Annotated in this window: 52 protein-coding genes (1 of these 52 running past the window's edge); 14 read left to right on the forward strand and 38 right to left on the reverse strand. The window is 63.1% G+C overall.

Features of this window, described 5'->3' with window-relative positions; genetic code table 11:
* Positions 1-297: 297 nt before the first annotated feature.
* Positions 298-1,119, reverse strand: coding sequence for a deoxyribodipyrimidine photo-lyase (locus EZI54_RS18000; RefSeq protein WP_131483275.1), 822 nt, complete (start codon positions 1,117-1,119; stop codon positions 298-300).
* Positions 1,116-1,274, reverse strand: a complete 159-nt coding sequence (locus EZI54_RS18005; protein WP_123635402.1) for a DUF2256 domain-containing protein — start codon at positions 1,272-1,274, stop codon at positions 1,116-1,118. Before EZI54_RS18005 ends, EZI54_RS18000 begins: the two co-directional genes overlap by 4 nt.
* 117 nt (positions 1,275-1,391) lie before the next feature.
* On the opposite strand from EZI54_RS18005, the gene EZI54_RS18010 reads away from it, so the two are divergent.
* Positions 1,392-1,958 (forward strand): DUF2845 domain-containing protein, encoded by a 567-nt coding sequence (locus EZI54_RS18010; RefSeq protein WP_123635403.1) that lies wholly within the window; start codon positions 1,392-1,394, stop codon positions 1,956-1,958.
* A gap of 65 nt (positions 1,959-2,023) precedes the next feature.
* The gene (locus tag EZI54_RS18015) at positions 2,024-3,703 is read left to right on the forward strand and encodes an HAD family hydrolase (protein WP_131483276.1); all 1,680 of its coding nucleotides are present in this window, start codon (positions 2,024-2,026) and stop codon (positions 3,701-3,703) included.
* A 9-nt stretch (positions 3,704-3,712) separates the two neighbouring features.
* Here the strand turns inward: EZI54_RS18015 and EZI54_RS18020 are convergent, their stop codons facing one another.
* Together EZI54_RS18020 and EZI54_RS18025 are read right to left on the reverse strand one after the other, a co-directional pair.
* Positions 3,713-4,948, reverse strand: coding sequence for a transporter substrate-binding domain-containing protein (locus EZI54_RS18020; protein WP_131483277.1), 1,236 nt, complete (start codon positions 4,946-4,948; stop codon positions 3,713-3,715).
* A gap of 102 nt (positions 4,949-5,050) precedes the next feature.
* Positions 5,051-6,583, reverse strand: a complete 1,533-nt coding sequence (locus EZI54_RS18025; RefSeq protein WP_131483278.1) for a cryptochrome/photolyase family protein — start codon at positions 6,581-6,583, stop codon at positions 5,051-5,053.
* A gap of 124 nt (positions 6,584-6,707) precedes the next feature.
* On the opposite strand from EZI54_RS18025, the gene hemN reads away from it, so the two are divergent.
* On the forward strand, positions 6,708-8,129 hold the full coding sequence (gene hemN / locus EZI54_RS18030) for an oxygen-independent coproporphyrinogen III oxidase (protein WP_131483279.1): 1,422 nt from the start codon (positions 6,708-6,710) through the stop codon (positions 8,127-8,129).
* A gap of 150 nt (positions 8,130-8,279) precedes the next feature.
* On the opposite strand, the gene EZI54_RS18035 is transcribed toward hemN, so the two are convergent.
* Both EZI54_RS18035 and EZI54_RS18040 read right to left on the reverse strand, forming a co-directional pair.
* Positions 8,280-9,362, reverse strand: a complete 1,083-nt coding sequence (locus tag EZI54_RS18035; protein WP_131483280.1) for a fatty acid desaturase family protein — start codon at positions 9,360-9,362, stop codon at positions 8,280-8,282.
* A gap of 66 nt (positions 9,363-9,428) precedes the next feature.
* The gene (locus tag EZI54_RS18040; protein ID WP_131483281.1) at positions 9,429-10,532 is read right to left on the reverse strand and encodes a ferredoxin reductase; all 1,104 of its coding nucleotides are present in this window, start codon (positions 10,530-10,532) and stop codon (positions 9,429-9,431) included.
* 307 nt (positions 10,533-10,839) lie between these two features.
* Between EZI54_RS18040 and EZI54_RS18045 the strand changes: the two genes are divergently transcribed.
* Together EZI54_RS18045 and EZI54_RS18050 are read left to right on the forward strand one after the other, a co-directional pair.
* Positions 10,840-11,481, forward strand: a complete 642-nt coding sequence (locus EZI54_RS18045) for a TetR family transcriptional regulator (protein WP_123635924.1) — start codon at positions 10,840-10,842, stop codon at positions 11,479-11,481.
* Entirely contained in the window at positions 11,478-11,945 is a 468-nt protein-coding gene (locus EZI54_RS18050) for a hypothetical protein (protein ID WP_131483282.1), read from the forward strand. Before EZI54_RS18045 ends, EZI54_RS18050 begins: the two co-directional genes overlap by 4 nt.
* On the opposite strand, the gene EZI54_RS18055 is transcribed toward EZI54_RS18050, so the two are convergent.
* The 3 genes from EZI54_RS18055 to EZI54_RS18065 form a co-directional block, all read right to left on the reverse strand.
* On the reverse strand, positions 11,928-13,397 hold the full coding sequence (locus EZI54_RS18055; RefSeq protein WP_123635922.1) for a WS/DGAT/MGAT family O-acyltransferase: 1,470 nt from the start codon (positions 13,395-13,397) through the stop codon (positions 11,928-11,930). The genes EZI54_RS18050 and EZI54_RS18055 overlap by 18 nt on opposite strands.
* 442 nt (positions 13,398-13,839) lie before the next feature.
* Positions 13,840-14,430 carry an HD domain-containing protein gene (locus EZI54_RS18060; protein WP_131483283.1) on the reverse strand — a complete coding sequence of 197 codons (591 nt, stop codon included), beginning with the start codon at positions 14,428-14,430 and terminating at the stop codon, positions 13,840-13,842.
* A 14-nt stretch (positions 14,431-14,444) separates the two neighbouring features.
* On the reverse strand, positions 14,445-15,215 hold the full coding sequence (locus tag EZI54_RS18065; protein WP_131483284.1) for a class II aldolase/adducin family protein: 771 nt from the start codon (positions 15,213-15,215) through the stop codon (positions 14,445-14,447).
* A gap of 147 nt (positions 15,216-15,362) precedes the next feature.
* Between EZI54_RS18065 and EZI54_RS18070 the strand changes: the two genes are divergently transcribed.
* Together EZI54_RS18070 and EZI54_RS18075 are read left to right on the forward strand one after the other, a co-directional pair.
* The gene (locus EZI54_RS18070) at positions 15,363-16,055 is read left to right on the forward strand and encodes a Crp/Fnr family transcriptional regulator (protein WP_131483323.1); all 693 of its coding nucleotides are present in this window, start codon (positions 15,363-15,365) and stop codon (positions 16,053-16,055) included.
* 209 nt (positions 16,056-16,264) lie between these two features.
* On the forward strand, positions 16,265-17,065 hold the full coding sequence (locus EZI54_RS18075; protein ID WP_131483285.1) for a substrate-binding periplasmic protein: 801 nt from the start codon (positions 16,265-16,267) through the stop codon (positions 17,063-17,065).
* On the opposite strand, the gene EZI54_RS18080 is transcribed toward EZI54_RS18075, so the two are convergent.
* Positions 17,062-17,763 (reverse strand): SIMPL domain-containing protein, encoded by a 702-nt coding sequence (locus tag EZI54_RS18080; protein WP_423227010.1) that lies wholly within the window; start codon positions 17,761-17,763, stop codon positions 17,062-17,064. The genes EZI54_RS18075 and EZI54_RS18080 overlap by 4 nt on opposite strands.
* Before the next feature lie 365 nt (positions 17,764-18,128).
* Between EZI54_RS18080 and EZI54_RS18085 the strand changes: the two genes are divergently transcribed.
* Both EZI54_RS18085 and EZI54_RS18090 read left to right on the forward strand, forming a co-directional pair.
* A complete protein-coding gene (locus EZI54_RS18085) occupies positions 18,129-22,676 on the forward strand; it encodes a CHASE domain-containing protein (protein WP_131483287.1) in 4,548 nt (1,515 codons plus the stop codon).
* Between the two features lie 21 nt (positions 22,677-22,697).
* Entirely contained in the window at positions 22,698-23,393 is a 696-nt protein-coding gene (locus EZI54_RS18090) for an aspartate/glutamate racemase family protein (RefSeq protein WP_131483288.1), read from the forward strand.
* A gap of 3 nt (positions 23,394-23,396) precedes the next feature.
* On the opposite strand, the gene tal is transcribed toward EZI54_RS18090, so the two are convergent.
* From tal to EZI54_RS18170, 16 genes are all read right to left on the reverse strand, one after another.
* Positions 23,397-24,350, reverse strand: coding sequence for a transaldolase (gene tal, locus EZI54_RS18095; protein ID WP_131483289.1), 954 nt, complete (start codon positions 24,348-24,350; stop codon positions 23,397-23,399).
* Positions 24,347-25,891 carry a xylulokinase gene (gene xylB / locus EZI54_RS18100; protein WP_131483290.1) on the reverse strand — a complete coding sequence of 515 codons (1,545 nt, stop codon included), beginning with the start codon at positions 25,889-25,891 and terminating at the stop codon, positions 24,347-24,349. Before xylB ends, tal begins: the two co-directional genes overlap by 4 nt.
* 52 nt (positions 25,892-25,943) lie before the next feature.
* The gene (locus EZI54_RS18105; protein WP_131483291.1) at positions 25,944-27,425 is read right to left on the reverse strand and encodes a mannitol dehydrogenase family protein; all 1,482 of its coding nucleotides are present in this window, start codon (positions 27,423-27,425) and stop codon (positions 25,944-25,946) included.
* 34 nt (positions 27,426-27,459) lie between these two features.
* Positions 27,460-28,107, reverse strand: a complete 648-nt coding sequence (locus EZI54_RS18110) for a nucleoside triphosphate hydrolase (protein ID WP_131483292.1) — start codon at positions 28,105-28,107, stop codon at positions 27,460-27,462.
* Positions 28,108-28,167: 60 nt separating this feature from the next.
* Positions 28,168-28,956 carry an L-iditol 2-dehydrogenase gene (locus EZI54_RS18115; protein WP_131483293.1) on the reverse strand — a complete coding sequence of 263 codons (789 nt, stop codon included), beginning with the start codon at positions 28,954-28,956 and terminating at the stop codon, positions 28,168-28,170.
* A gap of 19 nt (positions 28,957-28,975) precedes the next feature.
* Positions 28,976-29,665, reverse strand: coding sequence for an HAD family hydrolase (locus EZI54_RS18120; protein WP_242674516.1), 690 nt, complete (start codon positions 29,663-29,665; stop codon positions 28,976-28,978).
* The gene (locus EZI54_RS18125) at positions 29,662-30,810 is read right to left on the reverse strand and encodes an ABC transporter ATP-binding protein (RefSeq protein WP_131483294.1); all 1,149 of its coding nucleotides are present in this window, start codon (positions 30,808-30,810) and stop codon (positions 29,662-29,664) included. Before EZI54_RS18125 ends, EZI54_RS18120 begins: the two co-directional genes overlap by 4 nt.
* A gap of 26 nt (positions 30,811-30,836) precedes the next feature.
* Positions 30,837-31,655 carry a carbohydrate ABC transporter permease gene (locus tag EZI54_RS18130; RefSeq protein ID WP_131483295.1) on the reverse strand — a complete coding sequence of 273 codons (819 nt, stop codon included), beginning with the start codon at positions 31,653-31,655 and terminating at the stop codon, positions 30,837-30,839.
* A 12-nt stretch (positions 31,656-31,667) separates the two neighbouring features.
* The gene (locus tag EZI54_RS18135; RefSeq protein ID WP_131483296.1) at positions 31,668-32,558 is read right to left on the reverse strand and encodes a carbohydrate ABC transporter permease; all 891 of its coding nucleotides are present in this window, start codon (positions 32,556-32,558) and stop codon (positions 31,668-31,670) included.
* 107 nt (positions 32,559-32,665) lie between these two features.
* Positions 32,666-33,976, reverse strand: a complete 1,311-nt coding sequence (locus tag EZI54_RS18140; RefSeq protein WP_131483297.1) for an ABC transporter substrate-binding protein — start codon at positions 33,974-33,976, stop codon at positions 32,666-32,668.
* Between the two features lie 137 nt (positions 33,977-34,113).
* Positions 34,114-35,073, reverse strand: a complete 960-nt coding sequence (locus EZI54_RS18145) for a sugar-binding transcriptional regulator (RefSeq protein WP_131483298.1) — start codon at positions 35,071-35,073, stop codon at positions 34,114-34,116.
* A 100-nt stretch (positions 35,074-35,173) separates the two neighbouring features.
* Positions 35,174-36,172, reverse strand: coding sequence for a gluconate operon transcriptional repressor GntR (gene gntR / locus EZI54_RS18150; protein ID WP_131483299.1), 999 nt, complete (start codon positions 36,170-36,172; stop codon positions 35,174-35,176).
* A 174-nt stretch (positions 36,173-36,346) separates the two neighbouring features.
* Positions 36,347-36,844 carry a gluconokinase gene (locus EZI54_RS18155; protein WP_131483300.1) on the reverse strand — a complete coding sequence of 166 codons (498 nt, stop codon included), beginning with the start codon at positions 36,842-36,844 and terminating at the stop codon, positions 36,347-36,349.
* Position 36,845: 1 nt separating this feature from the next.
* Positions 36,846-38,162, reverse strand: a complete 1,317-nt coding sequence (locus tag EZI54_RS18160) for a TRAP transporter large permease (RefSeq protein ID WP_131483301.1) — start codon at positions 38,160-38,162, stop codon at positions 36,846-36,848.
* Positions 38,162-38,740: a TRAP transporter small permease subunit gene (locus tag EZI54_RS18165; protein WP_131483302.1), complete on the reverse strand. Its 579-nt coding sequence runs from the start codon at positions 38,738-38,740 to the stop codon at positions 38,162-38,164. Before EZI54_RS18165 ends, EZI54_RS18160 begins: the two co-directional genes overlap by 1 nt.
* Positions 38,741-38,829: 89 nt before the next feature.
* Complete coding sequence (locus tag EZI54_RS18170; protein WP_131483303.1) at positions 38,830-39,840, reverse strand: TRAP transporter substrate-binding protein; 1,011 nt, start codon at positions 39,838-39,840, stop codon at positions 38,830-38,832.
* Between the two features lie 230 nt (positions 39,841-40,070).
* Between EZI54_RS18170 and EZI54_RS18175 the strand changes: the two genes are divergently transcribed.
* Positions 40,071-40,628, forward strand: a complete 558-nt coding sequence (locus tag EZI54_RS18175) for a hypothetical protein (RefSeq protein WP_131483304.1) — start codon at positions 40,071-40,073, stop codon at positions 40,626-40,628.
* A gap of 80 nt (positions 40,629-40,708) precedes the next feature.
* On the opposite strand, the gene EZI54_RS18180 is transcribed toward EZI54_RS18175, so the two are convergent.
* From EZI54_RS18180 to EZI54_RS18235, 12 genes are all read right to left on the reverse strand, one after another.
* Positions 40,709-42,082: a PepSY-associated TM helix domain-containing protein gene (locus EZI54_RS18180; protein ID WP_131483305.1), complete on the reverse strand. Its 1,374-nt coding sequence runs from the start codon at positions 42,080-42,082 to the stop codon at positions 40,709-40,711.
* A gap of 115 nt (positions 42,083-42,197) precedes the next feature.
* Positions 42,198-42,623, reverse strand: a complete 426-nt coding sequence (locus EZI54_RS18185) for a DUF2946 domain-containing protein (protein WP_131483306.1) — start codon at positions 42,621-42,623, stop codon at positions 42,198-42,200.
* A gap of 2 nt (positions 42,624-42,625) precedes the next feature.
* A complete protein-coding gene (locus tag EZI54_RS18190) occupies positions 42,626-43,564 on the reverse strand; it encodes a cation diffusion facilitator family transporter (protein ID WP_131483307.1) in 939 nt (312 codons plus the stop codon).
* Between the two features lie 56 nt (positions 43,565-43,620).
* On the reverse strand, positions 43,621-45,387 hold the full coding sequence (locus EZI54_RS18195) for an ABC transporter transmembrane domain-containing protein (protein ID WP_131483308.1): 1,767 nt from the start codon (positions 45,385-45,387) through the stop codon (positions 43,621-43,623).
* A gap of 83 nt (positions 45,388-45,470) precedes the next feature.
* On the reverse strand, positions 45,471-46,997 hold the full coding sequence (locus tag EZI54_RS18200; protein ID WP_131483309.1) for a DHA2 family efflux MFS transporter permease subunit: 1,527 nt from the start codon (positions 46,995-46,997) through the stop codon (positions 45,471-45,473).
* The gene (locus EZI54_RS18205; RefSeq protein WP_207389268.1) at positions 46,994-48,112 is read right to left on the reverse strand and encodes an HlyD family secretion protein; all 1,119 of its coding nucleotides are present in this window, start codon (positions 48,110-48,112) and stop codon (positions 46,994-46,996) included. Before EZI54_RS18205 ends, EZI54_RS18200 begins: the two co-directional genes overlap by 4 nt.
* A gap of 258 nt (positions 48,113-48,370) precedes the next feature.
* Positions 48,371-49,240, reverse strand: coding sequence for an NAD(P)-dependent oxidoreductase (locus EZI54_RS18210; protein WP_131483311.1), 870 nt, complete (start codon positions 49,238-49,240; stop codon positions 48,371-48,373).
* 126 nt (positions 49,241-49,366) lie between these two features.
* The gene (locus EZI54_RS18215; RefSeq protein ID WP_131483312.1) at positions 49,367-50,281 is read right to left on the reverse strand and encodes a branched-chain amino acid ABC transporter permease; all 915 of its coding nucleotides are present in this window, start codon (positions 50,279-50,281) and stop codon (positions 49,367-49,369) included.
* Positions 50,282-50,287: 6 nt separating this feature from the next.
* The gene (locus EZI54_RS18220) at positions 50,288-51,178 is read right to left on the reverse strand and encodes a branched-chain amino acid ABC transporter permease (protein WP_165495794.1); all 891 of its coding nucleotides are present in this window, start codon (positions 51,176-51,178) and stop codon (positions 50,288-50,290) included.
* 63 nt (positions 51,179-51,241) lie between these two features.
* A complete protein-coding gene (locus tag EZI54_RS18225; RefSeq protein ID WP_131483314.1) occupies positions 51,242-52,465 on the reverse strand; it encodes an ABC transporter substrate-binding protein in 1,224 nt (407 codons plus the stop codon).
* Between the two features lie 122 nt (positions 52,466-52,587).
* Positions 52,588-53,307 (reverse strand): ABC transporter ATP-binding protein, encoded by a 720-nt coding sequence (locus EZI54_RS18230; protein WP_131483315.1) that lies wholly within the window; start codon positions 53,305-53,307, stop codon positions 52,588-52,590.
* On the reverse strand, positions 53,297-54,070 hold the full coding sequence (locus EZI54_RS18235) for an ABC transporter ATP-binding protein (protein ID WP_131483316.1): 774 nt from the start codon (positions 54,068-54,070) through the stop codon (positions 53,297-53,299). The genes EZI54_RS18230 and EZI54_RS18235 overlap by 11 nt, the downstream gene beginning before the upstream one ends.
* A 308-nt stretch (positions 54,071-54,378) precedes the next feature.
* Here EZI54_RS18235 and EZI54_RS18240 point away from each other — a divergent pair, with 308 nt between their 5' ends.
* The 4 genes from EZI54_RS18240 to EZI54_RS18255 all read left to right on the forward strand — a co-directional run.
* Entirely contained in the window at positions 54,379-54,984 is a 606-nt protein-coding gene (locus EZI54_RS18240) for a DJ-1/PfpI family protein (protein ID WP_131483317.1), read from the forward strand.
* The gene (locus EZI54_RS18245) at positions 54,977-55,315 is read left to right on the forward strand and encodes an antibiotic biosynthesis monooxygenase family protein (RefSeq protein ID WP_131483318.1); all 339 of its coding nucleotides are present in this window, start codon (positions 54,977-54,979) and stop codon (positions 55,313-55,315) included. Before EZI54_RS18240 ends, EZI54_RS18245 begins: the two co-directional genes overlap by 8 nt.
* A 2-nt stretch (positions 55,316-55,317) precedes the next feature.
* Positions 55,318-55,782: an EVE domain-containing protein gene (locus tag EZI54_RS18250; protein ID WP_131483319.1), complete on the forward strand. Its 465-nt coding sequence runs from the start codon at positions 55,318-55,320 to the stop codon at positions 55,780-55,782.
* A 394-nt stretch (positions 55,783-56,176) separates the two neighbouring features.
* On the forward strand, positions 56,177-56,789 hold the 5' portion of the coding sequence (locus tag EZI54_RS18255; protein ID WP_165495792.1) for a TetR/AcrR family transcriptional regulator. 20 nt of this gene lie beyond the right edge of the window; the window shows 613 of its 633 coding nt (coding positions 1-613); the start codon lies at positions 56,177-56,179; its stop codon lies beyond the right edge, outside the window.

Raw genomic sequence — 56,789 nt, forward strand, 5'->3', positions numbered from 1 at the left:
CACCAGGCTGGCTGCTTCCTGCTTGAACTCAGGAGTAAAGGAACGTCGTTTTCTGGTCATCAGACACCTCGTTTATGGTGGCGATCTTACCACCTACGTTGGTGTCCGGAATCATTGGACCACTACATTGCACCGCCGATAAGAGTTTTGTAAAGAAAAAGAGAGGGCGTATCCTCTAGATACTGCCGTAACTTTACAGTTTTCTTTACATTTGTCCAGGAGTGCCAAAGGAGCCTTCTTGGGAGGGTCCGGTTCGGCGCTAGTTTAACCCACCCACCCACCTTTCAGTGAAATTGTTTAGGCATATAACCAGTGCAAGCGGGAGCGAAAGCTGCGCAGGCTGGTCTGTCGCCTCGGTAAGCTGGACGGATGATCGCCGTTGGCTTTGGTCTGCTGATAGATGGATCGCAGGCTGACTGTGCCGTAGGCGATGTGCGGGCTCAGCCGCGAGCACCCTTTGACCGCCGTGTTGGGGCTGGAAATGTTGTACTGGTAGCCAATGCAGCGCCGGGCCAGGAAGCTGTCCAGCAGCTTTTCGCCCGCGGACATGCCACCTTTCTGTCGGCCGGGGCAGGCGAGGGTATACGCCAGTGTCGGTGTCGTCAGGTCACAAGCGCCTGGAACACCGGGCGCCGCCGGAATTTGCGCCGGTGCTTCCAGCACGGGTTGTCGCATCAGCTGCTGCCAGGCATCGTCCCACAGGTCCCTGTCGGCCAGTCGGCGGACCACGCCGAACTGCCGCCACTCCTGAAACTGGACGCCGTTCCCGGTACACCATTCGATGACCGCCCGGTCCCGCTGGAAGGTCCAGTCGTTGCCGGTTTCCTCATGGGCGTGCAGGTGTGTGAAACCGGTGGCCTGTTTCAATAAGTGCAGAACGTCGACCACGGCTCCGGTTTGCACCCTCAGCCGGCTGCCCCGCTTGCGCAATGCCGTGTCCAGTTCAGACAGGCTGTCCGCGATAAACGCCCAGTGCCGCTCGCTGGTATCCGGACGTTGCCAGTATTCCGGCTCGACCACGTAGAGCGGGATAACCGGCTCGCCCCGTTCGACGGCCGCCAACAAAGGGGCGTGGTCCGCCACGCGCAGGTCGCGTTTGAACCAGACGACGGTGGTCATCGGGCGTTTGCCTCGCCGGCTTGATGCTTATGGCGTCGGCAACGCTCGCTGCAGTAACGCACCTGATCCCAGTCGCGGGCCCATTTGCGACGCCAGGCAAAGGGGCGGCCGCAGACGGCGCAGTGCTTTTCGGGGAGATGGTTTTTGCGGTGCATCGGGCGACGATCCTGTGCGTATTCTGTCAAAGCTACGTGGTGTTCCGGTCGACGGATGACCGGGCGGTCCGACCGTGCCACACTCCGAAAAGAGATGAGTATGTCCGGGGAGGCCTCATGCGACTGACGATAACCTTCACACTGGCTCTGCTGGCGATCTGGCCAGCGTTGTCCCAGGCGGCATTCCGCTGTGGCACCGGCCTCGTGGATGTGGGCGACTGGCCGGTGGAGGTCGAAGAACGTTGCGGCCAACCGGACTACGTGGCGGTGTATCCCGAGGCGTCGTTGCCCGGCATCGGCATCGTCCAGACGGTGGAGCACTGGTACTACAACCCCGGTCCCAGTGGGTTCGTCAGACGGCTGGTGTTCCGCAACGGCAAGCTCACCAAGGAAGAAAGCATGGGGTATGGGTTCCTGCCCGGTGCTGCCGGTGATTGCAAACCCAACGATCTGCGCGAGGGCATGAACGAATTCGAGATTGTGCGCCGTTGTGGCGATCCACTGTCCAAGCACGTGGAGTGGATCGTGCCCTACCAGGACAACCGGAACTACGGCGGGCTGACCGCCGCCTATCCGCAGGAAGAGTGGCTGTACGAATTCGGGCGCAACGAGTTTCGCCGGGTTGTGACTTTCCGTAATGGCCGGATTACCCGGGTGGAGAGCACCGGCAAACCGGCGCGATAGACACTATCTTTCCAGGAAACCCGGGTGACTTAGGTCCCGGGGATCATTCAAGAGGAGATGCGCCGTTGCGGACCCGTGATGACGGACTCGCCGTGCCCGACGCCCTGCTGTTCGACTGGCACGGCACCCTGGTGGACACCCACGACGCCATGTTCAGCGCGATGGAGGAAATGCTGCCCCAGCTTGAAGATCTCGGGCTGGTCGAGCATTTGCTGCCCGAAGACCAATGCAATACGCCGGAGGATGCCCGGCTGGTGCGCTACATCCGTATCTTCCGGCGTTTGCATCCGCGCATCCTGGCGGAGCGCCGGGTGTCGAGAACCGATATCTTCAACGCCATCTTTGGCGACGACCGCGAAGCCAAGGCCATTGCGCACGAGGCCTACAACGCCTGTTATCGCAAATACTTCGGTCAGGTGAAGCCCTTCCAGGAGGGCATCGTGGACTACCTTCTGGCCTGCCGCGAACTGGGCATCAAGCTCGTGGTGGCCACCAACCGCAACCGGGAATTCCTCGACACCGAGCTGAGCACCCTGGAAGACGGTCGCTGGCTTGAGTTGTTCGATGCCACCGTCTGCGCCGACGATGTGGTGCATTACAAGCCGGATCCGGAGATGATTCAGAGCGCGGCCGATAAGGTCGGCCTGCCGGTGGATGCGCATGTCTGGTACGTCGGCGACGGTTACACCGACATGGTTACGGCCAATAACGCCGGCATCACCGCGGTGTTCTATAACGGCTCGGGCTGGGACCCGCAGAAGATCGACAGCTGGTTCCGCAAACAGGATCGGCCGTCCCTGGTGCTCGAGAGTTTCGAAAGCCTGATGGACGAGCTGGCGGCTTTTCCTGGCGGTGCGTTCCGGCGGGCGGTTGCCGATGTGCGGCCAGCGGCCTATCCGCCGCCTGTGACGCCCCAGCCAAGGGTCGAGCCGGATTGGCATCCCGCGGTGGCGAAACTGGTCCGGCCGGAGGCCATTCTCTTCGACTGGCACGCCACATTGGTGGACACGCTGGATGCCATGTACCACGCCGTGGACGACATGCTGCCGGAGTTTCGTCAGTTGGGACTGATGGAGCGCCTGCTGGAACCGGAGGACAGCAAGACACCGGAGGACGCCCGCCTGGTCGCCTATGTACGCGAATACGCCCAACTGCATCCCAAGGTGCGGGCAGACCGCAAGATCTCACGCACGGACATTTTCGAGGTGCTGTTCGGCGACGATCAGGATGCCAAGGCCATCGCTCACACCGCATTCAACCGGCACTACCGCAATCACTACGGGACGGTCACGGCGTTCGAACCCAAGGTCAGCCAGATGCTGCGTGGCATCCGTAACCTGGGCATCCGGGTGGGCGTGATCACCAACCGGGACCGGGAGTTCTTCGAGCACGAACTGGCAGCGGTGGAGGGCACCGGTTGGCAGCATCTGTTCGATACCGAGGTGTGTGGCGACGACACCCCCCTGCGCAAACCGCATCCGGATCAGTTGATCCTGGCTGCGGAAAAACTGGATTATCCGGTGGGGCCCCGCGTCTGGTATGTCGGTGACAGCACCACCGACATCATTGCCGCCAAGCGTGCGGGCATGACGGGCGTCTTTTTCAACGGCGCCCTGTGGGATCTGCCGTGGCTGCACAATATTTTCCCGGGCACCCATCGTCACCCCCACAAGCCGGACGTGGTGGTTAATGATTTCTCGGAATTCTGGGCGCTGGTGCTGGCCTGCGAAGTGGGACCCCCCTGATCGGTACGATTAAGGCGACGTGACGTCTGCCAGGACCTGACCACTTAAGGCCTTCTCGATATCGATCCCGAGTGCCACGGCGCCGATCAGCTCGCCGCTGCGGGGATCGTGCAGGGCGCGGGAGGCGATCACCTGGAAGTGTTGCGCCGACGCATCGTATCGGACCGGGCCAATGTAGAAACCGTCGCCCGGATCGGCAGCGACCATGCGGAATTTGTCTTCATCCCCCTGCCAGTAATCGCTGGTCATCTGGCTGGAGGCCACCAGGGAGCCCTGGGCGTCCATCACCATGGTTTCCGTCACCCGGCCATGCTGCTGTTCCTGCCATTGGCGCAGTGCCTTGGACAGGGGGCGCTCCAGGATGTGCTGCGCCTCCTCACTGGGCGCGTCGGCCGTGGAGGCCTGCCAGAGTGCGTCGATCATCAGGATGTCGGCCAGGGTGCTGGGTGGGGGCGGGTTGCTCAGGGTGTCCTGGATCGCCAGTTCGCTGATCGCCTGGTCCAGCAGGGTAGTGGACTGCCGCTGGATGAGTTGGCGCTCGCTGTCCTCCAGTTGGAAACCCGAGCTGACGCAGTCGTCGAGGTTGTCGTTGAACCGCGCCAGGAAACGGGGGTGCGCCGCCAGGAAATTCTTCCCCACATACAGGCCCAATGGCGCAAACCGGATGAACTGGCGTTGCAGTTGAACGCGCGGTGCGGAACGGTTGTCGCGGGCGTCTTTCAGGTAACGCTCCATCACGCGCTGGTCGACGACCATGGCGTCAATTCGGTCACGCTCGATCAGGGCGACCAGTTGCCCCAGCGACGACACCTGCATGCGGGGTGTCAGTCCCTTCTTGTGGAGCCAGATCGACTCGTTGCTGCCGGCAATGGCGCCCAGGCGGGCCTTGCTCAGGCTGACGGGTTCCCGGGAGTACAGGTACCACTTCTCCAGAGCCAGCGGTGCGCTTAACGTCGCAAACTGGTCGATGTCGTCGGAGGGCGTAATGGCCATGTAGCCATCAATCACGCCGGTTCGCAGGGAATGGATGCCGCGCCGTTGCGGCACAATATGAACTTCGGGGCGCCAGCTGGTTTCATTCAGGGCGCAGCGCAGGGCTTCCACCGTGGTGCCGTGAACTTCGCCGGCCATTTCATATTGATAGGGGGCGGCTTCGGGGGCATAAATTTGCAACGGCTGTGTGGCCAGCGCGGATGTCGCCGCCAGACAGCCCAAGAGCAGAATGTAGGGAGCGCAGAACTTCATACCCGATCCGTGGAACGTATGCCGACGCCAATATACTTGTTCTTGCGGGAGAAAGTGTAGCAGTCGCAAGTGATTGGTGGCGGCGTAATCGCCTTCGGATGATTACAAAGTCTCCAGATTGTCGAGCAACCATTCCGCACGGGCCAGCAGGGCGTCCCGCCGCTCGGGTTTCTGCCGGTCCCAGTTGCGGTACATCATGCCCATGCGCGGATTGCCCTCGAAATCGCGCCGATGCCTGTGGATAAAGTGCCAGTACAGGGCGTTAAACGGGCAGGCGTCTTCGGTGGTTGCCTCGCTGACGTTGTAGCGGCAGTGACTGCAGTAGTCCGACATGCGCTGGATGTATTTGCCGCTGGCGGCGTAGGGTTTGGAACCCAGGTAGCCGCCATCGGCGTGCATCACCATGCCCAGGGTGTTGGGCAGTTCCACCCAGTCGTAGGCGTCGGCGTAGACCGCCAGGTACCAATCGCAGATCTCTTCCGGTTTGACGCCGGCCAGCAGGGCGAAGTTGCCGGTCACCATCAGACGTTGAATATGATGGGCGTAGCCGTTGCGACGGGTGGCGTCGATGGCTTTGTGCATACAGCGCATGCCGGTCTCGCCGGTCCAGTAGAACCAGGGCAGGTCGCGGTCATTGCCCAGACGGTTTTCCTTGGCGTATGCCGGCATCAACAGCCAATAGATGCCGCGCACGAATTCCCGCCAGCCAATAATCTGGCGGATAAAACCTTCCACCGCGTTCAGCGGTGCCTGGCCGCTGTAGTAATGCCGGGCGGCCGCCTCGCAAACGCCCAATGGGTCCAGCAGGCCGCAGTTGATGTAGGGCGACAGGATCGAGTGGAACAGCCAGTCCTCCTGGTCCGATATGGCATCCTGGTAGTCGCCGAAGCAGGGCAGGGCAAAGTCGAGGAAGTGGGCGAGGGCGGCTTCGGCATCCCCGGCCGTGACGGCGAAATGAAAGTCGTCGGTGGTGCCGAAATGATCGGAAAAGGTGTCGTCCACAAGCTCGATCACGTCGCGAGTGATGGCGTCCGGTTCCACCCGGAACGGGACCGGCGCCGGTGGTTTGCCCGTCCACTTCTTGCGGTTGTCCGCATCGTAATTCCATTCGCCGCCTTCGGGCTTGCCGTCGGGCGTCATCAGCAGGCCGGTCTTCTTGCGCATTTCCCGGTAGAAAAATTCCATGCGCAATTGCTTGCGGCCCTCGGCCCAGCGGGCAAACTCTCTCTTGGTTGCGATAAAACGGTCGTCGGGACGGATCTCGACCGGGACGTTCAGCGACTCGTGCCATTGGCGAATGGCGGCGTCCAGGCGGTACTCGCCGCATTCGGTGGTGATGACCTTCTCAGGTTGATCTTGCCCGACCCGTTCGCGGATCACATCCAGCAGACTGTGATGCGGGCTGTCGGGATCGTAGGCGTGGTAATGCACGGTCCAGCCGTTGTTTTCCAGTTCCCGGGCGAAATGCCGCATGGCGCTGAAAAGCAGGACGATCTTCTTTTTGTGGTGATTGGTGTAGCTCGCCTCGTCGCTGACTTCCGCCATCACGATGGCGTCCTGTTCGGGATCGGCCTCCCGCAGGGCGCTGATGTCCGGTGTCAGCTGGTCGCCGAGGATCAGGATCAGGTGGCGCATCGGAATCTCCTTTGGGACGAAGATACGCCGTCGGGCCTTTCCCGGTTCATGCTGATCCAGGTCAATGTGACATTCGTCCAGCGGCGTAGACTGCATCGTGCCAATCATTGATGTGGAATGAGCCATGCCCGTCCAGTCCGCCTTTTGCCAAGAATCCCCTGTGTCCCCGTCCACCGCTTTCTGGAACGAATCGCTGATCCGGCGCTATGACCTGAGCGGCCCGCGCTATACGTCCTATCCCACGGCTGTGGAGTTCACCGACCGGTTCACGGCCGCCGACATGGCCGAGTCAGCCCGGGCCAGCGCGGCAAGCGGACGGGACCTGTCCCTGTACACGCACGTGCCGTTCTGCGCCCGGCTTTGCTACTACTGCGCCTGCAACAAAGTGGTCACCCGCAAGCGCGATCTGGCGATGCCCTACGTCGAACGGCTACTGCGAGAGGCGCGGTTGCAGGCCGACCTGTTTGGTGCGAAACGAACCGTCAGTCAATTGCACTGGGGCGGAGGCACCCCGACCTTCCTGCCACGTCAGGCGATGCAGCACCTGATGGCGGGCTATCGTGAGATATTCAATCTGGAGACCGGTGAAATCCGGGATTTCAGTATCGAAATCGACCCTCGCGAGCTGGCTGAAGAGACGTTGGCCCAACTGGCCGAACTCGGTTTCAACCGCATCAGTCTGGGCGTGCAGGATTTCAATCCGCAGGTGCAAAAAGCGGTCAACCGACTGCAGCCCCAGCGTATGGTCGAGGATGTGATGGTTGAGGCCCGGAAGCGGGGATTCGGCTCCATCAACCTGGACCTGATCTACGGTTTGCCCTACCAGACGCCGGCATCGTTTGCCGAGACGGTGGATTCGGTGATCGAAATGCGCCCCGATCGCCTGTCGGTTTTCAGTTATGCCCATCTGCCGGAGCGGTTTTTTCCACAGACCCGTATCAAGGATGAGACGCTGCCGTCACCGGCCGACAAGCTGACGATCCTGCACCAGACCATCGACCGGCTGCTGGACGCCGGTTACCAGTACATCGGCATGGACCATTTTGCGCTGCCGGACGATTCCCTGGCGGTTGCCCAGCGGGAAGGACGCCTGCATCGTAATTTCCAGGGCTACACCACCCACGCCGACTGCGACCTGGTCGCACTGGGGGTATCCGCTATCGGTCAGACCGAGCACGCCTATTTCCAGAACGCTCACGACCTGAAGGCGTGGGAGGCCCGGATCGACGCGGGCGAGCTGGCGACCATTCGGGGCGTGGCGCTGACGGAAGACGACCGGATTCGCCGTTGGGTCATTGGTCAACTGATTTGCCAGTTCGAGTTGGAATACGCCCGGTTTGAATCCAACTGGCACCATTCGTTTGGCACCTATTTCGAAGAGGAATTGCAACGGCTTTGCGTGATGGAGCTGGATGGCTTGGTGAGCATTGGTGAGAGGAAGCTGGTGGTGCACGAGCCGGGACGGCTGCTGATCCGGGCCATTTGCCAGGTGTTCGACGCCTATCGGGCGAAAGGGACGGGGCAGCGGTTTTCGCGGATTATTTAGGTGGCCTGAAGCTCCAGCCCCTCTCCCCGACCCTCTCCCGCCAGGGGAGAGGGCGTTCTTACCCCGAGTTAGCGGCATGAGCTCCCCTCGCCCCTGGCGGGAGAAGGGCCGGGGGAGAGGGGGAGAAATGCCCCCGGGGATTCAGGCGAATTAAGCTGCCTGAGCCTCCAGCTTCATCCGCACCCGATCTGGCAGCGAGTAGTGCCCGATCCGCTTGAGCACGGTCCAGTACTGCTTGCCGAAGCTGCCCGTGTTGTACTTCAGCCCGTACTTGTGACAGATCGCTTCCACCCGCGGCGCGATCTCGCGATAGCGGTGGGCCGGGATGTCCGGGAACACGTGATGCTCGATCTGGTGGCTCAGGTGGCCACTCAGGATGTGCACCCACTTGCTGCCGGTGAAGTTACTGGAACCGGTCAACTGACGCAGGTACCAGTGGCCCCGGGATTCGCCTTCGATGGACGCCTCTGTGAACGTCTCCGCATCCTCGGTGAAATGACCGCAGAAGATCACGGTGGACGACCACAGGTTGCGGATCAGGTTCGCGCAGACGTTGCCGGCCAGCACGATGGGGAAGACCGGGAAGGTCAGCAGCGGGAAGAACACGTAATCCTTGAACGCCTGACGGCCGCCCTTGCGGAAGAAGTCTTTCAGGAAGCCCTTCTTGTCCGACAGCTTGATCTCGCGGCGGCGGATCCGCTCGCTTTCCAGTTCGTGCAGACCCACGCCCCACTGGAAAAACACTGTCAGCATGACGTAGTTGATGAACTGCAGCAGGTGCAGCGGGTGCCACTTCTCGTCGTCGCTCAGGCGCAGTACCGCGTAGCCGTAGTCCCGGTCCTTGCCGATGACGTTGGTGTAGGTGTGGTGCTCGTAGTTGTGGGTCTGGCGCCAGGAATCGCCGGTGCAGACCGTGTCCCACTCGTAGGTCTGCGAGTGCAGGGACGGGTCGTTCATCCAGTCGTACTGGCCGTGCATCACGTTGTGGCCGATTTCCATGTTCTCGATGATCTTGGCAAGGCCCAGCGAGGCCACCCCGGCGACGAACACCGGCGGGATGAAACCGAACGGCATCAGCACCCGGCCGCCGACTTCCAGCGTCCGGTGCAGGCGGATGATGCGACGGATATAGCGCGCATCGCGCTCGCCCAGGTCGGCCCGGACTTCATCGCGGATGGCGTCCAGGTCGTTTGCCAGTTCGTCCAACTGTTGTTGCGTCAGTTGCTGTGTCATGTCTCTCTCCTCAGGCCGGCGGTCTGCCGGCCATCTCATCTGTTCAGGGGGCTGTGCGGGTAATGATCAAAGGTCCACGGTGACCGGACCCTGGGGCACGGAGATGCACAGCTGTATGGTTTCCTCGCCGGGGCCGGAAGCCTTGCCGGTGAGGCGATTGACGACGGTGCCCTCCGTCTTGCGGCAGCTGCACTGATGGCAGATGCCCATGCGACAGCCGAAGGCCGGTTTCAGGTCGGCAGCCTCGGCGATCTCCAGCAGCGGCGCGTCGCCTTCGGCGTCGACGGTCTTGTCGCTGCGACCGAAGGTGACGGCGCCCCCCAGCGGGGTGTCCGCCGGGACGGCAGATGGCGCGCTGAAGAAGGTGGTCTGGATCTGGTTGTCCTTGATGCCGAATGAAAGCAGCAGGTCACCGGCCAGATCCATCAAGCCTTTCGGGCCGCACAGGTACACCTGGCGGGCACGCAGGCCCGGCACGGTGTCCAGGTGGCTTTCGTTCAGGAAGGCGGTTTTGCCTTCCTCTTCCGTGCGGTAGACGTGCAGGGTCAACGCCGGCCAGCGGGCCGCCAGGGCGTACAGGATCTCTGCGCCGATCACGTCCGCCTGGGTCCGCACGTAGTAGAGCAGGGTGACCGGTGCCCGGAAGTCCCGGTCGGCCAGGGTCATCAGGTGACTCAGCACCGGCGTAATGCCGCTGCCGCCGGCGATATAGAGCAGCGGGACGTCCGCTTCCGGCAGATCAAAGTCACCGAACGCCTGGCTGATGCCGACGATGGTGCCGGGCGTCAGGTGATCGTGCATCCAGTTGGTCATGCGGCCACCCGGGTGGCGTTTTACCGTCAGGGTGATCGTGCTGTCGGTGTCCCACTGGCGCGGCGCGCTGGCGACCGTGAAGGTCCGGTGGTGCCGGACGCCGTCTGCTTCCAGGATAATGTTGATGTGCTGGCCGGCCCGGAAGCCTTTCCAGCGGGGCGACGGCCGCAGACGAAAGCTGCGGGTGTCGGCCGTTTCGTCGGTCACTTCCAGCAGGCGGGCCGGCACGAAGCCGCGTACCCACATGGGATTCAGGACGGCCAGCAGCGGGTCGAAAAAGGCGCCGGGATCCTCACGGTTAAACAGTTGCTTGCCGAGCCAGCGCAGGGATGCGTGTGTGTTTCGTGTCGACAGCATGATGTGTTTCTCCTCACCGATGTATGGTGGTGTGTACAAGTGTTCACAATATGTGAACGACTGTACACATTGATGATTCCGGGTGTCAACGGGGAATGGGGTCCGTGCGGGCGCAACCGGTATGGCGCCCGATGCCTTGTGGTAAGCGGCCTCAGGGCCGTACCGCGATGGGTGCGATCGGTGGGTGATTGGCGTTTGGCCCGTAATGACAGCCTTTATTTCCGCAGGCCTGGTGATTTGTGTACACTCGTTGTCATTGCGGGCCGAGAGCGGTCCGGCAGTCAGGCCCGTAGTCAGGACGGACACGATGACCCAGCGACAGCGACGCAAACCCGGCGAAACCCGGGACAAACTGATGGAGGCGGCCCTCACCCTGGTGGGCAAGGGCCGGCACTTCGCCAGTCTCGGTATCCGCGAAGTCACCCGCCAGGCCGGTGTGGTGCCGACGTCCTTCTATCGCCACTTCCGCAATATGGACGATCTGGGTTTGCAGCTGGTGGACCAGTTGGGTTTGGTGCTGCGCCGCATGATGCGCGAGGCGCGGGGCAACGTGCTGCAGGCGGACAAGCTGATCGAGGAGTCGGTGACCATCTTCATCAGCCACGTGGAAGCCAATCGCAGCTTCTTCTTTTTCATGGCCCAGGGGCTGGCCGGAGAAAGCCGCGCCGTACAGGATGCCATCCGCAGCGAGATGCGCTTCTTCGCCAGCGAGCTGGCCAACGACCTGCGCCGCATGCGCCTGGCGGAGCATCTGAGTGACGGCGATCTGGAGCTGACCTGCGATCTGGTCGTACGCACGGTCGCCTTCACCCTGACCGACCTCCTCAACGTAGCGCCGGACGACGACTACCAGATCGACCAGATCCGCCAGCGCACCGCCCGCTTTCTGCAGCTGATTTTTGTGGGTGCCGCGCATTGGAACAGTCGTACACAGGCTGGCAACTCATGACCGGTCACTGGAAGCGTTTTCTCGGCACCCTTGTGGCGCTGGCTACCGCGGCCTTGTGGCTGACGTTCTATCAACCGGACCCGGAATACGGTCAGAAGCAGCGGCTGGCCGATTTCTCGTCGTTGCTCGGCACCCTGTCCCGCAGTTGGGACCGATCAGCCGTCGACCTCATCCTGGCGCCTGCGGTGAAAGGCGCGGGCCCCTCGTCGGCTACCCTGACAACGGCGCAGTCACTGGGCCGCTTTGTGGGTTGTGAACGTCTGGCGCTGGGGGATTTCGGTGACGATGCCCTGAGCCAGTCACCGCTCAACCGGTTGAAGACGGACACGGTCTACCAGGGCAACGGGCGCTGCGCCTTCGAACATGGCCGGGCGGATGTTCTGGTGGGCTATGTGAAAGGACAGGACCAGCCGCAACTGGTCCTGTTGGAGGTGGATAACGTGCGGTTATTTGACCGTCGTTGACGTGCGCTTGCGTCGGGGGCTGGCCGTCTTGCGCTTCGGCCGGGTCTTCGGCTCGGCCTTGGCCAGCAGGATCAGTTCCAGCTCCTCCAGCGCTTCCCCGGTATAGACGGCCAGTCGCTGCATGCTTGGCAGCGTATCCCGACACCCCGTATACCCGAAGTTCAGTGACCCGGCGTAACTCAGGCAAGTGATGTTGAGTGCCCCGCCGTGGGCGATCAGCGAAACCGGGTACATGGCCTCCAGCTTGGCGCCCTCGTAATAGAGCGGCTTCTCCGGCCCCGGCACGTTGGAAATGGTCACGTTGAACGCCGGCCGCATCCGCCCGCCCAGCCCCGTCATCAGTTGCAGGATGTAGGGCGACATCAGCAGCATCGTGTACTGGTTCAGCGCACTGCGCGGCAGGCTCTGCAAGTGGGCCTTGGCGCTGGCGGTGGACGCCTGGATGGCAGCCAGCCGGTCTTTCGGGTCCGCCTCGTTGGTGGCCAGGCTGGCGATCATGAAGCTGATGGCGGTGCCGGTGCCCTCGTCGTCCGCGGGGCGGATGTTGACCGGAATCCCGGCGGTCAGCGGTGTATCCGGCAGTTCATCCTGTTCCAGCAGGAACCGGCGCATGGCCGTGCCGCACAGGTAGAGCACGATGTCGTTGAGCGAAGCGTCCGCCTTTTTGGCCAAGGCCTTGAGGCGATCCAGTTCGTAATGCTGGGTGGCGAACCGGCGCTGACCGGTGACCCGCCGATTGAGGATCGAGCTGGGGCCCACGAACGGCGGGGTCAACTTGTCCTCGGGATGCCGGGCGGAATGGACCAAACGGGAGAGGGCGCTGACCAGCTTGGGCGCGCTGTCCACCTGGATCTTCAGGGCTTCCAGCGCTTCGTTGAAGGCCCAGTTCAGTGTGGCGGCCTTGTCGCCGGTCTGCTTGCGCCCGCGCTGCGGCTTGACCGACCAGGGCGCCAGCATGTTGGTCTCGTTGGGATCGGTGGACAGGATGCGCTGCATCAGTCGCACCCCACTGATACCGTCGATCATCGAGTGGTGCATCTTGGTGTAGAGCCCGAAACGGTTGTTCTCCAGGCCCTCGATGATGTGGCACTCCCACAGCGGCCGGGAGAAATCCAGCGGGTGCGAATGCAGGCGCGAAACCAGCACCCCCAGTTCCCGTTCGCTGCCGGGCTTGGGCAGGGCGGAGTGGCGCACGTGATAATCCAGGTCGATCCCCTTGTCGACCTTCCAGGCGGGCGCGACCAATCGCCCCAGTTTGCCCGGGTAGGCCAGTTTGTAGTTCCACGGGGGCGCGACTTCGCAATCGGTTTTCATGCGCGCGACCATATCCCGCAGGAAGGTCTCCGGCGCGCCTTCCGGCAGCGAGAAAATCTGTAAGGTGCCCACATGCATGGGCGTGTCCTCAGACTCGACGGCGAGCCATGAGGCATCCAGTGTGCTCAGGCGTTTCATAGTGTCCGTTCTTTCCTTGTCCGTGCGTGTTTTGAGTTGTGCAGATCTGTCGAAACTGCATCTTTTTATAGGGTTTGCGCGAGTATATACGAGGTGGAAATCGAACACAGTCGCCGCAGTGACGGAGGTCGTTGTCGATCACAGATTGATGGGGCAAAAAAAGGCCCGGTGAATCCTGTGATCCTGCTCATAGGGTGGGAAGCAGGATCGACTCACCGGGCACCAGGTTGGAGACGCAACTGAAAACACTCCAGAAAAGCCTGAGAGGAGCGGGACTCTGATTCCGCCCTCTTCATTAGCATCCACACTAACGCAGGATTTTCCGTTCATCACGTTAAAATCCGGTAAATGGACAAGCTGTAAAGTGTTGAAAAGGCGGCGTTAATCGGAGTAGGTGGAAACCGAAATAAAAAGGGCGCCTCTTGCCGGCGCCCGAGGGGGCTCACTCGCTCATGGCCTTCTTGTAGAGCGACCTGCGGGGCTTGGCCATCACCCGTCGCAGCATCGGCTCGAAATAGGACAGGGGTAGGGTTTCCGCCTCCGGGTCGAACGCCGGCGAGTCGTACTTGCTGACAAACTCCAGCGTGTGCTTGTAATACGGATGATCCCGGAAGTTTTCCCGCAGGTTGGGATCCAGCCCCAGGTATTCGAAGAAATAGTACCCCTGGAAAATCGCGTGGTGCTTGACCATCCAGTGGTTCTCCTCGCTCACGAACGGCTCCAGCAGCACCGCTGCCACGTCCGCGTGGTTGTAGGTACCGAGGGTGTCGCCGATGTCGTGCAGCAGGGCGCACACCACGTACTCCTCATCCTTGCCGTCCCGGTGGGCCAGGGTGGCGGTCTGCAGGCAATGGGTCATCCGGTCCACCTTGAAGCCGCCGAAGTCGCCTTCCAGCAGCTTCAGGTGATCCATGATCCGGTCCGGAAGGGACTTGGCAAAATCCCCGAACGAGGCGGCGATGGTCTGCCAGTCCTCGGCGGTACCGTCCTTCATGTGGGTGAACCGGGCGCGTTTATCGGTTGCTGTGCTCATATAAACCTCCGGGCTCAGTCGCGGTAGCTGGGATCGAGACGATCAAGCTTGCGCAGCAATCCGGGCCAGGCCAGTTGACCGCCCATGCCTTTGGTCACCTGGGCCGCCTGCTGCTTGATGGTGTCGACAATGCCCGCCGGGATCGGCGTCAGTTCGCGGTTGCCCGCCAGCGCGTTGATCTGCACCTCGCAGGCCCGTTGCAGGATGAACATGCCCAGGAACGCATCGGCAATGGAGCCGCCCGCGGTGAGCAGGCCGTGGTTGCGCAGGATCATGAAGTTGGACTCGCCCAGGTCGGCCTGCAGCCGGGCTTTCTCGTCCTCACGCAGGGCCACGCCCTCGTAGTCGTGGTACGCCAGGCTGGCCAGCGGGAACAGGCTTTGCTGCGACAGCGGCAACAGGCCCTCCTTCTGGGCGGATACGGCGACGCCGGCGGTGGTATGGGTGTGCATCACGCAGGCGGCATCCTCGCGCACGGCATGGATGGCGCTGTGGATGGTGAAGCCGGCGGGGTTGATGTCGAAGTCGTCGGGATCGAGCTTGTTGGCGTCCTGGTCGACGCGTACCAGGCTGGAGGCGGTGATTTCCTCGAACATCATGCCGTAGGGGTTGATCAGGAAATGATGTTCGCCACCGGGAATGCGCGCGGAGATGTGGGTGAAGATCAGGTCGTCCCAGCCGTACAGGGCGATCAGCCGGTAGGCGGCGGCCAGGTCGACGCGCAGCTGCCATTCCTCGGCGCTGACGCTGTCCTTCTTGGATTTGACTGCCAGGGGTGCAGACATCGTGGGCCTCTCTCGTTGTTGGACTTGTTGTGGGTCTGTCCCGGAAGTTTAGGCCTATGGAGCCCGCAAACACTGTCAATGGATTGACATTGTGGTGAGCATCGCCGACCCGTCTCGCACGGTCAGGGTTTGGTTTACACTGTGCCGATGACCGACATCTTCCGCGTTATCCGCCGCTGCCCGATCTTTTCCGGTTTCCCGGACGAAGCCGTCGAAGAGGCTGCCAGGCATGCCCGTGTCCGCCGCTTCGAGGTGGATGAGCTGATCTACGAGAAGGGCTCCCTGCAGTCCGGCATTTGCGTGATCGCCGAAGGCGGGGTGCGCATCTGTTCGTTCAACGCCGAGGGTCGCGAGGCGGTATTGATGATCTTCGATCACGGGACCTGGTTCGGCGACACCGTGTTTTCGCCGGATACGCCCCGCGTCTACGGCGCCCGTGCCCACGAGAGGGCGGTGATCGTCGATCTGCCCGGTGACGTCTTCCGCGACCTGATGCGGCGTTATCCACAGAGCTATCCGGTGGTGCTGGATCTGCTCAGCCAGCGCCTGTGGGCGACCATGTCCCTGATCGAGGACGACGCCCTGCGCGGCATTCCGGCCCGGGTGGGGCGCCGTCTGATGTTCCTGGCGCAGATGCACAACGGCGGGCGCATCGGTCGGGAACCGGTCAGTTTTCGCCTGACCCGGGAGCATCTGGCCGGCATGATGGGGATGACCCGCCAGGGAGTGCACAAAGTGCTCAAGGCCTTTGAAGCGGAAGGGCTGATCGCTTTCAGCTACGGCCGGGTCACCGTCACCGATCCGGTCGCGCTGGAGCAGCATGTGTCCACCTGCGATTGAGCGACATCAAAGTCTGTAACCAAGCGAAACAGGGAGGGGCTTCCAATCTCCGTTGAAAACCGCAATGATCATCGGGTGACCAAAGCGACCAACCGGATTGACCAAAACGCCCAGGCTTGCCAGGGTGGCGGTCCGCTGGTCGGTCAGGCCAGCGGGTTCTGATGGCCTGAGACTCCAACAACTCGATCCTTTGTGCAGAGGACATGACAATGCCGACTTCCACCGGCACCGGTTGTGCCGGAATCGTCACCGGCCAGGCCCGTTTCGGGCTGGCGCTCCTGTTGATGTGCCTGCTGGCCGCGCCCGCGGCCCGGGCTGATAACACGCTCTTCCGAATCTTTACCGAGAACTACCCGCCCTATAACGTCTCCGAAACCGGCAAGAACTTCGCGCACAAGCGGGAAGACATCGGCGGCATCTGTACCGAAATGGTCGAAGCCCTGATGGCCAATACCCCCTATAAGTACGAAATGAAGATGCGAGACTGGAGCTTCGCCTATCGGTGGGTCCAGGAGCACAAGAATCACGCGCTGTTCTGCACGGCACGCACCGACGACCGCGAAGACCAGTTCCAGTGGGTGGGGCCGCTGGCGTCGATTCGCTGGACCCTGTTTGCCGCGCCCGATTCCAATATCAAGCTGAAATCGCTGGAAGATGCCAAGGACATGAAAATCGCCGGCTACAAGGGCGATGTCATGACCGATTACCTGCTCAAGAAGGGGTTCAATGTGACCGCCTCCGTCACTGACGAACAGAACCCACGGCGGCTGGTCCTCGGTCAGGTGGATCTCTGGGTGACCGACGGCCTGGTGGGCCCGCTGGTGGCCAAGGAGAACGGCGATATTGCCGGGCTTCGTCCGGTGCTGGTCTTCCGCGAAACGCCGATGTACCTGGCGGTCAGCAACCAGACCGATCCCGCACTGGTGGCGAAACTCCAGGCGGGACTGGACAAGGCCCGGGAAGACGGCACGATTGACGCCATCAAGGAGCGCTACGGTATTGGCGACTAGTCCAGGTAATACTCCAGGGTGGAGACGACGCGCACCGTCTTCACCGGTTGCTGTTCCTCGGTAATTCCCGGCGCCGGGTCACGGGGCAGGATCTGGAACACGCCCTGGTTGGCCCGGCGCATCCCGCCCACATCGGTGCCGGCATCCTTGGCGAACTGCTGGGCCGCTTCCCGTGCCGATGCCGTCGCCTCGGCGATCATCTCCGGTTTGATGTCGTTGAGCCCGTTGAAGAGGTAGGTGGGGCCGCCGGATCCGTAGTCACTGGAGAGGACCACGCCGGAGTCCACCAGGTCGCTGACGGCCTGGGCCGCCTGCTGGACCTTGTCGATCTCCTGCGAGCGCACCATCAGGGTCTGGTTGATGATGAAGCGCTTGCCGCCGGTGTTGTTCTGGTAGGGGTTGGCCTGGGTGTCGGTCACGTCCAGACGCTGCAGTTCCATGGCGCCGGCATCGATGGCCTGCAGCTTGAGGAAGGCCAGGATACTTTCCCGGCTCTTGCGGGCCTGATCCTGGGCTTCCGCCAGGGTGTCGCCCGTAGCGACGAAGCGCAGCGGCCAGAGCGCCACATCCGCCTGAACCTGACGTTCCGCCACGCCCTTGACGGTCACGAAGCGATCCCCGGTACGCAGGTCCCGCAGTCCGTTGGCGCCGATCCAGGCGGCGGCAATCAATCCAATGGCGACGATGACGCTGGACAGAACTCTCACATGGGGCTCCTTGTTGAGTGGGCTGCACCCGATGGCGACTCGGCGGATCAACCGCTGAATCCGAATGGGGTACAAGGGGGTGAGCCGGCTGGGGTCGCGGCTTATGTGCCGCCATGATGCCATGCAATTGAATGGCGTGGCTATTTAGCCGCCTACCCACCTCGGTACGAAGTTCGTCGTCATCGGTGACAGCGTCTATGATTAGAAGGATACCCAGGTTTAATGATCATCCTGGGATGTCTGGATCTTTGGCCCGCTGAAGGCTGCCCGTAGGAGATGGGTATAGCCCTTCGATCATCGAGTAGCCCCCTCTGTAGACCATGCAGTAGCAGGGATGACGGAACAGGAGCTCAAGGATGCTGAGTAGTCTGCTGGAAGGCGATGAGGACATCGCGTCTCCCTCGGGGCGTTGGCTGGCTGGTGCTGTCCTGGCTGTCGTCTATGTGCTGGTTGCCTATTTCAGCCTGAAACTGGCGTTTTCCGCAACCAACGTCTCGCCCATCTGGCCACCGACGGGGATTGCTGTTTCCGCATTGCTGTTGGGTGGTCTTCGCTTGTGGCCCGCTATTACCGTCGGTGCCTTCATCGTTAACCTGATCAGTTTCCCGTCGGGAATGGAGGACCTGGCCGTCACCTTGCCTGCGTCCCTGGCGATAGCGACGGGCAACACCCTGGAAGCGCTGACCGCGGCCTATATCATCCGCCGTCTTGCCGGTGGCCGGCGGTCGTTCGACCGGTTGCTGCACGTCTTCCGTTTTGTCGGGATCGCTGTCTTAGCCTGTGTGATCAGTGCCGCCTTGGGTGCGACGGCACTGATGCTCTGCGGCTACATACCCAGGGCGGCCCTTACATCGACCCTGGGCATCTGGTGGCTGGGCGACACCGTGGGGCTTCTGGTGATCGTGCCGCTGGTGGTTTCTCTCCTTCGCATCCATGGTGAACCGGTCGGGCGGGGAAGCTGGTGGATCGCCACAGGGCTGGTATTGGCGTACAGCGCCATCAGCCTGCTGGTTTTCTGGCCGGGACTGGCGAGCGCCGATGCCCAGCAGTTGCTGGTGTTCCTTTATATCCCCTGCCTGGGGCTCTCCGCCTACTCATTCGGCTTGCGGGGCGTATCCACCCTGAACGCGGCGATCGCGGCCGTTGCGGTTGGCGCCACGTTGTCGGGTAAGGGGCCGTTTGAGTTCCAGACGGTGTATGCCTCGCTGGTCGCGCTGGACGGCTTTCTGCTGCTTTGGGTGGTGACCGGGCTGATGCTGGCGGCTGACCTGACGGAGCGGGGCCACGGACAGAGCCGGTTCATGAGGGACTTTATCCCTCCCTGGCTGGTGTTGATGGCGGCGCTGGCGTTGACGGCACTGGCTTGGCGGGTGACGACCAACAACCTGGAAGAGGACGCGGAGAGGCGCTTCGATTACCTGTCCAACGAGATCAGCATGCGGATTACCGATCGTATCCATGACTACCAGCAGGTGCTGAGAGGCGCGGTCGGCCTGTTCTATGGCTCCGATACCGTGACCGCCGGGGATTGGCGTCGCTATGTGCGGGAGTTGCGTATCAATGAGAATTATCCCGGTATCCAGGGGGTGGGGTATGCGGCCTATCTCGATGGCGTTGACGCCAGGAATGGGTTCGAGAGGCAGATGCGCCGGCAGGGCTATGCGGACTTTGCGATCGAGCCGGAAGGCATCCGTACGATCTATGTGCCGGTGACTTACCTGGAACCCAACGACTGGCGCAATCAACGGGCACAAGGCTATGACATGTTCTCCGAAGGCAATCGCCGCTGGGCGATGATCCGGGCCCGGGACATGGGGGAGGTGGCCCTGAGCCACCGGATCACCCTGGTGCAGGAAACCCGGGTCGGGGTGCAGGCGGGTTTCCTGATGTACGTGCCGGTCTACGATACGGACGATACGCCGGCAACGATTGAAGACCGGCGCGCGCACATCATGGGGTATACCTACAGCCCGTTCCGCATGGATGACCTGATCGAGGGAATACTGGGGGATGACTTTCCCACCATTGCCCTGGAGGTCTTCGATGGCGACGGTAGCGATCCCGATGCCCTGATGTACCGGAGTCCCAAGCTCGATGCCCTATCCGCTGCGGGACCATACATAACACGGGTCTCGAAGCTGCCGGTGGCGGATCTGCAATGGACGCTGCGGCTGAATGCCCTGCCGGCCTTCGCCCGTTCGATCGATTTCCAGAAGGCGCATATCGTTCTCGTGGGCGGCGTGCTGATCAGTCTGCTGCTGTTCTCCTTCATCCGGGCACTGGCGCTCACCCGTACCAAGGCGGTTCGGCTGGCCCGGGAGATGACGGATGCCCTGAGTGAGTCGGAGAGCCGGTTTACCACGCTGGCGGAGAGCGCCAACGAAGCCATTTTCATGATCGATGGCAATGGCCATATCCAGTCGTGGAACCGGGCCGCCATGGTGATCTTCGGCTACACCCCGAAAGAGGTCGCGGGCCGGCGCTGGCCGATGCTGCTGTCCTACGACGAACGCCAGACGCGGCTGGCGGAAATCGACGAGCTCACCGGCTACTCCAATGCACGTCTGTCCGAGCATGACATTCGACTGCAGTGCCGCCGTCGCGACGGCGAGACGTTCCCGGCGGAGCTGTCTCTTTCCAAGTGGGAGAGTGCCGGCGAGACATTCTTCGGTGTCATTCTCCGCGACGTGACGGAGCAGCGTCTGGCGGAATTGCGACTGGATGAGGCCCGTCAGGTTGCCGAAGCGGCCAGCCGGGCCAAGACGGAGTTCGTGGCCAATATGAGTCACGAAATCCGAACGCCCATGAATGCGATGCTGGGCATGACCCAGATCCTGGCGCGCACGCCGCTGACACCGGACCAGCGGCGATACGTCAATATGGTGCAGGCTGCGGGTCGCTCCCTGCTGGGGATCGTCAACGACATCCTGGATTTTTCCAAGATCGAGGCGGGCCGAATGGAACTGACCCGGGACGCCTTCAATCTGGACGAAATGACCAGCAACCTGGCATCGATCATGTCGCTCGACGCCTCCGGCAAACAGCTGGAGCTGGCCATCGGTGTCGAGCCTGATGTCCCTAGGGAATTGGTGGGGGACGAACTGCGCATTCGCCAGGTCCTGATCAACCTGTTGAGCAACGCCATCAAGTTTACCGAGGAAGGGGAGGTTTCCCTGCTGGTGCGTCTTGTCGATCGCCGGGACAAGCAAGGCACGTTCGAGTTCTTGGTGCGGGATACCGGAATCGGCATCTCTCCGATGCAGCTGCAGAAGCTGTTCCAGGCGTTTGCCCAGGCGGATTCGTCCACCACACGCCGCTTCGGCGGCACCGGCCTGGGCCTGACGATTTCCCATAAGCTGGTCTACCTGATGGGCGGCGAGATTCGGGTCAACAGTGAATCGGGGCAGGGCAGCGAGTTCATCGTATCGCTGCCGCTGACCATCGCCGGATTCGGGATCGAACCGGAAGTGATGCGTATCATGGGCCGGCAGCGCGTGCTGCTGGTTGATGACAATGCCACGTCCCGGGACTACCTGGGCAAGACCCTGCAGGGCTGGAAATGGCAGGTGGAGAGCCTGGGCCGGGCCCGGCAGGCCGAAGAGCGGCTGGATCAGGCCGTGTCCTATGACCTGTTCCTGATCGACTACGACATGCCGGAAATGAATGGCATGGAACTGGCCCGTTGTGTCCGCCGCCTGAAGCGTTATGACAACGCCACCGTGATCCTGCTGGCCAGCGCATTCGAGCAGGTCCAGGTCATGTCGTCGCCGGATATCGAGTTGGTGGATGCGGTCCTGCTCAAGCCGGTGACCAGCTCGCAGCTGTACGACCGGCTGCACGAGCTCATGGCATCCAAGTCCGGTGACGCGGCGGCCACCGAACCTAGAACAAGCGAGCTGGCGGGCCGCCTGGCGGGAACCCATATCCTGCTGGTGGAGGACAATCCCCTGAACCAGACCGTGGCGGCCGGTTTTCTTGAGTACGCCGGAGCCGAGGTGTCGATTGCGCCCAATGGCCAGGCGGCCGTGGGTGCGCTTGCTGATAGTGACGACGCCTACGACCTGGTACTGATGGACGTACAGATGCCGGTGATGGACGGGATCACGGCCACCCGGAAGATCCGTAGCGAGCTGAAAGCGACCTTGCCGATCCTGGCGATGTCCGCCGGCGTGCTGGACAGCGAACGGTCCGAGTGCCGTCGGGCCGGCATGAATGGCTTTATCGGAAAACCGGTGGATGAGGTGGCGTTGATCACCATCATCGCGGAACATCTCGGCATCGGCCGCGAGCGACCGGCGCGACCCACACCGCAGGGCGAACCGCTGGAGACGGCCGAGCCCTGGGTGGACTTCAGCAGCCTGAACGGTCTGGTGCAGGCCAGCCCGGAAGCCGGCCGGTCGCTGATCGGCGTGGTGGCCGGTATCGTCGAACGGGGCATGACGCCGATCGACGAGGCCCGCCATCTCTGGGTCTCCGGCAAGGCCTCCGAAGCCGCTCGTTGTCTGCATACGCTGCGCGGCTCGCTGGGAACCATCGGGGCCCGGGCATTCGCCGACCAGGCCCAGGAGCTGGAACAGACCCTGCGAGCGACGCCGGATGCCGATCTGGGCGGCCAGTGGAATTCGCTGGCCACCGGATACCGGCGCGTGCTCGATGCTGTCCGCGACTGGCTCGCCGAATATCAGGCCGCAGCCGAAACCGGGGAAAAGCCCGAGCTGGATGCCGAGGCCCTGGCGGAATTGCGGGACATGCTGGCACAGCATAACCGGAAGGCCCAGGCGTTGTTCCTGCAATACCGGGATGCGTTGGCGGAGATGCTCCCACCGTCCAGCATGGCGGAAGCGGAGCAGGCCATGCGCCGTCTGGACTTTGAGTGGGTCAAATCGGTACTGGATGAACTGTAGGCGCGTCGGCGCGGAGGAACAATGAAAACCATTGGATTACTGGGCGGCATGAGCTGGGAATCGACGGTCAGCTACTATCGGGCGCTCAATGAGGGCGTCAAGGCGCGGCTGGGCGGTCTGCATTCCGCGAAGATCTGCCTCTACAGCGTGGATTTCGCCGAGATCGAACCCCTCCAGCGCAGCGGCGACTGGGAGGAAACGGCGCGTCTGCTCTCTATCGCCGCCCGCTCGGTGGAAGCGGCCGGCGTCGACTTCCTGTTGATCGGCACCAACACCATGCACAAGGTGGCGCCGCAGATCGAAGACGCCATTTCCATCCCGCTGTTGCACATCGCCGATGCCACCGCCGAGCGACTGCTGGCGGACGGCATCGACCGGGTCGGCCTGATCGGCACCCGCTACACCATGGAACAGGATTTCTACAAGGGCCGCATGGCCGAGCGGTTTGGTCTCGACGTGCGGGTACCGGATGCTGACGAACAGGCCGTTATTCACCGGGTGATCTTCGAGGAACTGTGCCAGGGCGTCATCAGCGACGACTCCCGGGACGCTTTCCTGGCCGTCATCCAGAGGCTCTACGAGGCCGGTGCCGAGGCGGTCATCCTGGGCTGTACCGAAATCGCGCTGCTGGTGGGGCCGGACGACACCGGCGTGCCGCTCTACGACACCACCCGTATCCACGCCGAGCAGGCGGTTGAACGCGCCCTTACGGATTGACCGTCAGCCCGCCAGGCGTTCGGCGATCAGGTGCTCAAGCTCGTCCTGGTCCGCGGCAAAACGCCGGATCCCCTCGGCCAGCTTGTCCGTCGCCATGGGGTCTTCGTTGTGTCCCCAGCGGAAGTCGGATTCCGTCATCGGCGCCGGGCGCTGACGCCCGCTGTCACGACCATGGATCTGCGGTGCCACTGCGCCGTCGTCGGCGGCCAGTTCTTCCAGCAGGGCCGGGGAAATGGTCAGGCGATTGCAGCCGGCCAGCGCCAGTACCTGCCCGGTGTTGCGAAAGCTGGCACCCATCACCACCGTTTCGTAGCCGCCTTTTTCGACACGTGCGCAGACGCCCCGCACGAACCTGACGCCGGGATCCGTCTCCGGCGTATAGGTTTCGCCCGTATGCTGTTTGTACCAGTCCGTCACCCGGCCGACGAAAGGGGAGACCAGGAACACGCCGGCGTCGAAGCAGGCCTGGGCCTGGGCGTCGGAGAACAGCAGCGTCAGGTTGCACTGGATGCCATCGCGCTCCAGCCGCTCGGCGGCGCGGATTCCCTCCCAGGTGGAGGCCAGCTTGATCAGTACCCGTTCCCGACCGACGCCATGCCGATCATAGTCCTCGATCAGGTCGTGGGCCTTGTGGATGCTGGCCTCGGTATCGAAGGACAGCCGCGCCGGTACCTCGGTGGACACCCGTCCCGGAATCATGCTGGCGATCTCGGTGCCGATGGTGACGGACAGCCGGTCCACCGCCTTCTCGATCCGCGTCTGCGGGTCACTGAACTCGTTCTTCAGTTTCGACAGCGTGGCGTCGATCAGGTGTTGCTGGCTGTCCAGCCCGAAGGCCTTGAGGATCAGGGATGGATTGGTGGTGGCGTCGTGGGGCTGGTAGCGGCGGATTGCTTCCAGGTCGCCGGTATCGGCCACGATCAGGGAGTGGCGTTTCAGGGCATCGAGTTGGGTCATGGTCCTCCTCCTGTGATGGCTGTGTGAGGCGTGCGAAGCGTGGTCTGGAGCGTCACGCCGTAGCGTTCTTCGAGAGCCGCCCGATAGCGCCGGTAGACGGTCTCGTAGGCTTCCCGGTTCTGGGTGTCGGGCCGGGCCAGCGTGCTGTCGTCGAGGCTCACCAAACGGTCGCACAGGTGTTCCAGTGACGGGCCATGGCCGGCGACCTGGCCGTGACACCAGGCGGCCTGGATGGCCGCGCCCAGCGCAGCCGCTTCGTTGATGCGCGGGCAGATCACATCGGCCCCCAGCACATCGGCGACAATCTGGCGCCACACCGGTGAGCGGGCGCCGCCGCCGATCAGCCGGATCTGGCTGGCGCCCTGGGCCAGGTCTCCCAGGTGTTCCAGGCCATAGCGCAGGCCGAAGGTGGCCCCTTCGACCACGGCCCGGCACAGGTTGGCCTGGGTCGTGTTCAGGTTGTCGAGGCCGATAAAACTGGCGGTGGCATGGGGCAGCATGGGGACGCGTTCGCCGTTGAAGAAGGGCAGCACCGTCACCCCCTTCGACCCGATGGGGGCCTGGGCCACGCGATCGCCAAAATCGGTCAGGTTCAGCCCGAACAGCTGGCGGACCAGGGTGGTGGCCGAGGTGACATTCATGGTGCAGGCCAGCGGCAGCCAGCCGTCGCTGCTGGCGCAGAAATTGGCCACCATGGCCCCGTCGCTGATCACGGGCTCCGTCGAATAGGCGTAGACGGTTCCGGAGGTGCCCAGGCTGACGGTCACCAGGCCGGGCTGGATGTTGCCGGTGCCGATGGCGCCCATCATGTTGTCGCCGCCGCCGCTGGCAACGATGACGTTGTCCGCCAGCCCCAGGCGGGCCGCCATGTCCGGCGTGACCGTGCCGGCCAGCTCCCGGGAATGGATCAGCCGCGGCAGCACCCGGGCCGGGTCTAGTTCCGGCGCAATGACGTTGAAAACATCCTCTCGCCACCGCCGGGTCCGGGTATCGAAGTAGCCGGTCCCGGAGGCGTCGCCGGCTTCCGCCACCTTCTCGCCCGTCAGACGGAAGTTGAGGTAGTCGTGGGGCAGCAGGATGCTGTCGATGCGACGGTAGGCGTCCGGATGGATCTCCCGCAGCCAGGCCAGTTTGGACGCGGTATAGCCGGTCTGGAGTACCAGGCCGAGCCGTTCGATGCAGCCTTCCTCGCCGCCCAGTTGCTCCACCAGTTGGCTGTTGTGGCGGGCGGTCTCCGTGTCGCACCAGAGCTTGGCCGGATGCACCGGCTGGCCGTCCCGGTCGAGGGCGACAAGCCCATGCTGCTGACCGGAAATGCCAATGGCGCGGATCGCCCTGGGATCGATGCCGGCCTGCCCGATCGCCTCACCCAGGGCCTCGACAAACGCATGCATCCAGGCTTCCGGATCCTGCTCCCGGCGGCCATTGGCGCCTTCGATCAGCTCATGCGGCCGGCTGCCCTCGCCGAGAATACGGCCGTGTTCCGGGTCGACCACCACCACTTTCGTGCTTTGGGTGCCACAGTCTGCGCCTACGTACATGAGACTCTCCTTGTGTCGATACCGATTGAGACCCTCAAGCATAGACGTTGTTTCACAGAACCCCCTTCACCAGCGCATCCACGGTGGCCCGTGCCCCGGATGACCGCAGGCTGTAGAGCGCGGCCAGGAAGGCATCACGGAAGCGGGGCTGGTCGCCCAGGTCGCCGAACAGCTCCCGGTTCTCGACGAATGCCGTGGGATGGGTCCGGCTTTCGGCGGCAATGGCCATCAGTCGGTCCTTGAGAGGATCGACCACGTCGATAGGCTGGCCATCTTCGTCGGTGCCTTCCGCATAGCGGGCCCAACTGGCCACCACGGCGGCGGCCCGGTGTATCTCGCCGCCGCTGTCCAACTGTTCGCGAATGACCGGCAGCAGCCACTTGGGAATCCGGTCGGAGCTTTCGGCGCACAGCCGGGCCAGGGTGTCCTTGATTTCCGGGTTGGCAAAGCGCTCGATCAGCGTATGCCGGTATTCGTCCAGATCGACGCCGGGCACATCCGCCAGGGTCGGGCTGCCTTCGTTTTCCATGTAGGCCAGCAGGAACTCGACGAACAGCGGATCCTGGCAGACTTCGTGGGCGTAGCGGTAGCCGCTCAGGTAACCGAAATAGCACAGCGCCTGGTGGCTGGCATTGAGCAAGCGCAGCTTCATCAGCTCGTAGGGTTCCACGTCACCGACCACCTGGACGCCGGCGTCTTCCACCGGCGGACGGCCGTCGACAAACCTGTCTTCGAGTACCCACTGGGTGAACGGCTCGCAGACCACCGGCCAGCGGTCTTCGATGCCGAACCGGGATTGCAGCTCGGCGATGTCTTCGCCGGTGGTGACCGGGGTGATGCGGTCCACCATGGAGTTGGGGAAGGTCACATTGGCCTCGATCCATTCCGCCAGTTCCGCATCCCGGCGCCGGGCGTAGGCGGTGAACATGCGGTGGGCCACCTCGCCATTGCCCTGGATGTTGTCGCAGGACATCACGGTGAACGGTGGAATGCCCCGCTCACGGCGACGGCGCAGGGCTTCGGTGACCAGGCCGAAGGTGGTGCGGGGTCGCTCCGGGTTGGCCAGGTCCTGCTGCACGTCCAGGTTGGAGACGTTGAATTCGCCGGTGACCGGGTGGAAATTGTAACCGCCCTCGGTCACCGTCAGCGACACGATGCGAATGGCGGGATCCGCCATGCGTTCGATCACGGCATCGGGGTCGTCCGGTGCGAACAGGTAATCCACCAGGCTGCCGATCACCCGGGCGTCGTAATGGCCATCGGCATGCTTGACCACCAGGGTGTACAGGTGGTCCTGGGCCGCCAGGACCTCCTGCATGCGCCGGTCGCCCGGCATCACGCCCACGCCGATAATGCCCCAGTCCAGCGCCTTGCCGTCGTTCATGAGTTGGTCCAGGTACATGGCCTGGTGGGCCCGGTGAAAGCCGCCCACGCCGAAATGCACGATGCCCGCCGTGACGGATTGCCGGTCGTATCCGGGCACGGCGACCCGGCTATCGAGACGGTTGAGCTGTTTGCGGGAGAGACGGGTCATCGTTACCTCCTGTTGGAGCAAGGGTGGGTTTCTGTCACGTGGGTATGCGCTCGTCTTCGGCGACCCAGCGGATATCGGGTTCGATGGACGCCTGTTTCACCAGGCGACTGTTGAGCATGTCCTTGTCGTAGGTCTTGGCCCGGGCGCCGGCCTCGTCCTGGCCCATGTCCTGCCAGCGGCGGAGCAGGCGGGCGGCCAGCAATTCATCCGGCACCTCCAGGAACAGCTTGAGATCGAACAGGTCGTGCAGCGTCCGCCAGGGATCCCGGTCGAGCAGCAGGTAGTTGCCCTCGACGATCACGATGCGGTGCGCCGGCGTGACGATCCGCCCGCCGGCCCGGGCCAGGTCGAGCGGCCGGTCGAACACCGGCACCGCGACGTCGCCCAGGTTGTTGCGTATACGTTGCAGATCCCACAGCAGGCCCTCGGGATTGAACGTTTCTGGTGCGCCCTTGATCGGTACCTGTCCGCGCGGTTCCAGCACGGCGTTGTCGTAGTGGTAACCGTCCATAGGGACCACCACGGTGCTGCCGGGCACCTCGCGGTTCAGCAACTCGGCCAGGCGTTCCGACAAGGTCGACTTGCCGGCAGCTGGCGGTCCGGCCAGGGCCACGATCAGGCGCTCGTGCTGTTCGGCAGCCGCCAGGATGCGATCAACGATCTGGGCGATATTGGGTGTCATGGTTCCGTCTCCGACAAGGTGTTCCGGGCAGCCCTCGGAAGGCTGACCGTCCCACAGTCGTCAGCTCATCCAGTTACCGCCATCCACATTCAGTGTCTGTGCGACCACATAGTCGGCGTCCTCACTGGCCAGGAACACGGCGGCCCCGGCGTGATCCTCGGGGCGGCCCATCCGGCCGTAGGGCACCGCTTCGCCCACCAGGCGTTTCTTCTCGCCCAGCGGACGGTTCTCGTATCGCGCGAACAGGGCATCGACCTCATCCCACATGGGGGTGTCCACGACACCGGGCGCGATACCATTTACGTTAATACCGTATTTGATCAGGTCCAGGCCACAGGATTGGGTGAGGCTGATGACAGCGGCCTTGGAGGCGCAGTACAGGCTCACCAGCGCCTCGCCGCGCCGGCCCGCCTGGCTCGACATGTTGATGATCTTGCCGCCTTGCCCGCGATCGACCATGGATTGGGCCACGGCCTGGAGCGTGAAGAACATGCCCTTGACGTTCACGTTGAACTGGCGGTCGTAACTCTCTTCGGTGGCTTCCAGCACCGGCGCCATATCAAACACCGCTGCGTTGTTGACCAGGATATCGATACCGCCCCAACGCCCGGTGACGTTCCGTACCAGGGCATTGATGGCGTCCCGGTCGCAGACATTCAGCGGCTCGCCGATGATCCGGTCCGGCCCGGTCAGGGTGCTGCGGATATCCTCCACCGCTGTGTGGATGGCGGCCTGGTCGATATCGGCCACCACCACCCGGGCGCCTTCTGCCAGGTAACGCTCTGCGATGGCCCGGCCAATGCCTCGGGCACCGCCGGTAATCACGGCGACTTTGTCCTGCAGTTTCATAAACGGGTATTCCTCTCGATCAGGCGGGATGGCGTCTTTGGCGCCACTCGCTTACCAGTGCCTCCAGGCCGGTCATGTGGCGCAGGATGCGCCAGGCCCCGGCCTCTTTCAGGTGTTCGGCATGGTCCGGCGGGATATGGCTGGCGCCGGTAAAGCCGATCACGGTCATGCCGGCCGCACGGGCGGCGGTGACGCCGGAAACGCTGTCTTCCACCACCAGGCAGTCCTGCGGCGAACAGCCCAGTTCCCGGGTCGCCAGCAGGTAGACACCAGGATCCGGCTTGGGCAGGGCTACCTGTTCGGCGGTGAACAGCGGCACCTCCCCCAGCCAGGCATCAAGCCCGGTGGTTGCGAGGGAGTTGCGCACCCGGAAGCGGCTGGAGTTGGAGGCGATGGCCAGGGGCAGGGGGAGCCGGCTCAGCGTGTCGACGACGCCGTCGATCGGCTGCAATTCCCTGGCCAAGCGGGCCTCGATGGCATGGTCGATCCGCGGCAGGGCATCCGCCGGCAACGCGTGGCTGCTGAGGGCTTCCAGGTGCAGCAGGATGTTTTCCGTGGTCATACCCAGGGCATGGTGCAGCACGGTATCCGCCTGCAGGTCCGGCAGCCAGTCCCGCAGTTGCTCGACGAGGGTCGCTTCGGCGATCACCTCGCTGTCCACCAGGACGCCGTCGCAGTCGAAGATCAGCGTTTCCATCGGTGACCTCACGGGTTGTCTCCGGAGTCCGTCGGGGCCCGGTTGGCCTGGCGGTCGATGGCGGTGAGCGGGTGGCGCTGGAGGCTTTCCAGGGCCAGGCCATCCTCCCGGAACAGGTGACCGCGGAACGACTCGAAGCCATAGTGGATGGTATCGCCCACCTTGTGCTCGATGTCGCCGTCGGCCACCACGGTGATCATGCCGTGATCCATCTGGACATAGAGGGAGGTGGCGCCGCCGAGGCGCTCGATGACCTGGATCCTGCCGCTCATCGGGCCATTGTCGTCCAGACTCAGGTGTTCGGGCCGGATGCCCAGTTCCAGCCTGGCGCCGGCCGTCAGTTCTTCACCGTTGACCGGAACCCGGCAGTCCTGGCCGCCGGGCAGGGTCACCTGCACGCCGTCGGCGTTGGCATCCTGGAAGTCCACCGGCAGGAAGTTCATGGTCGGCGAGCCGATAAAGCCGGCCACGAAGCGGTTGCGGGGGTGGTGGTACAGTTCCATCGGCGAGCCCACCTGTTCCACTACGCCGCCCTGCAGCACCACGATCTTGTCGGCCATGGTCATGGCCTCGATCTGGTCGTGGGTCACGTAGATCATGGTGGCGTCCAGCTCTTCATGCAGCCGCGCCAGCTCCACCCGCATCTGCACCCGCAGGGCCGCGTCCAGGTTGGACAGCGGCTCGTCGAACAGGAAGATGCTGGGGTTGCGCACGATGGCCCGGCCAATGGCCACCCGCTGGCGCTGGCCGCCGGACAGGGCCTTGGGCTTGCGGTCCAGCAGGTTTTCCAGTTGCAGTATGCGGGCGGCGTCCAGCACCTTCTCCTTGCGCTCGGCCTTGGAGACCCCGGCCAGCCGCAGGCTGAAGCCCATGTTGTCCTCGACCGTCATGTGCGGATAGAGCGCGTAGCTCTGGAACACCATGGCCAGACCCCGTTCGGCCGGGCCGATGTTGTTCATGCGTTTGCCGTCGATGACGATATCGCCGTCGGAGGCGCTCTCCAGGCCCGCGATCATGCGCAAGAGCGTGGACTTGCCGCAGCCCGACGGCCCGACGAACACGACGAACTCCCGGTCCTTCACTTCCAGGTCCACACCCTTGATCACGTGGGTGTCGCCGAATTCCTTGATGACGTTTTTCAGTTGAAGCGTTGCCATGTTGAAACCTTTCTATTTGAAGACGGCTACTTGACGGCGCCGAAGGTCAGGCCCCGGACCATCTGTTTCTGGGTCAGCCAGCCGAAGACCAGGATGGGCGCGATGGCCATCGTGGAGGCGGCGGAGAGTTTCGCCCAGAACAGCCCCTCGGGACTGGAGAAAGAGGCGATGTAGGCCGTCAGCGGTGCGGCCTGCGAGGTGGTCAGGTTGAGGCTCCAGAAGGCCTCGTTCCAGCTCAGGATGACCGACAGCAGACCGGTGGAGGCGATCCCCGGCAGGGTCAGCGGCATCAGCAGGTAGAGCACCTCCTGCAGGGTGCTGGCGCCGTCCATGCGACCGGCTTCCAGGATGTCCCTGGGCAGGTCCTTGAAGAAGGTGTAGAGCATCCACACCACGATCGGCAGGTTCATCAGCGTGTAGACGATAACCAGGCCGGTCCGGGTATCCAGTAACCCGGTATCCCGGAACAGCAGGTAGATGGGCACCAGCACCCCCACCGGCGGCAGCATCTTGGTGGACAGCATCCACAGCAGCGTGCCCTTGGTGCGCTTGGTGGGCATGAAGGCCATGGAGTAGGCCGAGGGAATCGCGATAAGCAGTGCCAGGATGGTGGAGCCGAAGGACACGATCACGCTGTTCCAGGCGAACTTGAAGTAGTCCGCCCGCTGCTGGACTTCGGCGTAGCTGTCCAGCGTCGGTGTAAAGATCAGGCTGGGATCGGACACCGCGTCGACTTCGGTCTTGAAACCGGTCAGCACCATCCAGAAGATCGGGAAGAAGATGATAAAGGCAATTACCCAGGCCAGCAGGCCGATGGCAAAGCGTTTGAGCGTTGAATGATTCATGGGTCCTCCGCTTCAGTCTTCCAGGTTCCTGGCCACGAGCCGCACCAGGAAGATCGCGACAATGTTGGCCAGGATGATGGCGACGACGCCGCCGGCGGAGGCCATGCCCACGTCAAAGTCCAGCAGGGCGCGGATGTAGATCAGGTAGGCCAGGTTGGTGGTCGCCAGACCCGGGCCGCCCGAGGTGGTGACGAAGATCTCCGCGAACACCGTCAGCAGGAAGATCATTTCGATCATGATCACCACGCTGATCGCCCGCTTCAGGTGGGGCAGGGTGATGAAGAAGAAAATCGCAATGGGCCCGGCGCCGTCCATGCGGGCGGCTTCCACCTGGTCCTCATCCAGAGACTGGATGGCGGTGAGCAGGATCAGCAGGGCGAACGGCAGCCATTGCCAGGCCACGATCATGACGATGGAGGTCAGCGGCAGCGACGAGAACCAGTCCACCGGCTGGGTGCCGAACAGCTGGGCGATCCAGGCGAAGATGCCGTTGGCCGGGTGCATCATCAGGTTCTTCCAGACCAGCGCGCTGACCGTCGGCATCACGAAGAAGGGGGAAATCACCAGCACCCGGGCAATGCCGCGACCGAAGAACTCCTGCTGGAACAGGACGGCCAGCAGGGTACCGCCGACCACAGTAATCACGAGCACCCAACCGACCAGCAACAGCGTGTTGATCATCGACGTCCAAAGGGCGGGGTCGGTGAACAGGTATTCGTAGTTTTCCAGACCGGCAAACCCGGCCATGGTCGGCATCAGCAGGTTGTAGCGCTGGAGCGAGAACCAGACGGTCATCGCCAGCGGCACGATCATCCACAGGAACAACAGGGTGACAGCGGGGGCCTGCAGCGCCAGGGGACGGAGTCCGCCGACGGTGCGCCCGGCAGCTCGGGGTTTGTTCATGGTCGTATCCGGGGTATCGGGTGGGGGCCGTCAGACGACCCGTGATTCATCTCAGCGGTTCGGGTGGCGTGCCGGGACAGCCGCAGCCGTCCCGGCAATATCCCCGATTACTTGATATAGCCCGCGCGTTCCATGGTGCGCTGGGTAGCCCGCTGGGCGCTGCCGAGGGCCTGGTCAACCGACATCTGGCCGGTCAGGGCGGCGGCGATCATCTGGCCCACCTGGGTGCCAATGGCCTGGAATTCGGGAATCCCGGCATACTGGACCCCGGTGTAGGGCGAGGGCTTCAGCGTGGAATCCGTGGGATCGGCATCGCGGATGGCATCCAGGACAAAATCGGCGAACGGTGCCGCTTCCTGGTATTTCTCGTTGGCGTAGGTGGACTCGCGGGTGCCCGGCGGCACGCTGGTCCAGCCCTCTTTCTCACCGACCATCTTGATGTAGTCCTGCGAAGTGGCCCAGGTGATGAACTCACCCGCCGCATCCTTGGCATCGGATGAAGACGGGATGGCCAAGGCCCAGGACCACAGCCAGTGGGAGCCTTTCGGGGTGGCGGCGACCGGGGCCGGCGCGAAGCCCAGCTTGTCGGCGACCTTGGACTCTTTCGGGTTGTAGAGCTTGCCGGCTGCGGAGGTGGCGTCGACCCACATGGCGCAGTTGCCGCGGGAGAACAGCGCCAGGTTCTCGTTGAAGCCGTTGGAGCTGGCGCCGGCCGGGCCGTAGTTCTTCAGCAGGTCGACGTAGAAGTTGATGGCTTCATGCCACGCCCTGGAATCGATTTCCGGCTTCCAGTCCATATCGAACCAGCGGCCGCCGTAGGTGTTCACCAGGGTGGTCACGAAGGCCATGTTCTCGCCCCAGCCCGGCTTGCCGCGCAGGCAGATACCGGCCACGCCGTGGTCCGGATCGTTAAGCTTGGCAGCCCAGTCGTGGACCTCGTCCCAGGTGGGCTGGTCGGTCATTTCGATGCCCGCCTTGTCGAACAGATCCTTGCGGTAATACATCATCGAACTTTCGGCATAGAAGGGCAGCGCGTAGGGCTGGTCCTTGTAGCTCAGGCCGTCGATGACCGGCTTGAGCAGGTCGTCCGGCTTGTAATCGGCCGGCAGGTCGGCAATTGGCGTCAGCCAGCCGCGCTGTGCCCAGATGGGTGCTTCATAGGTGCCGATGGTCATCACGTCGAACTGGCCGCCATGGGTGGCGATGTCGGTGGTTAGGCGCTGGCGCAGCACGTTCTCTTCGAGGACAACCCACTCCAGGTCGATGTCCGGATGGGATTTCTCGAAGGCGTCCGAAAGGCGCTGCATGATGACCATGTCGTTGTTGTTGACCGTGGCGACGGTCACGGTTTCGGCAGCGGCCGCAAAACAGCTGAAGGCGACCATGCCGGCGAGGGGCAGTGCGTAAGAGAGCTTCATGGCTTGCTCCTGTTGTGGGAGGTATTGGTGTTGTTGTCCTAAGCCGGATCACTTGCTTGTTTTTGATCAATTGAATCTACTCACGAACAATTGATCAGTCAAGGGCAAAAAAAATTGCGCCCGAAGGCACGGTCCGGTCAGCGCCGGACCGCGTTATCGAGCACGTAGCGGGCCGCCGCTTCGTCCGTAATCAGCCCCTTCAGCCAGCCGCCGCGCAAAGCGGAGAGAATGGCCGGGCCCTTGTCGGTGCCGCCGGCCAGCGCCACCAGGCGTTGCGGGGCCAGACTTTCCAGCGCCGGACTGGTGACCCGGCGGGTCACCGAGCAGTCGATGATGCGGCCCTGGGCATCCAGCGGCCAGCCGAGCAGTTCACCCACGGCGCGGCAGCTCAGTAATTCGTCGAGTTCCGATTCGTTGATGAAGTCGTCCTGGAACAGGGTGGCCTGGCGGTTGATCGGCCCCACGCCGATAAAGCCGACTTCCGCCTCGGCGGCGACGCTGGCGATGGCCTGGAACAGGCGCTGGTTCAGCAGGGCTTCGCGCTCCTCGACGGAGCCGGCCACCACCGGGGCGGGCAGCAGGAAGCGGCCGCTGGCGGTCTTGTCCGCCAGGGCGGTGACGCCGTCATAGCGGTTGGAGGAGCCGTCCCGGGCCACGTTGCCCACCAGGGATACGAAACGATGCTGGGGCCGGTCCATGCGGCTGACCGCTTCCACCGTGGCGCGCACGGTCCGGCCGGAGCCGAGGGAGAGCGTTAGCGGTTCGGTGCGCTCCAGGTAGCGGGTCAGGCGATCGCAGCCGGCCACGGCCACGTAGTGGGCACTGTTGTGCTCGGCATCCGGGTCGACTGGCACCACGTCGCAGAACTCCAGGTCGAACTGGTCGCGCAGCGCCTGGCCCAGCGTCATGCAGTTGGAGATGGGGTGATCGATGTGAACCTTGATCAGCCCTTCCTGGCGGGCCAGGGCCAGCAGGCGCTGGACGCCGGGGCGGGACACGCCCAACTGTGCGGCAATCTCGTCCTGGGTGCGTCCACCGACATAGGAGAGCCAGGCGGCCCGGGCGGCCTGGTCGAGTTTGACTTCGAACTTATCCATGGTGCTGCGAACTTCCTCGGCGACAAAGTGACCCGATCATCGCAAGCACACCGGCAATGCACAACATCTGTTGCATGGCCAACCGGCCCGGAAGCTGTGGTCAGAGGGTGCCGCCGGTTTCGATCCGGTAGCCGAGGTCGATCACCCGATCCGTCAGTTCGGCGCCCTGCAAACGGGCGAGAAGCGCCTCTGCCGCACGCTGGCCGATGGCTTCCCGGGGGGTGACGACGCTGGCGAGCCGGGGCGTCATGACTTGACCGACGTCATGGCCGTGGAAGCCCACAATCGCCATTTTTCCCGGCACCGGAATACCGCGCCGCTGGCATTCGAAGAAGGCACCGATGGCGACGTCGTCGTTGGTGCAGAAGATGCCGTCGGCTTCCGGATGCTCTTCCAGGATGCGGGCCATCAGCGTGGCGCCGACGGAATAGGACGAGCGCTGTTCAAAGCGCAGGATGACCGGCTCCAGACCGTGTTCTTCCATGGCGCGCACGTAGCCGTCCTGACGCTGGATGGTCCGCGTATCCAGTCGCACGCCGAGATAGACCACGTGCTTGCGGCCACGGCGAATCATCTCGCTGACCATGTCGTAGGAGGCCTGCACGTTGTCGAACCCGACCGCCTGCTCGAACGGCGGCAGGTGGGTGTCCATCAGTTCGATGGTGGGCACGCCGGCGGTTTCCAGCATACGCCGGCTGCGCTGGGTGTGCTGGCTTTCCGACAGGATCAGGGCGTCCACGTTGTAGGACAGCAGGGCGGACAGGCTGCGTTCCTCCACCTCCGGGCTGTAGCCGTAGTGGGCCATCATCAGGTGGTAGCCTGCGGGTTCGGTGACGCTTTCGATGCCTTTCACCACGTCGGCGAAGACCTGGTTGGTCAATGACGGCAGCAGCACGCCGATGGCGCGGCTGGTGGCCTTGGACAGGATGTCCGGCGCCCGGTTGGGGATATAGCCGATCTCCTCCGCCACCGCGAAGATCTGCTCGCGCATTTTCTCCGACACGTTGTCGGCACCGCGCAGACAGCGGCTGACGGTCATCTTCGTGGCACCGACCCGGTCGGCGATGTCCTGCAATGTGGGGCGTCGTTTCTTGGCCATGGTTGTTGTTACATCCTCTTCGAGCGTCGACCATCATAAGGCATGAAAGGCGCCTGAACAGCCGGTGGCATGATCTGTCCGGGACCGTCTGAGGCCAGGGATGGCCTCAGTCGAGCGTACAGGGATGTATTTACAGCGTGTCCCGGACAGATCATGTCGCCGGCTGCCCCGAGCTCAGCATTCTCCCACGAGAGCGCTAATACACTCTTTCAGGATCTGCTCCGGCGTCTGTGCAATATCGACGATGATCGCCTCTTCCGGCCCCGGTTCCTCCAGGGACTGGAATTGACTCTCCAGCATTTTCTGCCCGTTGAAGTAATGATCCTTGCGTTGGGCGTGGCGGGACCAGATGGTGTCGAAGGAACCCTTCAGGTAGACGAACTGCAGCGCCGGATCCCCGGTGCGCAGCTGGTCCCGGTAGACCCCCTTCAGCGCCGAGCAGGCCAGCACCAGGCCATCCTGCCGGCGGATCAGCTCCGCCAGGTCGGCCAGCCAGCCCTCCCGGTCGGCATCCGTCAGCGGGATGCCGTTGGCCATTTTCTCCACGTTGGCTCGACTGTGGTAATCGTCTGCGTCGAAGAACGGCACACCCAGTTGCTCGCCCAGCCGCTGGCCGACCAGGCTCTTGCCACTGCCCGAGACGCCCATGACGACGATCTTGGGATGTTTCATATCACTGCCACCATAACGCCAGTTGCGGGAACGCGATCACCAGGCCCAGTGCCAGGATCTGCAGCACGATGAAGGGCACCAGGGAGCGGAAGATCTCGCCCAGTGAAATGTCCGGCGGGGTCACGGTCTTCAGGTAGAAGGCCGCCGGGCCGAACGGCGGTGACAGGAACGACACCTGCATGTTCATGCAGAACACCACGCCGAACCAGATCGGGCTGTAGCCCAACTCGTTCACGATCGGCACGAAGATCGGCATGGTCAACAGGGCCACGCCCACCCAGTCCAGGAACATGCCCAGCACCAGCAGGATCAGCATCATGAACAGGATGGTGAGCAGGCCGTTGCCGCCGCTGACGGTGAAGACCATGTCGCGGACGAAATCGATGCCGCCCATCAGGTTGTAGACCCCCACCAGCGCCGTGGCGCCAATGCCGATCCAGATGATCATGCCGCACACCCGCAGGGTGCTGATGGTGGACTTGCGGATCATCGCCAAGTTCAGCTCGCCGCGGATGGCGGTGGAGATGGCGATGCCCAGGACGCCCAGGGCCGAGGCTTCGGTGACTGAAGCGATCCCGCCGTAGATGCTGCCCAGCACCACGACGACGGACAGGATCGGGAAGAACAGCGCCTTGAAGAAGTTCGGCGCCGGGGTTTCCGGCTCATCCGTATCGGAAGGCAGGGGCGCGATTTCCGGCTTGAGCCAGACGCGGACCAGCACATACGCCACATAGAACAGTGCGAGGATCAGCGCGGGCAGGAAGGCGCCCTTGAACAGCTCGCCGATGGAGACGTTGGCGGTCAGGCCATAGATGATCAGCACGATGCTCGGCGGCAGCATGGTGCCCAGGGCACCGCCGGCACAGGTGGTGCCGATGGCCAGGCGCCGGTCGTAACCCAGGCGCAGCATCTGCGGCAGGGCCAGGATGCCCAACAGGACGGTTTCACCGCCGATGACACCGGACATGGAGGCCAGGATGATGGCCACGATCAGGGTCTGGATGGCCACGCCGCCGCGCAGTTTGCGGCCGATGCGGGCCATGGCGTCGAACAGGTCCTTGGCAATCCCCGAGTGATCCAGTAACGAGGCCATCAGCACGAACATGGGCACGGCCAGGAAGACGTAACTGCCGATAAAGCTGTAGAGCCGGCTGCTCACGATGGGCAGCGCATCCACGCCGAACCAGCCGAGCGCGAAGAGCAGGGCGACCAGACCGGTCGCAAAGGCCAGCTGCATGCCGGTCAGCAGGAGCAGGACCAGCAGCACCAGCATCAGCAGGCTGCCGTAGCCGATCCCGAGGGAAGCGAGTTCAAACATCAGGCATCACCTCCTTTGAGGGCACGGCGCAGGTCGCGAATCAGGTGCAGGATGAACTGGAGCATCAGCACCGCCATCGCGACGAGGATGATGACTTTCAGGAAGGCCGGGAACGGCGGGTTCCAGGCGGAGCCGGAGGTTTCCAGACGCCAGGCCCCCCAGGGGGCGCGGACGGCGTCCTTGGTCATGAACCAACTGCCGTAAACCATCATGCTGCAGAAGGCGAGGCCGAAGATCTGGTGCAGCACATCCAGCCAACGGCGTACGCGCGGCGAGACGGCGTCGTAGATCAGCACCACGCGCACGTGACGGTTGGTGGCGAAGGCGTAGAGACCGCCCAGGACAAACAGCGTCGCACCGGCAAAGGTCACCGTTTCATGCACCCACAGGGTGGGCGAGTCGAAGATGTAGCGACGGGCGATCTCGTAGGCGGATACAATCACGATCAGGGCAAAGACCAGGCTCAGTTTCTTGCCCAGCCAGACGATGCCACGGTCGAGCCGGGTGGCGCCGACGTCCTCGTCGTTGGTGTCCGGCAGCAGGTCCGTCTGGCCGTCTTGGGGCGCGTGATCAGACATAGGGAGACTCCTGACCGGCGCATGGGTTTGGGCCCGATGCGCCGGTTGATGTCAGATTTCAGGAAGGTGGAACGGAATTGGGAGTGGGCTTAGAGCAGGCCCTGGGATTCCAGGTAGCTCGTGACCGACTTGTAGACTTTCTCCGCATTGGGAGACTGCTCCGCGTACTTCTTCCACTGGTCGCGGGCGATGTTACGGAACTTGCGACGCTCTTCAGCAGACCAGTCGTGGATCGTGATGTTCGGATCCTTGCGGGCCTTCTGGACGGCCTTCTTGTCGGCCATCGCCAGCTGGGTGCTGATGTCATGCGCGAAGTCGCGGGCGGACACGGTCATGATCGCCTGGATGTCCTTCGGCAGTTCGTTCCACTCCTTCAGGTTCATGGCGATTTCCAGCAGCGGCAGAGAGTGGAAACCGGGGTAGACCGGGTTCGGGGCGATGTCGTTCAGGCCCGCTTCCTGGTTGGTGGAGAACACGGTGTAGTCGGCGGCGTCGATCACGCCCTTGCTCAGCGCGGTATAGACCTCCGAGCCTGGCAGGTTGACCGGCGCGGCGCCGGCGGCGGCGAACACGGACTGCACCAGGCCTTCCGGCGCGCGCATCTTCAGGCCTTTCAGGTCATCCACGCCATCCAGCGGCTTCTTGGAAACGAACGATTCCAGACCGGTCGCGGCACCACCAACGAACTTCACGCCGTAGGGCTTGTAGAGCTCGTTCATCAGCTCGTAGCCGCCGCCGTAGTAGATGTAGTCGATCAGCTGATCCGGACTGGACCAGGCGCCGACCGTGTTGCCGATCAGGCCGAACGCAGGGTCCTGGCCGGAGAAGTAACCGGTAACGGAAATATGCCCGTCGAGCACGCCCATCTTCATGGCGCTCAGGGTTTCGGAGTGGCTGACGACGCTGCCGACCGGCAGCAGTTCGATGTTGACGCGGCCATCGGTCATGGTCTCGACACGGTCAGCCCATTCCTGCTGGATCTTGTAGTTCTTGACGCCGGTGGGGTCGGACGACTGGAACTTGAAGTTGAAGTCGGCGGCAAACGTGTTCAGGGCGAAAGTGGCGGCGAACACACCGGCCACGAGCTTGAGCGGGGACATAGTGTTTACTCCTGGGCTTCTTGTTTTGTCGGTAAATGTTACCGGTAACATTTGCGAAGTCTATTGCATGAATTTTGTGCTGGCAAGAGGGAACAGGTTACGAAAAATGATCTGGGTTGATTCCCGGAAAATTACGTGTCGTTTGAGTCGTCATGACAGCGCACGCATAATGCGCATCGATAGATAGGTCCCTTAGGGGCTGGGTTCGATTGGAAAAGGGAATTCATAGGATGTTGAGACAACTGCTGTTGTGCCTCTCGGCACTGATGTTGTCATTTCAGGTGCAGGCGCAAGGGGGCGTTCATCCCTTTATCGGTGCATTGTTCACGGAGAGTCAGGTTGCTTCCGGGCAAACTGGCGTTTCAGATGCTCTCTATTATACCGGGCTTGAAATCCAGCTTCGTAAAGCGTGGTCTTTCGGAGTGTCGGCAGCGGCTAATGACAATACGAATGACTTTACTCCGAGTGTTGATTTAAAAATTGATGGTTATCTCAAATACCGCCTTTTCGAGCGATCTTTTCTCACGCCCTATCTGGCTGCTGGTGTCTCCGGGGTTGCCGCTGAGAAACGAGATTGTGGTTTCCATGTCCGGGAAGCCGGCGGAGGCCTGTACGGTTATACCCGATGCGAAAACCGTGCGGTCTGGTCTGCCGGTGGGAGCTATCAGGCCGGAATTGAACTCGGAACATTTCACAGTGCTGTGGCGGATCTCTATTGGGAACAGTATTTCGGCTCGCACGACGTGCGAGTCAATGCCGTCGGGATAAATGTTGGTGTGTTCTATTAGGTTCCAGTATTTCAGTTTAATTGGGAGTAGCAGCGTGAGTGAGGGCATCGGCGATAGGAACGCCGATGCCGTGAGAGGAGCTAGACAGCTACTGAAGCCGCTTGATTGGCGCGGCTCATTACGATGACATCCAGGATGAGGAAGGCGCCCAGGCTCACGCCCATCACCGGCAGGGCCCAACCGAGAGCGGCCGCAATGGCCACGATGGCCAGCCGGGCCGGAACGGGCGCCCGCAGCCAGTGGGTGGTGAGCCGGGTGGCGCTGGCGACCGACGCGGCTCTTGGCAGTGGCCGGCGTACCCACCACATCCGATAGCCCCAGACGATCAGCGTACACAGGCCCAGCGCCAGGGCCAGCATAACCAGTTGGTTGGCGAGACCGAACAGCGTGCCCATGTGCGCGTCGATGCCCCAGCGGGTCAGTTTGGCCGCCAAGGGAAAGTCCGCGAAGTTCGCCTGGTCGGTCACCCGGAAGGTGTGCGGGTCTACTGCGACGGAATCCACCTGGGTGGGCCAGCTTCGGTCGATTTCCTGAACTTTCCAGGCACGATCGGGACCGCTTCCCGGACGAATTTCCAGCTTTCCGGCGTCGATGCCGGCTTCCCGGGCGGCCTCCAGGACCGGATCAAACAGGGCATCGGGCACCGAAGTTAGGGCCTGGCTTCCCTCGGACAGCTGGGTATTCACGCTTGGCGTGCCCCAATCCAATGCGGCCCGCAATTCGGCGATACGGCCACCAGCCCATTTCGACCAGGTCAGCCCGGTCACCGACAGGAACAGAAAGCCGATCAAAAGGATCAGGCCCAAAGTGGCGTGGCGATGGCGGCGTCGGCCGCTCTCGGTCTGGTCGGTGGCGCGCAGGGCCGCGGACTGCCGACGTTTGCGTCGTCCGATAAACCACAGCGTCAGCCCGCCGAGCCCGGCGATCCACAGCCAGGAGGCGGCCAGCTCACTGTAGATCCGTCCCGGCTCGCCCAGCAACAGATTGCGGTGCAGGTAATCGAGCTGGATCCGGAACGGCAGCGCGCCGCTGGTGCCGTAGACCGTGAGATCGCCTTTGACGGCCAGCGAAACCGGATCGACGAAGATCGCGCGGTTTTCATACCGATGGAGGCTGGGATCATCGAACATCACCCGCGTGGTCTGACCGGGCGCCGGCGCCGGACGCACCGCTGTCAGATGGAGGTCAGGGACGGCCTTCCGGGCGGCTTTGATCTGCTCGGCAAGAGGATGGGGCGTTCCGCGTGCGTCTCCGGTGAGCGCGTCGGCGTAGATCATGTTCTCGATCTGCGGCGAAATCACGTAAAGCCCGCCTGAAAAGGCAGCGATAAAGATAAACGGTCCGACCAGCAGGCCGATATAGAAATGCAGCCGTCGCAGGAAGGGATAGAACCAGCTGGCGGTCTTGCGGCCGTCAGAGAGTGCCCGGGTTTCCGGGGCATGGGTTTGGGTCATGGGTCACCTGATAACGTGAATCAGCGAAAAGCACCACGCCACCACGCCGGTCACGGACACAGGAAGGCTGTGCCGCCGTCCGGCAGCGGTTGCATGGACCTGTAAAAGGGGCGGGTTATCCGGTGAAGGTGGGTGGCGCGCGCACTTCGGCAAGGGCGTAACGGAGTTGCCGGGTGGCGACGGTGCGCACCGGCCAGCGATCGGCCGTCAGGGACCAGCGAACCGGTACGGCAATGGTCAGCGGCGGGGGCGACATCGGCGTGACGTGCGCCAGCAGCACGCAATAGCCGCACTCCGGGTGATCGAAGGTGATCGGCCCATCCGTGGCAGGAGGTACCATCGGCACGTCGGCCATGGCGTGAGGGTCCGCGTGACCGGCCCTGTCCGGCCCCATGCCGTCGTGGTGCATCAGCGCCATGGATTTCGACCACAGCGGTGCGGCAAAGATCAGCACCATTGCCCATAGGGCCAGGCTGGCGCCCAGGCGCTGACGCCAGCCCTGGAAGCTCATGACCGAGGCAGGTGATGCCGTGGGGTTCATGCTCAGCGGTTCGGCGCGGCCGAGGCCTGGGTGTGGGCCTGCAGGGCCTCCGCTTCCACGAAGATCCGTTTGGCCTGGGGATAGGCTTCCTTGATGCGGTGGTCGAGGTCGGCGATGACGGCTTCCAGATCCGCTACGGATTGCTGGGGCCGGAACTTGACGCTCAGGTTGACCAGCACAAAGTCCGGGCCCATGTGCATCGTGAGCAGTTCGTTCACCTTGTCGATTTCCGGCATGTCGACCGCGAGTTTGCGGATGCCGGCAATCACCGCCTGGTTGGCGGATTCGCCGATCAGCAGCCCCTTGGTTTCGTAGGCCAGCCAGATGGCCGTGCCGCCCAGGATCAGGCCGATGATCACCGAGGCGACGCCGTCCATCCACAGCAGGCCGGTGTTGTCCGCCAGGTAGATGCCGACTATGGCAACCACCAGGCCAACGATGGCCGCCGAGTCCTCGAACAGCACCACGAAATTGGTCGGATCCTTGCCCCGCTGGACCGCCTCGATGTAACCCCATTTGCCTTTGGAGCGGGAGAATTCGGTCAGTGCAAAATACCAGGCGGCGCCTTCGAACAGGATGCCCAGGCCCAGCACGATGTAGTTGACGATGGGGTTTTCGATGGGAGAGGGATCGAGGATGCGATGAACGCCTTCGTAGATCGAAATGCCCGAACCCACCGCGAAGATCAGGATGGCGACCACGAAGCTCCAGAAGTACACCTCCTTGCCGTGACCAAACGGAAACTTCTCGTCGGCGGGCCGGGCGGAACGCTTGAGGCCGTAGAGCAGCAGGATCTGGTTGCCGGTATCCACGAGCGAGTGGACGCCTTCGGAGAACATGGCCGAACTGCCGGTGACCACAGCGGCCACGAACTTGGTGATGGCGATGAGCAGGTTGCCCCCGAGGGCGGCGAAAATCACTTTCTTGCTGGAACCGGCCATGGTGCGAACGTCGTCCTGTCAAAAATGGGTGGGCGCAAGGTTAGCATAGCTGGCCGTCAGGCCGATGATGCGTTTTCCGGTTCCCGGAATTGCAGTTCGGCCAGACGGGCGTACAGCGGGTCGCTGTGGATCAGTTCCTGGTGTGAGCCAACGCCATGCAGCCGGCCGTGATCCAGCACCGCAATGCGGTCGGCGTGCTTGACCGTGGCTAGACGGTGGGCAATCACCAGCGTCGTGCGGCCGGTCATCAGCTCCGGCAGGGCCTGCTGGATCAGGTGCTCGCTCTGGGCGTCGAGGGCGCTGGTGGCTTCGTCCAGCAGCAGGATGGGCGCGTCCATGATCAGCGCCCGGGCGATGGCAATGCGCTGGCGCTGACCGCCGGACAGGCCCAGGCCGGCATCGCCCAGTCGAGTGTCGTAGCCGTCGGGCAGATCGGTGATGAACTCGTGGGCGTGGGCGACGCGGGCAGCGGCTTCGATGTCGGCCTGGGAGGCTTCGGGCCGACCGTAGCGGATGTTGTCGGCGATACTGCCGAAGAAAAGCGCCGGCGTCTGGGAGACCAGGGCAAAGCAGCGGCGCAACTCCGCCGGGTCCAGTTCCCGGATGTCCACGCCGTCGATGCGGATGCCGCCGCTGCGGGGATCGAAGAAACGCAGGAGCAGATCGAACAACGTCGACTTGCCGGCGCCGGACGGGCCCACCAGGGCCAGTGTTTCACCGGCGGTGACGGTCAGGTCGATGCCGTCGATCACGTCCACGTTGGGGCGTCCGGGATAGGCAAAACGCAGGGCCTCGAATGCGATCTCACCCCGCACCGGGACGGGTAGCGAGCGGGGATGTTCCGGCGGCGTGATCTCACTGGCCGTCTGCAGCAGTTCCACGATCCGCGCGGCGGCACCGGCGGCCCGCTGCAATTCGCCGATCACTTCGCTCAGCGAACCCACGGATGAGCCCACGATCAGGCTGTAGAACACGAACGCGGCCAGTTCGCCGCCGGTGATCTCGCCGGCAATCACGTCCTGCCCGCCGACCCAGAGCATGATGCCCACCGCGCCGAGAATCAGCAGGATCACGATGGCAATCAGCCACGCCCGCTGACGGATGCGCTGGCGGGCCACGGCAAAAGCGTTCTCCACTACCTCACCGAAGCGGTCCTGATCCTGGGGCTGGTGGTTGTAGGCCTGCACGATCTTGATCTGCCCCAGGATCTCACCCACGTAGCTGCCCACGTCCGCCACCCGGTCCTGGCTCTGGCGGGACAGGCGCCGCACGCGCCGGCCGAAGATCAGGATCGGCGCTACCACTAAAGGCACGGCCAACATCACGATGCTGGTCAGCTTCACGTTGGTCACGAACAACAGGACGATGCCGCCAATCATCATGAAAAAGTTACGCAGGGCCATGGACACCGTGGAGCCGATCACCGATTGCAGCACGGTGGTGTCGGTAGTCAGGCGGGACTGGATCTCCAGGCCGCGATTGGTCTCGAAAAAGCCGGGATGAAGATCAATCAGGTGGTTAAAAACCTGTTTTCGGATGTCGGCGACCACCCGTTCACCGATCCACGACACCAGATAGAAACGCACGAATGTGCCCACGGCCAGGCAGCCGATCAGGATGAAGAACAGCAGCACCGACCGGTTGAGCAGCTCCGGCGAGCCGGTCACGAAACCCTGGTCCACCAGCAGCCGGATCCCCTGGCCCAGCGACAGGGTGATACCTGCGGTAAACACCAGTGCCGCAAACGCCCCGGCCAGGGCCTTGCGGTAGGGCATGATGAAGTCGGCGGCGAGTTGCAGGGCCTTGCGGCGATCCGAGGTCATGGGCGTCCCGTTGGTTGGCTTTGTCTGGGAAGTATAAGGGTTGACGCCCGGTCCGGTTCACCTTTGTGCGCCGGACCGCCCCATCAATCTGCCTGTTTCGCCGCCTTGGGAGAACGGAACAGGAGCAACAGCGGAATCGACGCCAGGGCAACCCAGGCCATCAGGCGGAAATCGTTGAGGTAGCCGATGGTGGCCGCCTGCTGGGTGGCCATGTTGTTGAGGTAGGTCAGGCCCGTCGTGCTGGCCGGGTCGATGCCGCCGGGCAGCGTCATCGACTGGAAAGCCGGCCGGAACGGATTGAGGTATTCCCCCAGGCTGGCGTGGTTGATCTGGGTATTGCGCGCCACCAGGGTCACCATCACCGAAATCCCGATGGAGCTGCCGATGTTGCGCATCAGGCTGAACATGGCGGTGGCTTCGGTGCGGTAGCGCGAGGCCAGGGTGGCAAAGCTGATGGTGCTCAGCGGCACGAACACCATGCCCAGCCCCATGCCCTGGACGACACCGGTCAGGGCGATCCGCAGGGAGGACACTTCGGTATTGAAGTTGGCCATCTCGAACAGGCTGGCGGTCATCAGGATCAGCCCGGTGAGGATCAGCAGGCGGATGTCCACCTTGTTCACCAGCCGCCCCACCAGCATCATCGAGAACATGCTGCCCAGCCCCCGCGGGGCCAGTACCAGGCCGGTGGTGATCACCGGGTAATCCATCAGGTTCTGCAGGTAGGGCGGCAGCAGCGCCAGCGTCGCCAGCAGGATCACCCCGATCATGAAGATGAAGATCAGGCCGATGGCCAGGTTGCGGTCCCGGAACAGCCCAGGCTCCACGAAGGGTTCACGATGGGTGAACATGTGCACCAGGAACATCAGGAAGGCGCAGGCAGCCAGCGTCGCCTCGAACTGGACCTCGGTCGAGGCGAACCAGTCCAGGCTCTGGCCGCGGTCGAGCATCAGTTGCAGGGCGCCGATGGACAGGCCCAGCAGGGCAAAACCAAACAGGTCGAAGCGGCGCTTGACCTGCTCCGTCTCCGGCACAAAGAACAGGATGCCCAGTAGCGAGAGGATGCCAAAGGGCAGGTTGATGAAGAACACCCAGCGCCAGTTCAGCACCTCGGTCAGGTACCCGCCGAGCGTCGGGCCGAGGATCGGGCCGACCATGACGCCGACACCCCACAGGGCCATGGCGGAACCGTGCTGTTCACGCGGATAGGTGTCCAGCAGCACCGCCTGGGACAACGGCACCAGCCCGGCGCCGAAGATGCCCTGCAACAGTCGGAACAGCACCATTTCTTCGAGATTACCGGCAATGCCGCACAGCACCGATGCGATGGTGAAACCGGTGACGGAAAGCAGGAACAGGCGCTTGCGCCCCAGCCGGCCGGCCAGGAAGCCGGTCAGCGGCGTGGCGATGGCCGCCGCCACGATGTAGGACGTCAGCACCCAGGAAATCTGTTCCTCGGTGGCCGACATGCTGCCTTTCATGTTGGGCAGGGCCACGTTGGCGATGGTGGTGTCCAGCGCCTGCATGATGGTGGCTAGCATGATGGATATCGTGATCCATCCCCGCTTCAGGCCCCCCTGTTCCCCGGCCGTGGTGACTGCGGTGGTCATTCAGCGCCGGTTTCGTTGGCGTGGGCTTCGGAGACCATACCGCGCAGCCAGCCCACCAGCGGTACATGGGCATCCGGGTAGCCGGTATCGATGTCGACGATGGTGCTCATGCCGACGCGCAGGCCGGTATCGGAAGGCAGGTCGTCGAACCGGATGCGCACCGGGATGCGCTGGACCACCTTGACCCAGTTGCCGGTGGCGTTTTGTGCCGGTAGCACCGAGAACTCGGCGCCGGTGGCCTGGGCAATGCTGGCCACATGGCCGTGGAATTCATGGTCCGGATAGGTGTCCACTTCGATCGAGACGGCCTGGCCCGGTTTGACGCGGGTCAGGTCGGTTTCCTTGAAGTTGGCGTCAATCCACAGGTCGCGGTTGCCGACCAGGCTCATGACCGCCGCACTGGCCCGGGCGTAGGTGCCCGGGTCCGGCGTCTTGGCCGCGATACCGTCGAACGGGGCGCGGATGTGGGTATGCTCGAGGTCCAGCTCCGCCTGCTCCAGGTCGGCCTTGGCCACCTGGTAGTCTGGATGCTGTTCCACCGGTAGGTCCACCTTGCCGCCCAGGCTCGTGGCAATTCGCTTCAGATCCCGTTCGATCGACGCCTGTTCACGACGGGCGGTGGTGTAATCGTGCCGGTATTTTTCCAGTTCCGAGTCTGAAGTGAGCTGGCGCTGGGCTAGGGCCTGCTGGCGGCCCAGTTCGCGTTTGGCAAACGCCACATTCTCTTCCGCCAGGGCCAGGTCTTCCTGCCGGGTGGCGTAGCGGGCTTCCAGGGTCCGGATGGCATTGGCGGCCTGTGCCAGTTCCGCCTTGGCGTGGGCCACGGCGATCCGGTAGGGGGCCGGATCGATCTGCAGCATCAGCTCGCCTTTATGGACCGGCTGGTTTTCCTCCACCAGCACCCGACTGATCTGACCGCTCACCTCCGGTGCGATGTTGACCAGCGGAGCGCCGATGTAGGCGTTTTCGGTCGAGACGTAGCGGCCCCCGAAGATGGACACCAGGCCGGCGGCGACCGCCACCACGAGGGGGATGCCGACCAGCAGGACGCGGCGGATCAGACGGGTGCGGCGCGGTGGGGGCGTGGGTTTGCTGTTCGGGTCGGATGTGCTCATTGCTGTGGCTCCGATAACGCCGGCCATACTCCGGCGGAGCGGCTGGCCGTATTGGATCTGTCAGGTGCGGCAGCTGTGGCGGGCGGGTGCCGACGCTCCGGCCGGGCCGGACATCGGCGACGGGGGACAGCTGTCATCACGGATATCCCTGAATGGTCGAGCGTTTTCAGGGATACTCGGGAACTGGAATATGTGTAGTTTACTAATTAAAGCCTGCTAAGGAAACGGCGGGACATAAGGAACATCCCTTATGTCCTGTCAGCCCTGGCTGTGTGTTTCGAGGAAGGCGTGCAGTGCGGAAAAATCGTCGCGCCCGTGTCCGGCGGCGTCGGCGCTGGCGTAGAGCGCCTTGGCCACACTGCTCATGAACAGCGGCTGCTGGTGCTCGTAGGCGGTCTGTTCCAGCAGGTGCAGGTCCTTGAGCATCAGCTCCAGCGGAAACTGCGGCTCGAACTGGCCGTGCCGGATCAGTTCCGCCTTGCCGGCCAGGAATGGGGCGCTGACCGGCAGGTTGGGCAGGGTGTCCATCAGCATCTCGCGGGAGAACCCCAGTTTTTCGCCGAGCAGGGCGGTTTCGGCGAACACCGCCATGGACTGGGCCAGTTGGGCGTTGATCAGCATCTTGAAGGCGCTGCCCTGGCCCTGGCGGCCGGTGTGGACGATTTTGTCGCCCATGTGCTCGAGCAGGGGCCGTACCTGGTTCAGGTCCGCGTCACTGCCACCGACGAGGAAGGTCAGGGTGCCGTCTTCGGCGGGCTTGCGGGTGCCGGCCACCGGCGCATCCAGGAAGCGAATGCCCGCGGCCCTGGCGGCCTGGGCCGCATCCCGGGAAAACGACGGATTGACGGTGGAGCAGTTCACCCACAGGCTATCGTTGGGCATCGCCTGCAGGAAGCCTTCGTCGCCGAACGCCTGGGCGGCCACCACCTCGGGACTGGCCAGCATGGTAAAGACCACGTCGGCTTTGGCGACCGCGTCGGAGAGTGAAGAGGCGGCCCGCGCGCCTTCCGCGACGAGCGCTTCAACGGGCTGTGGCGAACGGTTGAACACGGTGAGCTGGACGTGCGGGAGCAGGTTGCGGGCCATGTTCTGGCCCATGATGCCGAGGCCGATAAAGGTGACGTTCATAAATGTCCTCCTGTTTCGCGGGCGGGCGCGGCAGGACGCAGCCCGTGATTCCGGTGACTCTGGAACATCATGATACGCGTCACCGCCGCTCCGGATCGATGGGCGGCGACCGGGAGTTGAGATGGGTCAACGGCCGCCGAACAGGCGATGCAGTTCGCCGATGATCCCGCGCCGGAACACCAGCACGCACACCACGAAGATGGCCCCGAGGATCACCTGGACCCAGGAGCCGAAGGCGCTGAGTTCGTGGCTGAGGGAGGCCACGGTGATGGCCCCGATGACCGGTCCGAACACCGTACCCAGGCCGCCCACCAGCGTCATCAGGATGACTTCGCCGGAGGTCTGCCAGTGGGCGGTGGTGAGGGCGGCAAACTGGAAGACCACCGCCTTGGTGGCGCCGGCCAGACCCGCCAGGGTCGCGGAAATCACGAAAGCCTGCAGCTTGAACCGGTCCACGTCATACCCCAGGGACAGGGCCCGGGATTCGTTCTCGTGGATCGCCTGCAGCACTTCGCCGAAGGGCGAGTTGATGGTGCGGTAGATGATGCAGAATCCGACCAGGAAAATCGCGAACACAAAGTAATACATGGCCAGGGACTGGTTCAGGTCAACCAGGCCCAGCAGCTTTCCGCGAGGAATGCCCTGGAGCCCGTTCTCGCCACCGGTGAAGGGCAGTTGCAGGATCATGAAGTAGATGATCTGGGCCAGGGCCAGGGTGATCATGGCGAAGTAGATGCCCTGACGGCGGATGGCGAGGAAGCCGAACACCGCGCCCAGCACCATGGCGAACAGCGCCCCGGCGGCGATGCCCAGCAACGGCGGGAAGCCCCAGGCCTTGATCACGTAGCCGGTGATATAGGCGGCCCCGCCAAAGAACGCCGCGTGACCGAAGGAGAGCAGGCCCACATAGCCCAGCAGCAGGTTGAAGGCGCAGGCGAACAGCGCAAAGCACAGCAGGTCCATGACAAAGACCGGGTAGGCGAAAAAGGGGGCCGTCAGACCGGCAACCAGCATGATGATCCAAAGCACACGATTAACCATGATGGATCACCTCTCCTTGCCAAACAGACCGGCGGGGCGGAACAGCAGCACCAGCACCATGAGGAAGAAAATCACGGTATTGGCCGCCGGCGGATAGACCACCTTGGTGATCCCCTCCACCAACCCCAGGGCGAGGCCGGTGAGGATGGCGCCCATGATCGACCCCATGCCGCCGATCACCACCACCGCAAACACGACGATGATCAGGTCGGCGCCCATCAGTGGACTGACCGAATAGATCGGAGCTGCCAGCACCCCGGCCAGGCCTGCCAGGGCGCAGCCGAAGCCAAAGGTCAGGGTAATCATCAGCGGTACGTTGAGGCCGAAGGCCTGGGTCAGGGCGGAATTCTCCACGCCGGCCCGCAGCCGCGAGCCCAGCCGGGTGTGCTCGATCACGAACCAGGTGGCGAAACACACCACGATGGAAAAGACGATGGCGAACAGGCGGTAGGTCGGGAAATACATGAAGCCCAGGTTGACCACGCCGCTCAGGGATTCCGGCTGACCGGAATAGGGGGTGCCGGAGATGTTGAAGTAGTTGGAGAAGAGCCCCTGCAGGATCAGGGTGATGCCGAAGGTCAACAGCAGACCGTAGATGTGATCCAGCTCGTAGAGTCGCTTGAGCATGGTGCGCTCGATGATTATCCCCAGGACTCCCACGAACAGCGGCGCGACGATCAGCGACGCCCAGAAGCCGATCTGCAGGCTGATGCCGAACCAGTCGTCCAGCAGGCTGTAGCCGATCAGCGCGACGAAGGCACCCAGCATGTACATCGCCCCGTGGGCGAAGTTGATGATGTTGAGCAGCCCGAAGATGACCGCCAGACCAAGGCTCAACATGGCGTAGAACACGCCCACGTTCAGCCCCAGCAGCGCCTGGGCCAGTATGACCTGCATCGACACGTCAGGGACTCCTTGCAGGGCCGGGCCGGACGGCCGTCCGCCGTCCGGCCGCAGCGTTTACTTCAGCAGCGGACACTTGCTTTCCGACAGCGGGATGTAGGCCTGTTCGGCGGGGATCTTCGAGATCACCCTGAGCAGGTCCCATTCCTCGGTGGATTCGTCCGGCTTCTTGGCTTCCACCAGATACATGTCGTGCAGCATCAGGCCGTTGGCCAGGATCTTGCCACCCTTGACGAACATGTCGTTGAGCTCCATTTCACCCAACTGCTTGCGCACCGCATCGGCGTCGTCGGTGCCTACCGCGTCGATGGCCTTGAGGTAGTTGGTGACGGCGGAGTAGACCCCGGCCTGAACCATGGTGGGCATGGCGCCCTGTTGCTCGTAGTAGCGGCGGGACCATTTCTCGGCCTCGTCATCCTGGTTCCACACGAAGGCGGTGGTGAACTGCAGCCCCTGGGCAATGTCCAGGCCCATGCTCTGGATGTCGGTGATGAACACCAGCATACCGGCCAGTTTCTGCCCGCTCTGGACGATACGGAACTGGTTGGCCTGCTTGATGGCGTTGACGGTGTCCTGCCCGGCATTGGCCAGACCGATGACGTCCGCACCGGAGGACTGCGCCTGCAGCAGGTAGGACGAGAAGTCGGTGGTGCCCAGCGGCGCGTTCACGTTGCCGACGACGCTACCGCCCAGATTTTTCACCACCGCGGCGGTGTTTTCCTGCAGGGAGTGGCCGAAGGCGTAGTCGGCCGTGATGAAGAACCACTTCTTGCCGCCGTTCTTGACCACCGCGGTGGCGGTGCCCACGGGCAGGGCGTGGGTGTCATAGACGTAGTGGATGCCGTAGGGCGCGCACTGGTCCTCGGTCAGGGCCGTGGTGCCGGCACCGGCATCCATGGTGATGACTTTTTTCTCCGAGGCCAGCCCCTGGACCGCGAGCGCGACCGAGGAGTTGTCCAGCGCGGTGATCATGTCCACCTGTTTGGCGTCGATCCATTCCCGCGCCGTGCTGGCGCCGATGTCCGGCTTGTTCTGGTGGTCGGCGGAGACAATCTCGATGGGCTTGCCCAGGACCTTGCCACCGAAATCCGCCACCGCCATCTTGGCGGCCACGACGGCTCCCGGGCCCTCCAGGGATTTGTAGACCCCGGACATATCACTCAATACGCCGATCTTGACCTTGCCGTCGGACAGGCCCTCGGCGGCGCTCAGTGGACCGGCCGCAACCATCAGGCCCAGGCCGGCAACGATGCCATGTAGCAGTTTGCGTTGGTTGACCATAATCCTTGCCCTCATTTCGCTCTTCTTGTTTGTCGCCCCTTTATTTCGGGGGCGCTGTCGGGCCAGTCACGACATCGGGTCGGTGGCTGTACCCGTGGGAGCCGCTGATGAGCGTCTTGGCATCAGACACTCAGGTGTCGGTTGAGCTGCTCCTGTTTCTCCTCCAGTTCATCCGCGGCGATCTGCTCCACCACGCGGCCGTGCTCGATCACGTAATGACGATCGGCCAGGGGCGCGGCAAAACGGAAATTCTGCTCCACCAGCACGATGGTGAAGCCGCGCTCGCGCAGTTTGCGGATGACGTCGTCCAGCGAGCGCAGGATGACCGGAGCCAAGCCTTCGGTGATTTCATCGAGCAACAGCAGGGTGGCGCCGGTGCGCAGGATGCGGGCGATGGCCAGCATCTGCTGTTCCCCGCCGGAGAGCTTCGAGCCCTGGCTCTTGCGGCGCTCCTCCAGGTTGGGAAACATGCGGTAGATCTCGTCGGTCGACAGCCCGCCCTCGGCGAGTTTGGGCGGCAGCGCCAGGTTTTCGTCAACGTTCAGGCTGGCGTAGATGCCGCGCTCTTCCGGGCAGTAGCCCAGCCGGCCCACGTGGGCGATGCGGTGGGTGGGCAGGTGGATGGTTTCCTGCCCGTGCAGCCTGATCGACCCGGTACGCCGGCCCACCAGGCCGAGGATCGCCTTGAGCGTGGTGGTCCGACCGGAGCCGTTGCGGCCCAGCAGGGTGATGACTTCGCCTTCGTTCACGGTCAGGTTCATGCCGTGAAGGATGTGCGACTCCCCATACCACGCGTGCAGGTCCTCGATGCGCAGCAGTTCGTGGTGGCGGTCACTCGACATCGCGGGCCCCCATATAGGCTTCCATGACTTCGGGATTGCGGGAGACCTCGTCATACGGACCTTCGGCCAGGATTTCGCCGCGGTTGAGTACGGTGATGCGGTCCGCCAGGGTCGAGACCACATTGAGATTGTGCTCCACCATGATGATGGTGCGCCCCTTGACCACACGGCCGATCAGGTCGGTGACCGCGCCCACGTCCTCGGCTCCCATACCCTGGGTGGGCTCGTCCAGCAGCATCAGGCGGGGTTCCAGGGCGATGGTGGTGGCAATCTCCAGGGCGCGCTTGCGGCCGTAGGGCATTTCCACCGCCGGGGTCTCGGCGAAATTCCGGAGTCCGACCTGCTCCAACAGGGCGACGGCCTGCTGGTTAAGCTGGTCGAGCACGCGGATGGGACGCCAGAAATGATAGGAGATGCCGAGTTTGCGCTGCAGGGCGATACGTACGTTGTCGCGGGCGCTCAGGTGTGGGAAGACGGCGGAAATCTGGAACGAGCGGATCACTCCCTGCTGGGCAATCGCAGCCGGCTTGCGGCGGGTGATGTCGGTGCCGTCGTACACGATGCTGCCGGCACTGGGCTTCAGGAACTTGGTCAGCAGGTTGAAAAAGGTGGTCTTGCCCGCCCCGTTGGGACCAATCAGGGCGTGGATCGTACCTGCCTGCACCTTCAGGTTGACATCCTTGACGGCGGTAAACCCCTTGAAGTCCTTGGTCAGACCCCGGGTTTCCAGAATACAACGACTCTCCTGGCCTGGCTCGCTCACTGGTAGTGGCCCCGCGTGGTATGCTCCGGATCAAGCCGATCAGGCGTTAATCCAGGCATTTGTTATTATTGGCAAATCTGAAGTCCCGCTGCGCCGGATGGTAACCGTTACGCAAACCGGGACCCTGTAGCTGTCGCGGCACTTTGAATTCGATCTGTCCGATTGAGTTAAGACGGTGACAGGCTGGCCTGTCAAGCTGCTGCCAGGTCGATGCCTGCTTGGGATAACCCGCCACGGGCCGATGGCTCCGGGCCTGAAAGGCGGGTATCGTCGAAGGTGGGAAGCAACCAGTTTGGTGAGGGAAGAGTATGACCACTGTGGTGGGAATTTTCTTGTTCGATGAGGTCGAAGTGCTGGATTTTGCCGGACCCTACGAGGTATTCACCACGGCTTCGCGGGTTTATCGAAAGGAGCATCCGGTGGGACCGGAGCCGTTCTCGGTGGTGACCATAGCCCAGCACGAGGACAGGGTGACGACCCGGGCCGGCCTGAAGGTGTCCACGGACCATACCATAGCCAATCATCCGTCTATCGATCTGCTGTTGGTGCCCGGTGGGGTGGTCACGGCGGAGCTGGAGAAGGGCCCGGTGATCCGCTGGATCGAGAGTACCGCGGAACAGGTGCCGCTGACGGCGTCGGTATGCACCGGCGCCTTCCTGCTGGCCGCCGCGGGCCTGCTCAACGGCCGCACCGCGACCACGCACTGGGAAGACATGGACGACCTGCGCCATGCCTATCCTGCGATAAAGGTGTTACCGGGGCGCCGCTGGATTGACCAGGGGGATGTGGTGACGTCCGGCGGCATTTCCGCCGGTATCGACATGAGCCTGCACCTGGTGGAGCGAATTGCCGGCCGCGATCTCGCCCTGAAAACCGCACGACAGATGGAATTCGACTGGACGGAAAATGGCTGACCCTGAATCACGGATTGCCCGGACACCGGAGCCGCCGTATTACGCCGTCATCTTCACCTCCCTGCGCACGGAGGGTGACAATGGCTATGGCGCCATGGCCCGGCAGATGATGGAACTGGCTGCGGAACAGCCCGGATTTCTCGGCGTTGAGTCCGCCCGGGAAGAGGTGGGTATTACCGTCTCCTACTGGCGTGACGCCGAGGCCATCCAGAACTGGAAAGCCCACGCCCGCCATCTGGTTGCCCAGCGCCTGGGCCGGGATGCCTGGTACCGGCATTATGCTGTGCGGGTGGCCCGGGTCGAGCGGGCGTATTCATTCATGGAGGACTGAGCATGGCCTACTGGCTGGTCAAGAGTGAACCGGATGAGTGTGGTATCGACGATTTCGCGGCAAAGCCCGACGACACGATCCCGTGGGATGGCGTGCGTAATTATCAGGCTCGCAACTTCCTGGCAAAGATGGCGCCGGGGGATGAGGTTTTCCTGTATCACAGTAGCTGTAAGCAGATTGGCGTGGCCGGGGTTATCCGTGTGGTCCTGGCGGCCTATCCGGACCCGCTTCAGTTTGACCCTGACTCTTCCTACTACGACGCCAGGAGCTCACCCGAGAAGCCGCGCTGGCAGGCCGTGGACATGCAGTTCGTCGAGAAATTCCGGGGAGTCGTTCCGCTGCAGACCCTCAAATCCCAGCCCGAACTGTCTGAATTGCCGCTGGTACGCCGGGGCGCCCGCCTTTCCGTGATGCCGGTTTCCGATTCGGAGTGGCGTCACATCCTGTCTTTGGCTGCCCGGCAATAGGGTACAACCCGGGGCGATCCCGGGTTTGCAAACACTCACTATGGCATGTTAATTGTTCAGCCATTCCCAGCCAGGGAATGGCTAAGGGCTGGCATTCGAGTGGCGGATCGGCCCATCCGCAGATTTTCGGACTTGGCGCCGTCCGGTGTCCTGATAGTGTGCTTGATCTGACTGATGCCGTCAGGGGCGTCGGAGCCTCTTGGTCACCACGTTGTTGTTGGGCGTTCTGTGTACGCTCCGGGTCCGGTGATCTTCTCCGCCTTTGTATCCCAGGAAGCCGCCGGGGCTGAACGATGGCTCGGAGACGATCGCAAACATGATGGGCAGCATTGAGTGCATGAATGCACCATGTTCCGATGGCCCGTCAACATGGGAGTGTAGGGAAGCCCCAGGAATGAATGCGAAAGATAATAAGTTGGTCAATGCCCGCAAGCCGACGCAGGAGCGCAGTCGCGAGCGGGTGGAGCGGATGTTCCGGGCAGCCGAAAAGCTGCTGCTTGAACAGGGGCCTGAGGCCCTTTCAATTCCGGAAGTTGCCAAGGTGTCAGGATTACCCCGCTCATCGGTCTATCAGTTCTTCCCCAGCAAGTATGCCTTGCTGCTGGCGATATCGGACCAGTACCAGCGGCGGATGGCCGAGCGTATCGCTGGTCTGGATGCCGTATTGGGTGATCTGGAATTGAACGATGTGGTCGGCAGCCTGGCTCGTGCAGGTGCGGATTTTTACAACGAGCATCCCGTGGCGCGCATGTTGATCCTGGGAGGGCCCATGAGCCGGGAAGGCTTTCGCGCCGTACAGGACGTCCATAAGGGCACGGCAGACGGGATTCGCCACCTGATCGAGCGCCGGGTATCCGGAATCACTTTCCCGGATGAACCGGACGTCATTGCCTTCGCCGTGGAAATTGCCCGGGGTTGCTTCCGGTACGGCTATTTCCGGGAGAAGAGCATCAGTGACCAGACGGTCGCCGAGACCAAGGCCGCGGTTCATGCCTATCTGTCCGTAC

Source organism: Marinobacter halodurans, assembly GCF_004327985.1.
GTDB classification, from domain to species: domain Bacteria; phylum Pseudomonadota; class Gammaproteobacteria; order Pseudomonadales; family Oleiphilaceae; genus Marinobacter_A; species Marinobacter_A halodurans.

What these genes read in the sequence shown, in the direction of transcription:
- EZI54_RS18000 (WP_131483275.1), bottom strand. Translation starts at nt 1,119, where the DNA reads ATGACCACCGTCGTCTGGTTCAAACGCGACCTGCGCGTGGCGGACCAC.
- EZI54_RS18005 (WP_123635402.1), bottom strand. Translation starts at nt 1,274, where the DNA reads ATGCACCGCAAAAACCATCTCCCCGAAAAGCACTGCGCCGTCTGCGGC.
- EZI54_RS18010 (WP_123635403.1), top strand. Translation starts at nt 1,392, where the DNA reads ATGCGACTGACGATAACCTTCACACTGGCTCTGCTGGCGATCTGGCCA.
- EZI54_RS18020 (WP_131483277.1), bottom strand. Translation starts at nt 4,948, where the DNA reads ATGAAGTTCTGCGCTCCCTACATTCTGCTCTTGGGCTGTCTGGCGGCG.
- EZI54_RS18025 (WP_131483278.1), bottom strand. Translation starts at nt 6,583, where the DNA reads ATGCGCCACCTGATCCTGATCCTCGGCGACCAGCTGACACCGGACATC.
- hemN (WP_131483279.1), top strand. Translation starts at nt 6,708, where the DNA reads ATGCCCGTCCAGTCCGCCTTTTGCCAAGAATCCCCTGTGTCCCCGTCC.
- EZI54_RS18035 (WP_131483280.1), bottom strand. Translation starts at nt 9,362, where the DNA reads ATGACACAGCAACTGACGCAACAACAGTTGGACGAACTGGCAAACGAC.
- EZI54_RS18040 (WP_131483281.1), bottom strand. Translation starts at nt 10,532, where the DNA reads ATGCTGTCGACACGAAACACACACGCATCCCTGCGCTGGCTCGGCAAG.
- EZI54_RS18045 (WP_123635924.1), top strand. Translation starts at nt 10,840, where the DNA reads ATGACCCAGCGACAGCGACGCAAACCCGGCGAAACCCGGGACAAACTG.
- EZI54_RS18050 (WP_131483282.1), top strand. Translation starts at nt 11,478, where the DNA reads ATGACCGGTCACTGGAAGCGTTTTCTCGGCACCCTTGTGGCGCTGGCT.
- EZI54_RS18055 (WP_123635922.1), bottom strand. Translation starts at nt 13,397, where the DNA reads ATGAAACGCCTGAGCACACTGGATGCCTCATGGCTCGCCGTCGAGTCT.
- EZI54_RS18060 (WP_131483283.1), bottom strand. Translation starts at nt 14,430, where the DNA reads ATGAGCACAGCAACCGATAAACGCGCCCGGTTCACCCACATGAAGGAC.
- EZI54_RS18065 (WP_131483284.1), bottom strand. Translation starts at nt 15,215, where the DNA reads ATGTCTGCACCCCTGGCAGTCAAATCCAAGAAGGACAGCGTCAGCGCC.
- EZI54_RS18070 (WP_131483323.1), top strand. Translation starts at nt 15,363, where the DNA reads ATGACCGACATCTTCCGCGTTATCCGCCGCTGCCCGATCTTTTCCGGT.
- EZI54_RS18075 (WP_131483285.1), top strand. Translation starts at nt 16,265, where the DNA reads ATGCCGACTTCCACCGGCACCGGTTGTGCCGGAATCGTCACCGGCCAG.
- EZI54_RS18085 (WP_131483287.1), top strand. Translation starts at nt 18,129, where the DNA reads ATGCTGAGTAGTCTGCTGGAAGGCGATGAGGACATCGCGTCTCCCTCG.
- EZI54_RS18090 (WP_131483288.1), top strand. Translation starts at nt 22,698, where the DNA reads ATGAAAACCATTGGATTACTGGGCGGCATGAGCTGGGAATCGACGGTC.
- tal (WP_131483289.1), bottom strand. Translation starts at nt 24,350, where the DNA reads ATGACCCAACTCGATGCCCTGAAACGCCACTCCCTGATCGTGGCCGAT.
- xylB (WP_131483290.1), bottom strand. Translation starts at nt 25,891, where the DNA reads ATGTACGTAGGCGCAGACTGTGGCACCCAAAGCACGAAAGTGGTGGTG.
- EZI54_RS18105 (WP_131483291.1), bottom strand. Translation starts at nt 27,425, where the DNA reads ATGACCCGTCTCTCCCGCAAACAGCTCAACCGTCTCGATAGCCGGGTC.
- EZI54_RS18110 (WP_131483292.1), bottom strand. Translation starts at nt 28,107, where the DNA reads ATGACACCCAATATCGCCCAGATCGTTGATCGCATCCTGGCGGCTGCC.
- EZI54_RS18115 (WP_131483293.1), bottom strand. Translation starts at nt 28,956, where the DNA reads ATGAAACTGCAGGACAAAGTCGCCGTGATTACCGGCGGTGCCCGAGGC.
- EZI54_RS18125 (WP_131483294.1), bottom strand. Translation starts at nt 30,810, where the DNA reads ATGGCAACGCTTCAACTGAAAAACGTCATCAAGGAATTCGGCGACACC.
- EZI54_RS18130 (WP_131483295.1), bottom strand. Translation starts at nt 31,655, where the DNA reads ATGAATCATTCAACGCTCAAACGCTTTGCCATCGGCCTGCTGGCCTGG.
- EZI54_RS18135 (WP_131483296.1), bottom strand. Translation starts at nt 32,558, where the DNA reads ATGAACAAACCCCGAGCTGCCGGGCGCACCGTCGGCGGACTCCGTCCC.
- EZI54_RS18140 (WP_131483297.1), bottom strand. Translation starts at nt 33,976, where the DNA reads ATGAAGCTCTCTTACGCACTGCCCCTCGCCGGCATGGTCGCCTTCAGC.
- EZI54_RS18145 (WP_131483298.1), bottom strand. Translation starts at nt 35,073, where the DNA reads ATGGATAAGTTCGAAGTCAAACTCGACCAGGCCGCCCGGGCCGCCTGG.
- gntR (WP_131483299.1), bottom strand. Translation starts at nt 36,172, where the DNA reads ATGGCCAAGAAACGACGCCCCACATTGCAGGACATCGCCGACCGGGTC.
- EZI54_RS18155 (WP_131483300.1), bottom strand. Translation starts at nt 36,844, where the DNA reads ATGAAACATCCCAAGATCGTCGTCATGGGCGTCTCGGGCAGTGGCAAG.
- EZI54_RS18160 (WP_131483301.1), bottom strand. Translation starts at nt 38,162, where the DNA reads ATGTTTGAACTCGCTTCCCTCGGGATCGGCTACGGCAGCCTGCTGATG.
- EZI54_RS18165 (WP_131483302.1), bottom strand. Translation starts at nt 38,740, where the DNA reads ATGTCTGATCACGCGCCCCAAGACGGCCAGACGGACCTGCTGCCGGAC.
- EZI54_RS18170 (WP_131483303.1), bottom strand. Translation starts at nt 39,840, where the DNA reads ATGTCCCCGCTCAAGCTCGTGGCCGGTGTGTTCGCCGCCACTTTCGCC.
- EZI54_RS18175 (WP_131483304.1), top strand. Translation starts at nt 40,071, where the DNA reads ATGTTGAGACAACTGCTGTTGTGCCTCTCGGCACTGATGTTGTCATTT.
- EZI54_RS18180 (WP_131483305.1), bottom strand. Translation starts at nt 42,082, where the DNA reads ATGACCCAAACCCATGCCCCGGAAACCCGGGCACTCTCTGACGGCCGC.
- EZI54_RS18185 (WP_131483306.1), bottom strand. Translation starts at nt 42,623, where the DNA reads ATGAACCCCACGGCATCACCTGCCTCGGTCATGAGCTTCCAGGGCTGG.
- EZI54_RS18190 (WP_131483307.1), bottom strand. Translation starts at nt 43,564, where the DNA reads ATGGCCGGTTCCAGCAAGAAAGTGATTTTCGCCGCCCTCGGGGGCAAC.
- EZI54_RS18195 (WP_131483308.1), bottom strand. Translation starts at nt 45,387, where the DNA reads ATGACCTCGGATCGCCGCAAGGCCCTGCAACTCGCCGCCGACTTCATC.
- EZI54_RS18200 (WP_131483309.1), bottom strand. Translation starts at nt 46,997, where the DNA reads ATGACCACCGCAGTCACCACGGCCGGGGAACAGGGGGGCCTGAAGCGG.
- EZI54_RS18205 (WP_207389268.1), bottom strand. Translation starts at nt 48,112, where the DNA reads ATGAGCACATCCGACCCGAACAGCAAACCCACGCCCCCACCGCGCCGC.
- EZI54_RS18210 (WP_131483311.1), bottom strand. Translation starts at nt 49,240, where the DNA reads ATGAACGTCACCTTTATCGGCCTCGGCATCATGGGCCAGAACATGGCC.
- EZI54_RS18215 (WP_131483312.1), bottom strand. Translation starts at nt 50,281, where the DNA reads ATGGTTAATCGTGTGCTTTGGATCATCATGCTGGTTGCCGGTCTGACG.
- EZI54_RS18220 (WP_165495794.1), bottom strand. Translation starts at nt 51,178, where the DNA reads ATGCAGGTCATACTGGCCCAGGCGCTGCTGGGGCTGAACGTGGGCGTG.
- EZI54_RS18225 (WP_131483314.1), bottom strand. Translation starts at nt 52,465, where the DNA reads ATGGTCAACCAACGCAAACTGCTACATGGCATCGTTGCCGGCCTGGGC.
- EZI54_RS18230 (WP_131483315.1), bottom strand. Translation starts at nt 53,307, where the DNA reads ATGTCGAGTGACCGCCACCACGAACTGCTGCGCATCGAGGACCTGCAC.
- EZI54_RS18240 (WP_131483317.1), top strand. Translation starts at nt 54,379, where the DNA reads ATGACCACTGTGGTGGGAATTTTCTTGTTCGATGAGGTCGAAGTGCTG.
- EZI54_RS18245 (WP_131483318.1), top strand. Translation starts at nt 54,977, where the DNA reads ATGGCTGACCCTGAATCACGGATTGCCCGGACACCGGAGCCGCCGTAT.
- EZI54_RS18250 (WP_131483319.1), top strand. Translation starts at nt 55,318, where the DNA reads ATGGCCTACTGGCTGGTCAAGAGTGAACCGGATGAGTGTGGTATCGAC.